At 55.3% G+C, this 57671-nt stretch carries 51 protein-coding genes and 1 pseudogene (1 of these 52 running past the window's edge); 51 read left to right on the top strand and 1 reads right to left on the bottom strand.

Going from position 1 to position 57671, the window contains the following annotated elements; genetic code table 11:
- From tssH to BW956_RS20010, 17 genes are all read left to right on the top strand, one after another.
- On the top strand, positions 1 to 211 hold the final stretch of the coding sequence (tssH, locus tag BW956_RS20090) for a type VI secretion system ATPase TssH (RefSeq protein ID WP_076465795.1). 2435 nt of this gene lie to the left of the window's left edge; 211 of the gene's 2646 nt are visible here — the last part of the coding sequence; the start codon falls outside the window, past its left edge; its stop codon occupies positions 209 to 211.
- Positions 201 to 857, top strand: a complete 657-nt coding sequence (locus tag BW956_RS20085) for a hypothetical protein (RefSeq protein WP_076465793.1) — start codon at positions 201 to 203, stop codon at positions 855 to 857. The genes tssH and BW956_RS20085 overlap by 11 nt, the downstream gene beginning before the upstream one ends.
- Before the next feature lie 425 nt (positions 858 to 1282).
- Positions 1283 to 1759, top strand: coding sequence for an Hcp family type VI secretion system effector (locus tag BW956_RS20080; RefSeq protein ID WP_010325293.1), 477 nt, complete (start codon positions 1283 to 1285; stop codon positions 1757 to 1759).
- A gap of 228 nt (positions 1760 to 1987) precedes the next feature.
- Positions 1988 to 2590 (top strand): hypothetical protein, encoded by a 603-nt coding sequence (locus tag BW956_RS20075; protein ID WP_076465791.1) that lies wholly within the window; start codon positions 1988 to 1990, stop codon positions 2588 to 2590.
- 59 nt (positions 2591 to 2649) lie between these two features.
- On the top strand, positions 2650 to 3117 hold the full coding sequence (locus tag BW956_RS22325; RefSeq protein ID WP_139327242.1) for a hypothetical protein: 468 nt from the start codon (positions 2650 to 2652) through the stop codon (positions 3115 to 3117).
- 43 nt (positions 3118 to 3160) lie between these two features.
- The gene (locus tag BW956_RS20065; RefSeq protein ID WP_139327241.1) at positions 3161 to 3529 is read left to right on the top strand and encodes a hypothetical protein; all 369 of its coding nucleotides are present in this window, start codon (positions 3161 to 3163) and stop codon (positions 3527 to 3529) included.
- Positions 3530 to 3549: 20 nt separating this feature from the next.
- A complete protein-coding gene (locus BW956_RS20060; protein ID WP_076465786.1) occupies positions 3550 to 5553 on the top strand; it encodes a type VI secretion system Vgr family protein in 2004 nt (667 codons plus the stop codon).
- A 38-nt stretch (positions 5554 to 5591) separates the two neighbouring features.
- A complete protein-coding gene (locus BW956_RS20055) occupies positions 5592 to 6029 on the top strand; it encodes a DcrB-related protein (RefSeq protein WP_010325297.1) in 438 nt (145 codons plus the stop codon).
- A 32-nt stretch (positions 6030 to 6061) separates the two neighbouring features.
- Positions 6062 to 10426, top strand: a complete 4365-nt coding sequence (locus BW956_RS20050) for an RHS repeat-associated core domain-containing protein (RefSeq protein ID WP_083703168.1) — start codon at positions 6062 to 6064, stop codon at positions 10424 to 10426.
- Between the two features lie 9 nt (positions 10427 to 10435).
- Entirely contained in the window at positions 10436 to 10897 is a 462-nt protein-coding gene (locus BW956_RS20045; protein ID WP_076465782.1) for a DUF2947 family protein, read from the top strand.
- Positions 10898 to 11263: 366 nt separating this feature from the next.
- A complete protein-coding gene (locus BW956_RS20040) occupies positions 11264 to 11935 on the top strand; it encodes a peptidoglycan recognition protein family protein (protein ID WP_083703167.1) in 672 nt (223 codons plus the stop codon).
- On the top strand, positions 11932 to 12315 hold the full coding sequence (locus tag BW956_RS20035) for a hypothetical protein (RefSeq protein ID WP_076465779.1): 384 nt from the start codon (positions 11932 to 11934) through the stop codon (positions 12313 to 12315). The genes BW956_RS20040 and BW956_RS20035 overlap by 4 nt, the downstream gene beginning before the upstream one ends.
- A 198-nt stretch (positions 12316 to 12513) precedes the next feature.
- Complete coding sequence (locus tag BW956_RS20030; RefSeq protein WP_076465777.1) at positions 12514 to 13992, top strand: sigma-54 dependent transcriptional regulator; 1479 nt, start codon at positions 12514 to 12516, stop codon at positions 13990 to 13992.
- The gene (locus BW956_RS20025; protein ID WP_076465775.1) at positions 13989 to 15107 is read left to right on the top strand and encodes an ATP-binding protein; all 1119 of its coding nucleotides are present in this window, start codon (positions 13989 to 13991) and stop codon (positions 15105 to 15107) included. Before BW956_RS20030 ends, BW956_RS20025 begins: the two co-directional genes overlap by 4 nt.
- Positions 15104 to 16486 (top strand): sigma-54-dependent transcriptional regulator, encoded by a 1383-nt coding sequence (locus tag BW956_RS20020; protein WP_076465773.1) that lies wholly within the window; start codon positions 15104 to 15106, stop codon positions 16484 to 16486. The genes BW956_RS20025 and BW956_RS20020 overlap by 4 nt, the downstream gene beginning before the upstream one ends.
- A gap of 184 nt (positions 16487 to 16670) precedes the next feature.
- Positions 16671 to 18629, top strand: coding sequence for an acetate--CoA ligase (acs, locus tag BW956_RS20015; RefSeq protein ID WP_076465770.1), 1959 nt, complete (start codon positions 16671 to 16673; stop codon positions 18627 to 18629).
- A gap of 212 nt (positions 18630 to 18841) precedes the next feature.
- Positions 18842 to 19504, top strand: a complete 663-nt coding sequence (locus BW956_RS20010) for a response regulator transcription factor (RefSeq protein WP_010325305.1) — start codon at positions 18842 to 18844, stop codon at positions 19502 to 19504.
- 476 nt (positions 19505 to 19980) lie between these two features.
- Here the strand turns inward: BW956_RS20010 and BW956_RS20005 are convergent, their stop codons facing one another.
- On the bottom strand, positions 19981 to 23934 hold the full coding sequence (locus BW956_RS20005; protein WP_076465767.1) for a hybrid sensor histidine kinase/response regulator: 3954 nt from the start codon (positions 23932 to 23934) through the stop codon (positions 19981 to 19983).
- 309 nt (positions 23935 to 24243) lie between these two features.
- Here BW956_RS20005 and BW956_RS20000 point away from each other — a divergent pair, with 309 nt between their 5' ends.
- The 34 genes and pseudogenes from BW956_RS20000 to BW956_RS19835 form a co-directional block, all read left to right on the top strand.
- The gene (locus BW956_RS20000) at positions 24244 to 24504 is read left to right on the top strand and encodes a DUF4212 domain-containing protein (protein ID WP_010325307.1); all 261 of its coding nucleotides are present in this window, start codon (positions 24244 to 24246) and stop codon (positions 24502 to 24504) included.
- Between the two features lie 3 nt (positions 24505 to 24507).
- On the top strand, positions 24508 to 26262 hold the full coding sequence (locus tag BW956_RS19995) for a sodium:solute symporter family protein (protein WP_076465765.1): 1755 nt from the start codon (positions 24508 to 24510) through the stop codon (positions 26260 to 26262).
- Positions 26263 to 26354: 92 nt separating this feature from the next.
- The gene (locus BW956_RS19990) at positions 26355 to 26861 is read left to right on the top strand and encodes a hypothetical protein (protein ID WP_076465762.1); all 507 of its coding nucleotides are present in this window, start codon (positions 26355 to 26357) and stop codon (positions 26859 to 26861) included.
- 132 nt (positions 26862 to 26993) lie between these two features.
- On the top strand, positions 26994 to 27254 hold the full coding sequence (locus BW956_RS19985; protein ID WP_010325310.1) for a DUF4212 domain-containing protein: 261 nt from the start codon (positions 26994 to 26996) through the stop codon (positions 27252 to 27254).
- 27 nt (positions 27255 to 27281) lie between these two features.
- The gene (locus BW956_RS19980; RefSeq protein ID WP_010325311.1) at positions 27282 to 29054 is read left to right on the top strand and encodes a sodium:solute symporter family protein; all 1773 of its coding nucleotides are present in this window, start codon (positions 27282 to 27284) and stop codon (positions 29052 to 29054) included.
- 74 nt (positions 29055 to 29128) lie between these two features.
- On the top strand, positions 29129 to 30961 hold the full coding sequence (locus tag BW956_RS19975) for a putative nucleotidyltransferase substrate binding domain-containing protein (RefSeq protein WP_076465759.1): 1833 nt from the start codon (positions 29129 to 29131) through the stop codon (positions 30959 to 30961).
- Positions 30962 to 30966: 5 nt separating this feature from the next.
- Complete coding sequence (locus BW956_RS19970) at positions 30967 to 31596, top strand: 3'-5' exonuclease (protein WP_010325313.1); 630 nt, start codon at positions 30967 to 30969, stop codon at positions 31594 to 31596.
- A 184-nt stretch (positions 31597 to 31780) separates the two neighbouring features.
- The gene (gene fliE, locus BW956_RS19965) at positions 31781 to 32134 is read left to right on the top strand and encodes a flagellar hook-basal body complex protein FliE (RefSeq protein WP_010325314.1); all 354 of its coding nucleotides are present in this window, start codon (positions 31781 to 31783) and stop codon (positions 32132 to 32134) included.
- Between the two features lie 23 nt (positions 32135 to 32157).
- Complete coding sequence (gene fliF, locus BW956_RS19960; protein ID WP_076465757.1) at positions 32158 to 33849, top strand: flagellar basal-body MS-ring/collar protein FliF; 1692 nt, start codon at positions 32158 to 32160, stop codon at positions 33847 to 33849.
- Positions 33839 to 34843, top strand: coding sequence for a flagellar motor switch protein FliG (gene fliG / locus BW956_RS19955; protein ID WP_010325316.1), 1005 nt, complete (start codon positions 33839 to 33841; stop codon positions 34841 to 34843). The genes fliF and fliG overlap by 11 nt, the downstream gene beginning before the upstream one ends.
- On the top strand, positions 34843 to 35592 hold the full coding sequence (locus tag BW956_RS19950; protein ID WP_076465754.1) for a flagellar assembly protein FliH: 750 nt from the start codon (positions 34843 to 34845) through the stop codon (positions 35590 to 35592). Before fliG ends, BW956_RS19950 begins: the two co-directional genes overlap by 1 nt.
- Before the next feature lie 12 nt (positions 35593 to 35604).
- Positions 35605 to 37002: a flagellar protein export ATPase FliI gene (gene fliI, locus BW956_RS19945; protein ID WP_076465751.1), complete on the top strand. Its 1398-nt coding sequence runs from the start codon at positions 35605 to 35607 to the stop codon at positions 37000 to 37002.
- Positions 37003 to 37016: 14 nt separating this feature from the next.
- Positions 37017 to 37463: a flagellar export protein FliJ gene (gene fliJ, locus BW956_RS19940; RefSeq protein WP_076465749.1), complete on the top strand. Its 447-nt coding sequence runs from the start codon at positions 37017 to 37019 to the stop codon at positions 37461 to 37463.
- 51 nt (positions 37464 to 37514) lie between these two features.
- Positions 37515 to 39446 carry a flagellar hook-length control protein FliK gene (locus tag BW956_RS19935; RefSeq protein WP_076465746.1) on the top strand — a complete coding sequence of 644 codons (1932 nt, stop codon included), beginning with the start codon at positions 37515 to 37517 and terminating at the stop codon, positions 39444 to 39446.
- Between the two features lie 74 nt (positions 39447 to 39520).
- Complete coding sequence (locus BW956_RS19930; RefSeq protein ID WP_010325321.1) at positions 39521 to 40030, top strand: flagellar basal body-associated FliL family protein; 510 nt, start codon at positions 39521 to 39523, stop codon at positions 40028 to 40030.
- A gap of 8 nt (positions 40031 to 40038) precedes the next feature.
- A complete protein-coding gene (gene fliM, locus BW956_RS19925; protein ID WP_010325322.1) occupies positions 40039 to 41025 on the top strand; it encodes a flagellar motor switch protein FliM in 987 nt (328 codons plus the stop codon).
- Positions 41026 to 41046: 21 nt separating this feature from the next.
- Entirely contained in the window at positions 41047 to 41505 is a 459-nt protein-coding gene (gene fliN, locus BW956_RS19920; RefSeq protein ID WP_076465743.1) for a flagellar motor switch protein FliN, read from the top strand.
- Positions 41502 to 41945 carry a flagellar biosynthetic protein FliO gene (fliO, locus tag BW956_RS19915; protein WP_076465741.1) on the top strand — a complete coding sequence of 148 codons (444 nt, stop codon included), beginning with the start codon at positions 41502 to 41504 and terminating at the stop codon, positions 41943 to 41945. Before fliN ends, fliO begins: the two co-directional genes overlap by 4 nt.
- Positions 41945 to 42682 (top strand): flagellar type III secretion system pore protein FliP, encoded by a 738-nt coding sequence (gene fliP / locus BW956_RS19910; RefSeq protein ID WP_010325326.1) that lies wholly within the window; start codon positions 41945 to 41947, stop codon positions 42680 to 42682. Before fliO ends, fliP begins: the two co-directional genes overlap by 1 nt.
- Before the next feature lie 10 nt (positions 42683 to 42692).
- Entirely contained in the window at positions 42693 to 42962 is a 270-nt protein-coding gene (gene fliQ / locus BW956_RS19905) for a flagellar biosynthesis protein FliQ (protein ID WP_010325327.1), read from the top strand.
- A gap of 22 nt (positions 42963 to 42984) precedes the next feature.
- Positions 42985 to 43749 (top strand): flagellar biosynthetic protein FliR, encoded by a 765-nt coding sequence (fliR, locus tag BW956_RS19900; protein ID WP_083703166.1) that lies wholly within the window; start codon positions 42985 to 42987, stop codon positions 43747 to 43749.
- A gap of 1 nt (position 43750) precedes the next feature.
- On the top strand, positions 43751 to 44899 hold the full coding sequence (flhB, locus tag BW956_RS19895) for a flagellar biosynthesis protein FlhB (protein WP_076465735.1): 1149 nt from the start codon (positions 43751 to 43753) through the stop codon (positions 44897 to 44899).
- Positions 44900 to 45044: 145 nt separating this feature from the next.
- Complete coding sequence (gene flhA, locus BW956_RS19890; protein ID WP_076465732.1) at positions 45045 to 47156, top strand: flagellar biosynthesis protein FlhA; 2112 nt, start codon at positions 45045 to 45047, stop codon at positions 47154 to 47156.
- 33 nt (positions 47157 to 47189) lie between these two features.
- A complete protein-coding gene (flhF, locus tag BW956_RS19885) occupies positions 47190 to 48677 on the top strand; it encodes a flagellar biosynthesis GTPase FlhF (RefSeq protein ID WP_076465729.1) in 1488 nt (495 codons plus the stop codon).
- Positions 48678 to 48688: 11 nt separating this feature from the next.
- Entirely contained in the window at positions 48689 to 49513 is an 825-nt protein-coding gene (locus tag BW956_RS19880) for a MinD/ParA family protein (RefSeq protein WP_010325332.1), read from the top strand.
- Positions 49514 to 49524: 11 nt separating this feature from the next.
- A complete protein-coding gene (locus BW956_RS19875; RefSeq protein WP_076465726.1) occupies positions 49525 to 50235 on the top strand; it encodes an RNA polymerase sigma factor FliA in 711 nt (236 codons plus the stop codon).
- A 65-nt stretch (positions 50236 to 50300) separates the two neighbouring features.
- Positions 50301 to 50687, top strand: a complete 387-nt coding sequence (gene cheY / locus BW956_RS19870; protein WP_076465724.1) for a chemotaxis response regulator CheY — start codon at positions 50301 to 50303, stop codon at positions 50685 to 50687.
- Between the two features lie 23 nt (positions 50688 to 50710).
- Positions 50711 to 51562, top strand: coding sequence for a protein phosphatase CheZ (locus tag BW956_RS19865; RefSeq protein WP_076465721.1), 852 nt, complete (start codon positions 50711 to 50713; stop codon positions 51560 to 51562).
- 12 nt (positions 51563 to 51574) lie between these two features.
- Positions 51575 to 53689: a chemotaxis protein CheA gene (locus tag BW956_RS19860; protein ID WP_076465719.1), complete on the top strand. Its 2115-nt coding sequence runs from the start codon at positions 51575 to 51577 to the stop codon at positions 53687 to 53689.
- A gap of 28 nt (positions 53690 to 53717) precedes the next feature.
- Positions 53718 to 54953, top strand: a complete 1236-nt coding sequence (locus BW956_RS19855) for a protein-glutamate methylesterase/protein-glutamine glutaminase (protein WP_076465716.1) — start codon at positions 53718 to 53720, stop codon at positions 54951 to 54953.
- A complete protein-coding gene (locus BW956_RS19850; RefSeq protein ID WP_076465713.1) occupies positions 54953 to 55711 on the top strand; it encodes a flagellar motor protein in 759 nt (252 codons plus the stop codon). Before BW956_RS19855 ends, BW956_RS19850 begins: the two co-directional genes overlap by 1 nt.
- Positions 55689 to 56606 carry a flagellar motor protein MotD gene (gene motD, locus BW956_RS19845; protein WP_076465710.1) on the top strand — a complete coding sequence of 306 codons (918 nt, stop codon included), beginning with the start codon at positions 55689 to 55691 and terminating at the stop codon, positions 56604 to 56606. Before BW956_RS19850 ends, motD begins: the two co-directional genes overlap by 23 nt.
- Positions 56606 to 57382 carry a ParA family protein gene (locus BW956_RS19840; protein WP_076465952.1) on the top strand — a complete coding sequence of 259 codons (777 nt, stop codon included), beginning with the start codon at positions 56606 to 56608 and terminating at the stop codon, positions 57380 to 57382. The genes motD and BW956_RS19840 overlap by 1 nt, the downstream gene beginning before the upstream one ends.
- 3 nt (positions 57383 to 57385) lie before the next feature.
- Positions 57386 to 57671, top strand: a pseudogene (locus BW956_RS19835) (hypothetical protein); the annotation flags it as partial.

Here is a 57671-nt window from a genome sequence, read left to right as displayed (position 1 = left end):
TGTCACGACGATTGCCGCGCGCTGCCAGGAAGTCGACACCGGGGCCCGAAATGCAATTCACATTATTAACCGCAGTCTGCTTCCCGAAATTTCCCTGCGTATTCTGGAGAGTATGGGAGAGCAAGTGGAGCTGACTGCAGTAGAAGTCGATGTGGATGAGAATAGCCAATTCACATATACCCTGATTAGAGGAGTTCAGGATGAGCAGTAATGTCTTTACACGCTGTGCCATGACCAGCACCTGTCTGATGGTTCTGAGCAGCGTTCAGTTGCCTGCCTGGGCTGAAGAGCCTGCTGCTCCGAGCCAGGAAAGTTTCCGTTTTGCCGTACCTCAGCACTATGTTCTGGTTGAGCATAGTGTTATCCCATCCTTGCAAGGGGGCAGTGTTACCTTTGCACCTGAGGATGTAGCAGACCCAGGTGAACGTATCCTCCATCTGCAAACCTACTTGGCGGACTACTATCCAGAGGCACTGGCAGCGCTGGCCCCGAGCAAACCGCGTGAATTCTTGAATCTGGTGCTCGATACCGAGTTACAGAAAAATTGTACTGAGTACACGCTGGACTCAGGCAAGATCCGAAAGCGCAACGGAGGCATTCGCATTAACTGGTGGACCAGTTGCCAGCTGAAGTCAGATTCAGCTCAGTATCGGTTTGAACGAGGGCGAATGTTTTTGTCGGAAAGTGGAGGCTATTTTATTAGTCACTTGAATATGTCTCAGAATAAAGACCATACATTCAAGCGTCCGGAAATTCATTGGTTTGACAAATATTTGTTTAATAGTGGGCTCTGCACCAAAGGAATTGACTGTGGAGAGGAAGGCGCTTTGGTTAACGAATTGTTCACTGAAAAATAAGAAAAATAGGGACAAATAATGGTTTTCTTTTGATAGAATTCCATCCCAATAGATCAAAATACACATGCGAGACTGGATAAGGATGTCTTGAACTGGATGTGTTCGTTCATGTTCCAAATTAGCGTCATATTTCTTTATTTGAAATAAGTGTCTATTTGGAGACATTCCTATTTTAAGCCCTCTTTTAAAGCGGTAAAAATCCGTTTAAAGGAGGGCTTTATATCAACCTCCCATGTATTTATCGATATTAAGTTCGAGTTATAGAACGTACTAGCACGCTGTTGCTATACGGAGTCGTTTTGGTTCGAATATCAAGCGACATCTAAAGGGAATCTACTATGCAGCTTCTTGCAGTGTGGCTGAATAGTGATTAAGCGTGGGAAGTTTCCCATATTAATTTGTTTTAATAAGGATGTGTAAAACGTATGGCAATCTATCTGAAAATTGACGGTATTGACGGTGACGTTACAGCTGCCGGACATGAAAACTGGGTTGAATGTGACTCCATGGAGTGGAGCGTCAACCGTAGTCTGACAACCAAGCCGGGCCAGGGCAAAGACCGTGAATCGTCGACTGCTGTTGTGGGCGAAGTGACACTGACAACCAAAATGGACAAAACCTCCCCGCTGTTTTTCGCGGAGTCCTGTGTTGGTCAGGGTAAAACAGCCCAGATTCACCTGGTTCAGACCACGCCTAATGGTATCGAAACGTACATGGAATACACCCTGACCAATACCCTGATCAGCGGTTATAACATGATGAGCAATGGTGACCGTCCGGTTGAAGCAATTTCTCTGAACTTCACGAAGATAGAGATGAAGTACACCAGCTGGAACGAAGAGCACCAGCCGGAAGGCAGTGTGCCTGCTGGTTACGATATCGCTACCGGTATCCGTCTGTAAAAGACACACCCATGCGGGAGTTACTCCTGCATGGGTATTTTATATGGATGTTTCATAACAAGGAGGTGTGCTATGGCTTCATTATATGCAATTTTATATGGCGAGAGGCTGTCGTTAGCTCAAGGGAAACCGGATTCAAAAAACACTCGATAAGATAGAGTTTAAGATCTATGGGGCTCTTTATTGTCATGACGGTGATTCAAATGATGGTTTTGAAGGGAATGTTAGATGAAAGCTTTAGAGCTAGCGGCTTTATCATTAATAATAATGTCCAGCACGGCTGTTGGTAAAGAAGCGAATGATCTTGAAAATAATGGACATTGCTTCATTGATCAATATGTAATTGAAGAACTATCTAATCTATCTTCAACTGATATCAACTTTGATAGTAGTGATGATTTGATTGATTTTACCATTACAGTTCCTGCTGAAGTTGTTAGCTTTTATATTCCTGATTATATAAATGAGACGACGTTTGGATCATCGACTATCAAGGAAAACCTTTCACTCCATTTTTATAAGCCATTTGATAGGGAAGTGGTGAAAGGTGATTTTGAAAAATATTCTGAACTGCCAGAGCTTTACAAAATTTCTGTCGATGGAAGCGAAATGAGTTGGAATCTTGCAGAGAAAATTAGTCAGGGCTTTCTCATTAACGGAAGCTGTAGCCTGGGGTATGAGTATGTTCATGAATGTCTATTTTCATTGGATGGGAGTGGGTATTCACTAGCATATGAGTTGAGACAAGACAATTTTGATCAAAAAAGTGAGATCGATAGTTTTATAAGAAACCAGATTGGTTTTTGTTCAAATTCGTTAGGTCTAAAGTAACCAGTAAATTATATATCATATGCTTTTTAATGTATTTTTAAGGGATAAAGGAGCGCGCTATGATTACAAAAGAAACACTGGAAGATTCATTGGATACGCATATTTCTGATCATTGTGAACAGGGTATGACAGCAGACAATCTTAATCATTGTGCGCACTACGTTTCTCATGAACTTGGTTATGAATTTGGCTATCAATGTGGCAATCAAACCGATTCTGCGGGTGAAGGGTCTACTATTCGCGTTCAGGAAGTATTTGCACGCTGCCCTGAGGTAGGGCTCTGGGCTGATAAGCCTGCCGCACTGAAAAAATGCCTGGCGTTTATTACTAAAAAAACCAATGTGGACCTGAAACGAAGAGTAATGAGTAATGTGCCGCGGAAACATATCGGAATATTCTGCGATGGGCACATATATCACTACTCCAATTCCCGGGACAAAGTGGTTAAACAGACGCCGGATCAATTCTCCAGACATTATTCAGGTACAGGATATGCAGTCTTTTATGGAAAATTTGTTACGACTTAACATACCGGCCTGGCTCGTGTCGGCGTGCGTGCTGTTAACACCCATGCATACATGGGCTGATGGTGTTGAGCAGTCAGCAGGAAAGCTGTTCAAGCATTTATTGACACTTCAGGCCGTGGATACACGTGCAATTGAATCCTGCCGATATGCGGGAAGCATGGATGATGCAACGGTGGCCGACGTGTTCAGCCACTACCTGGGCGTAATTGCAGAGGAAGAATCGGGCCGCATTCGCACTGAGCAAACCTGGCTGCAGGAGCATCCGGCACCGATTCAAGTGCGTGTCCAGTTTGAGGTATCCGACCCGGAATCGCCCTGGCAATACGGTTTTGAATTCAACCTGAAGCTCGATGAAGAGACACAGGCCTGGCAAGCTGTACCCGAGACATTGCGCTGTATCGGCGCCTCTTGAACCAAGGAACATGGAAGTCTATGGCTAATTTTTCGCAACAAAACCGCCTGCTGGCGATAGACACCCCGCTGGGGGCCGATACGCTGTTGATGACTCGGCTGAAAGGGGAAGAGGCCGTTTCAAGCCTGTTCGAGTTTGAAGTTGAGGCCTATTCTCTGCGTAAGAGCATCGCCCCAGCCGAAATCGTGGGCAAAAACGTCACAGTGCGTATCACGCGGGCTGATGACCTGGGTTTTATGACGCCGGGTAGTTATCGCTATATCAACGGTTACGTCAAAAGCTTCCGTCAGGAAGGGCGGCATCTGCAGGACTTGCGTGCGTACACCGCAGTCATCGTCCCCTGGTTCTGGTTTCTGACGCAGACCAGTGATTGCAAGGTGTTCCAGTTCAAGACCGTCAAGGAAATCGCCTCCAGCATTTTCAGCGAAAACGGTTTTACCGACTTTCAGTTTCGTCTGGTGGGATCACATCCTGTCCGTGAATATTGTGTCCAGTATAAAGAAACAGACTTCCAGTTTCTGTCCCGCCTGTTTGAAGAGGAAGGTATTTTCTACTACTTCGAACATCAGGCCGGTCAGCATGTGCTGGTGCTGAGCGATCATGTGGGTGGCTACGGTCAGTGTGGCGAAGCGGCGGTCGAGTACCGCGCCGGTACTATAAGTGCTCACAGTATCCATGCCTGGCACCACAACTATCTATACCGTACCGGCAAGCAGGCACGTCGGGACTATGACTTCAAAAAGCCGCGTGATCGACTGCAAACGGGTGAAACCGCCAGCATGAAAGTGCCGGGAACAACCAAGTACGAGCACTTTGAATACCCCGGCCGGTATGAAGAAAAAGGATTGGGTGACACCCTTACCCGCCTGCGAGTGGAGGCCGACGAAGCGGCGCATGATGTTGTTTATGGTCACAGCGGCTGTCGCACCTTCACCAGTGGCCACCGCTTTACCCTGAAGCGCCATGACGACGCGCCTGAAGAGATGGCCGAGTATGTCTTGCTGGGTGTCGAGCACGATGCGCAGGATTACTCGCACACCATCAATGATGAAGATGAAAAGTCCTACAGCAACAGCTTCCATTGTATTCCCGCCAGCACGGTGTACCGACCGCCATTGCTGACAGGCTGGCCGCAAATGCAGGGGCCGCAAAATGCCATGGTGGTAGGCCCACCGGGTGAAGAGATCTACACCGACGAATATGGCCGCGTCAAAATCCAGTTCCCCTGGGACCGTTATGGCAAGTACAACGAAAACAGCTCCTGCTGGGTCCGTGTAAGCCACAACTGGGCCGGTAAAAACTGGGGCGGTATTTTTCTGCCGCGTATAGGACAGGAAGTGATCGTCGATTTCATGGACGGCGATCCTGACCGACCATTGATTACCGGCCGCGTATACAACGCCGACCAGATGCCACCCTGGAGCCTGCCGGCCAATAAGACACAGAGCGGCATTCTAACCCGTTCCAGTAAGGGCGGCAGCGCTGCCAATGCCAACTGGATACGGTTTGAAGACAAGAAAGGTGAAGAACAACTCTTTATCCATGCCGAGAAAAACCAGGACATTGAAGTCGAGAACGACGAAACCCATTGGGTTGGCCGCGACCGTACCAAAACCATCGACAACGATGAAACCGTGCACGTTAAACATGATCGCACGGAGACTGTGGATAACAACGAAACAGTAACAGTCAAAAGTCACCGGGTTCATACCACTAATCTTACAGAAATCAAAACTGTTGGGACGGTCCGAGTGCACAGCGTTGGCATTAACGAAACCAATTCTGTTGGTGCTGCTCAGGAAAATTTAATCGGGGTGTCGAGACTGACAGCTGTTGGTGAAAGTGATCAACTGACGGTTGGAAAAACATTGCAGATAAATGTTGGTGAAACTATAGAGATCTGTTGCGGGAAATCTCTAATTAAAATGGAAAGCAACGGAAATATAGTGATTAAAGGCGTCAATATTGATATTTCCGGTGATGATCATGTTCAAGTAACTTCTAAGAAAATCGATTTGAATTAGTGCTAAGATCATAAATATTTTATGAGGGTATTTAAACTATGATGCAAACGGGAATATTTACCAGAAGTTTCAGCATTGACGTACCTGTTGAATGGGTCGATAAAAGTATGCAAATTTGGAGTGCGCCGCCTTCTGCAGACTCCCAGGTGGCGCCAAATATAGTCGTTATGCGAGAGGAAATGCCCGAAGGGAAAGATTTATCCTCTTTTGTAAGTATGCAAATGAAAGAGCTCCTGAATAAAGGAGAAGATCTTGAAATAGAATATCAAAAAGAAGTTACATTTAAAAATGTGCCTGCAAAAGAAATTTTGTTTACATGGAAAGCCAGTAATCAAAGGCTGAAGCAAAAGCAGCTTTTCATACTTCAAGACAATGATCAAATCGTAAGCATGGTTTTTACAGCTGCAGCGGAAGATTTTGAAAAGCATCTGCCTGTTTTTAGTAATATTGAAAACAGTTTTTCCTGGATTAATTAATAGTCTAGATAGACAGTGCATAGGGATATGTAATGAGTTCTGCTGCAATGGCTGCCGCACGGATCGGCGACCCCATAAAACATTCAAATGCCCTTTCCGGGTTTATCGTTGGTGCAGTTACTGGTTTAGCTGTTGGGGTTGCTGTTGTTGCTGCAACCGTTGCGACTGGCGGTGGAGCTTTATTGGTTATTTCTGCCGTCGGTGCAGGGGTGGCGACAACTGGCGCAGGTGCTTCTAGGGGGGGGGCTATAGGCGCAACCATTCAGGGCGATGTGACGGGCAAAACCATTACCGGCGCCAGTACGGTGTTTGTAAATGGTATCCAATCAAACCGTGCCGTCATTGACAAAGTCATATGCAGCAAGCATGTCAATAAAATAAAGAATATTGCTCAGGGTAGTGGCACAGTTTTCATTGAGAGTTATCCCGCCGCACGCAAAGGCGACAAAATACAGTGCGGAGCTGTCATATCTGAAGGCAGTCCGGATGTTTTCTTCGGTGCTGAAGCTGAAACATATCTTGAAATTGATTCTGAAATCCCGCAATGGATGTCATCTACAGCTGACTGGATGATGACGGTGGGAGGGTCGGTTGCTTTGCTTGGCTTTGGTGGCGCTGCATTCATTGCCAAAGGGGTGTGTGGGCTCACCAGATTTGCCGGTACCGTCGCACTGGGAGAGGTGGGAGCGGCCGCAGGGTCAGAAGTTGGAGGCGAAATCGGCTACCGCATTTTTGGGGAAACAGGGCGAGAAGTCGGTAAGTTAGCGGGGAGTCTGCTGGGTGGGCTTAGCGGCGGAAAATTGGGTAACCGGACCTTTTCCGGGCATCCGGTTGATGTTGTAACAGGCGCTTTGCTAACCGAGCGCACGGATTTTGTTCTGCCAGGTCCAATTCCGATTGAATGGCATCGAGTATGGTTATCCTCCTCAACACACCAGGGTGAGCTTGGCAGTGGCTGGCACCACCCGTATGACATGGCTCTTTCTGAGTTGAAAGGTGCGCCGGAAGCAGTGGTTGGTGTGCGGCTGCAAGATGGTCGCATCGTAGCCTTCCCTGAGCCTTGGGAATCCAAACCTGCATTCAACAGGGCCGAGCAGCTTGTTCTGCACCGTGTGCAAGACGGCTATCGAATGGATGATTTCGAGGGGCGAAGCTATCATTTTTTACGCCGTCTGTCGGAACATTCAGCGCCTGATTTCATGCTGGATGCCATTACCGATCTGCAAGGAAATCGTATTGCGTTGAGACGCAATGAATTCGGGCAATTACTGCACATGAAGGATGGCACAGGGCGTTGTCTGGATATCCTGCGCAGTTCGTGCGGCAGGCACATCACCTCGGTCGTTCTGCGCGGAGCGGGGGGAGAAGCGGATCATCCGCTGGTGTCTTATGGCTACCAACAAACTCCAGACGGCCTGTCTGATCTCGTCTCGATAACGGACGCAGAAAAAGCAACTGAATTCTTTGCCTACACCAACCATCTGATTACGGAAGAAAAGCGCAGAGATGCGTTTTGTTACTGGTTTCAGTGGGATCAAACATCCTCTCCTCTAACAGCGCGGTGTACCAAAACCTGGGGGGGGGATAACAAGGTTCCCCATTTTTACCGTGAGCTGGCATACACCCCGGATGAACGGCGTACTGATGTCCTGGACGGGCGCGGTACCTGGATGACCTATATCGGTAACGAGTTGGGGTATGTTCATAAAGAGATACAACCCAACGGTGACAAAAATACCTACAGCTATGATGCCGATGGCCTGCTTGTTAGCCTGCGCACGCCCTCAGGTGAAACAACCTATGGTCACGATGAGCTAGGGCGCCTTGTCCTGAGCGTTGCGCCGGATCAGGCTCAAACCGAATACCGTTACTTGGTTGCAACCATTCACCAGCATATCCCCCAGCCCTATAACCAATTCAATACCCTCACTACAGCGGATGGAGCCGACCATCTCTTCAGCCGTGATGATAAAGGTAATCTGGTTCAATACATTGATCCTGAGGGGCGGCATACACGTTACTTGAGAGATGCTGAAACCGGTTTAGTACAGGCCATTCAGGATGCACATGGAGAATGGGTTCGGTATCAGTGGAATGCAGCGCAGCAGTTAGCCTCCATTATCCACCCTCAAGGAGGGCAAGAGCGCTTTGAGTACAATCATCTGGGTTTGTTGTCGTGCCACTACCGTGACGGTGTAGAAACCCGATTCAATTACGATGGCATGGGGCGCTGCATAAGCAGTTCGCGATCAGACGGTCAGGAACAACACTGGAGTTATAATGCGGAAGGCCATTTAAGGAGCCACCAACGTGCCGACGGCACGCGTCTGGAGTGGCAATATCTTGGCGACCTGGTGTACCGACGCATCAACCCGGACGGTAGCCACTTCAATTACCAGTACGACACCGACCACAACCTTGTTGCGTTAGTTAATGAACGAGGTGAAACTTATCGGCTGGAGTACGATGAGAACGAACGCCTAGTCGGTGAAACTGGTTTCGATGGTCGGCAACAACGTTATCGTTATGATGACAAGGGACAGCTGGTTGAATGGCAGGATCAAGACCGCTTGGTCGAGTTGACCCGCGACCCGATGGACCGTGTTACTCAAGCGCTATACCGGCTTGTTGATAACGATGGCACTCCACTGGAACAAACGGCCGAACACGTCTCTTTTGTGTATGACCCCCTCGGTCGCTTGCTGGAAGCGGATAACGGCAATCGACGTTTGTCCTACCGGTATAACAAGGCAGGGGATCTGCTGGAGGAATGGCAGGACAATACCTGCATTCAGCACGCCTATAGCGCATCCGGGCTGAGGCACAGCACCCGATTGCCGGATGGACGCACACTCGCCTTCGAGCACAACGAACAGCATCAACTACGTGAGCTGAGTCTGGACGGCCAGATTCTGAGCCGTCACCAATACGATGTGTGGGGGCGTGAGCGACAACGCCAGTGCGGCCACCTCACTCTGCTGAACGACTATGACCCACTGGATCGTCTGGTACGTCAACGGGCTGGCCGTACAACACAGGCCCCGGTGGTGGCTCGGCAGTATCGATACAACCAGTCCGATCAATTGATTGAGCAGGATGACCTGGCCCGTGGTCGCCAGCGATACCACTATGATGTTCGCCAGCAACTGGTTGCCTGGGATAGTCAGCATCCTCAAACGGGTCATCAACAGGGTGAGTACCTGTTCGACCCGGCTGGCCAGCTGATCGGCGTAAAGGAAGAAGCGCAGGACAGCAGTCTACAGCAGTCTCCCGGTGTGACAACGCCCCAGGGCCTGGTTCAGCAGGGTCGGTTAACGCACTCGGGTGATGCTCGATACCTCTATGATGCCCGCGGCAACCGCATCCAGCGTCTGCGCGGGCGCGGCGGTGCTATCAGCACTCAATATCGATACAACCTCAAAAACGAACTGATAGAGGTTATTGAGCAAACGCCCCACCGCAGTACACGTATACGCTATGAATATGACCCACTGGGCCGCCGAAGCCAAAAGGAGAGCTGGCAATACACGACTGAAGGCGGTCGGCTGCAGAGCCATGTGCGCACCGACTATCTCTGGAGCGGTGATGTACTCTTACAGGAAGACCGGCAGGCTCTGGCTGACAAAAGTGAACGTACATCAGTAGCGGCATCGGCGCCTCATGAACGTGTTATTTATCTGCATGAGCCCAACAGCTACCGCCCGCTGTTACAGCTGCGTAATACGGGCGTAAACAGTAACTCAGCTGACCAGGTGTACTATTACCATCTGGACCATCTGGGAACGCCTCAGGAATTGACCGACGCTGAAGGGCGTGTCGTCTGGCAAGCTCAGTACCGAGGGTTTGGCCGTGCCAAGGTTGTGAACGCAAGTATCGATAACCCCATCCGTTTCCTCGGTCAGTACGAAGACAGTGAAGTCGGCCTGCACTACAATCGATACCGCTACTATGACCCTAGCAGCGGGCAATATACCAGTCAGGACCCGGTTGGTTTAGTAGGTGGCGAGCAGCTATCCCAGTATGTGTCTGACCCGGTTAACTGGGTTGACCCGTTGGGATTGCAGGGTAGTTGTGGGAAGGTTAAAAATGCAACAGACCTGCCCGTAGTTAAGGCTGGAACCAAGCAGTGGCAAGAGGCTGTAGATGCAATAAGAGGATTAGGTAAAGGGAAGCTAAATGTGAGAACTGAATCTGCTACAGATGCTCAAGCGCTGTTAATAGAGGCGAGAGGTAATATGAACCGCTATAGAAACTATTCCAATAATGGCTATCAGAAAGGTTATGAAAGTCACAATGTCCAAAACTCAAGAGAGCTTGATGCAGGTAATGATTTACAGCATTTGAAATGGAAAGATGGTAGATCTGGTGGCCATATTTACTATAGTAAACCTAATTAAGAGCTTACCATGTCTAAGGAATTAATTTGCGTTCAAGAAACTGGCTATGCTGATTATTTTAAAAAAACATTGAAAAACAAGGTTTTTTTACTTGATGTAAAGATAGCCGAAAGTGCTTGGGATCATGCAATTAATATTGGTACATCATCATACTTTGACTTGCCCGATGACTGCTGGCTTATATCAAGTGACTCAGTTCGAATTGGGGATTGGTTAGAGGCATACAATGATGATGATAACTATGCGGTCTCAAAAATTCTTCGAGATTCGGTTAATTGGCCAGAAGATGGTTTTGTTAATTTTTTTGCTAAGAGAAAAATTGTATTCAAGGTCAAATGGAAAGACTTTATTCTCTATTGGGATGATTTTCTTGCTATAGAAGATGATTGTTCGATAGTTATTCCTGAGAGTAAGCAAAGAAAAGAGGCTATTTTGTTTAGGCCGTTGGGGGATGTTTTGAAAATAGGCTGATTTGGTTTTTTAAAATAAATAAAATCTATTAACCCAAGGTCGGATTTTTTCTGTAATTGGATAGTATCCGTTCGTTATGAAATTTACATTTTATGTTATTAATAAGGATGATTTATGAATTTTTTCTAATTTATTTAAGGTCCTAAATCTTTATGAGGACGGTTGTCTTTCAGTCAGTTTGGGAGGTGATGTTGTTTTCTGGATACGGGAATGTGCTAAAGGGTATATCTGGTTTAATTGAGTGTAAAGCTTTTAACGTGAAACTATATCCAACTTGTTTGTTATTTTGTGCATAGTGATACAGAAAAGCTTTTTATAAAGCTAATAAATTTATAAGTATTATTTTACCTACATGGAAGTGGTAGTATGAATCTAAAAGAAGATGAAAATGTTTTTTCCGTTCTCAATGGTGAAGTAAAGAATCATCCAGATAAGGTAGAACTGAAAATTATAAGTAATATTGAGCATGGCGCTCTATCCAAAGTTAACTCTATCGTTGTTCATAGAACAGCTGCCAGCACGGCGCAATCTACCTTGAATGCATGGAAAACGAAAAAGTCAGGGGCCCATTTTTTAATTGATAAAAATGGTAAGATTTATCAAACAGCAAGGCTTGATAAAAAATGCTGGCATATGGGGTATGTTGTTTCAAGGTGCAGACTTGAGGCTTCTTGTACAGAAGAAGATGGAAAAATTATAAAGGGTATTCTGCATGGCAGCGGTCGCTGGTCCGAGAAGTTCAAGGAAGTATTGCAGCATGAAAGGAAAAAAGACTATCCAGATCGATACCCTATGAATAGTGACTCTATTGGTATTGAGATAGTCGGTTTATATCTTGGGAGTAGTACAAGTGATAAAGGCCTATTCGAAGAGTTAACGGCTGATCAAGCTTCTAGCTTTCTGTGGCTTGTTACTAAACTGCTTGAGTATTACAAGCTTTCTCTATCAGATGATGTATATGCCCATGGCGCAGTTGCAAGAAAGAAAATAAATGAAGGTTCTACGGCTCTTGATTGGCTTAAGGAGAACTATAAATGAAGAAGTTTTTCTTTTTATTATTTGCCTCACTCTATTCAGTCCATTGTTTTTCGGATGTTTTAATTACTGATATTAATATTTTGACACAAGGTAATAGCATAGAAGAAAGTGTTGAAGTAATTGAGATGTGTAAGACCTTTCATTTAACGAAAGAACAGGTCGCGGACTATGTCCTGGAATCTCGGTTGAGTAATGAGCGAGAGGTCCATGATGATTATAATATTTTCCCCTGCAACTCTACTGGGACTATGAAGATAAATGGAGAGTTTTTTTCATGGATCATACGTGCGGGTGGAGTAGGCAACTTTGAAAGTAAGGACCGACGTTTTGTCAGGGTGTGTGATGAAGCATGCTGTAAAAAAGTAAAGGGGATTTGTTGAGTGCCCGTAAGCATTTGCTGTTGTACTTGCTAACAGTCTTCACCAGACACATACCTCCTTTCCGCATAAGATTTCAGCCTGAAAGAGCTGCTGTTTGGCCTAAAGCCGTGAAGCGGGAATCCATCCGGCGTCAATCTATTGACATACCACCCGCTTCCGGTACCTTTGACGGAATCCTGACAAGTCTCGGATCCGATCATGCAAGGAAAGGGTAACCCCGCTGCGTTAGATATACTGATTCTGGATGACGACCCCCAGCGGCGCGACAGTCTTCAGGCTGTTTTCGAGTTGCTGGAGCGTGAGTGTCATGTTTTTGACTTTGTAACCTGGCTGCAGCAAGGCAAGGAGCTGTCGCTTGCCGATGTTGGCTTGGTGTTGATTGGTGAAAGCACGCTGCCAATCGCCCTTGGCAAGCTGATCTCGGACCTGGATCAATCCCGACGTATCCCCAAGTTACTTACCTGCGAATGGCCGGAGCTTGAACGGGCCGACTTTTCCCGTCATCTGATTCTGGGTGTGCTGGAGGCTCCCTATCGTTATCCACAGCTGATGGATTGGCTGCATCAGTGCACCGTTCTGAATGAACAGGCGCCAGAGCACTGGCAAGACCTGCCCGATATGCCCGGCTTTGTCGGCCAAAGCCGTTCGGTGTGGACCATTCGTCATCTCATTTCCCAGGTTGCGCCACGCGATATCAGTGTATTGGTGACAGGGGAGTCGGGCACGGGTAAGGAAGTGGTCGCGCGCTGCCTGCATGAGCACTCCGGCCGTGCCAATGGGCCCTTCGTGCCCGTAAACTGTGGTGCTATACCCTCCGAGTTGCTGGAAAGTGAACTCTTCGGCCATGAGAAAGGGGCCTTTACCGGCGCGATCTCCAGCCGGCCAGGTCGTTTCGAGCTGGCTAATGGCGGCACGCTGTTTCTCGATGAAATCGGCGATATGCCGCTGCCGATGCAGGTAAAAATCCTGCGTGTTCTGCAGGAGAAGCAGTTTGAGCGTGTAGGTGGCAGTAAAACGCTGAATGTGGATGTGCGTATCATCGCCGCCACCCATAAGAACCTGGAGTTGATGATTCAGGATGGTCAGTTCCGAGAAGACTTGTACTACCGCCTGAATGTCTTTCCCATTGAGATGCCGGCTCTGCGCGAACGGCTGGAAGACCTGCCGCTGCTTATCCATAACCTCTGCGAGCAGCTGGATGATCAGGATGCAGGTCGTTTGCAGTTTCATCCGGCCGCGCTGGAGTCACTCAAGCGCCATCCCTGGCCGGGCAATGTGCGGGAACTGGCCAACCTGGTTGAGCGGCTCAGCATCATCCACCCCGGCGGCGTAATCGGCGTCAGTGAGCTGCCGGCGAAATTCCGTCACCTGCCCGAGCCCAACCCGGAGCATTATCAACAGGCGCTGGAATTGGATGAAGCGAGCGTACCTGTGGATGAAACCGCGCCCCTCGAAACCGCTACTCACCCCGCTCAGCCTGTAGCCATATCAGAACAGGCAGGGCTACCGGCCGATGGGCTGGATTTGAAAGCCTGGCTGGAAAACCAGGAACAAACCTTGATTCAGCAGGCGCTTGCAGCAAGTAATCAGGTGGTCTCCCGTGCGGCAAGTTTACTGCAGATTCGCCGTACCACGCTGGTCGAAAAGATGCGCAAATACGGAATTGAACGTCAATGAGCTCACCGGATACACAGGCACGTATTGCCGAGTTGGAAGCCCGTGTCGCTGAGCTTGAGCACGAGAATGAGAGCCTTCAGCGAACCAATGAGAGTCTTCAGCGCAATAATGAAGGTATTGAGTTCAGCAAAGACCGCCTGCAACGCCTGATTGATCGCATGCCCGGCGGGGTGTTGGTTATTGGGCAAAATGGCCAGGTGACCGAGCATAACCCGGCAGCAGAAGCGCTGCTGGGGATAACGCTGGCGGGTAAGACCTGGCTCGAAGTGATCAACGCCTGCTTTGCGCCCCGGCCCGATGATGGCCATGAGGTGTCGCTGAAAAATGGCCGCCGTGTCAGCCTGTCGACCCAATCTCTGCAAGGCGAGCCGGGGCAATTGGTGTTCCTTACCGACCAGACTCATACGCGCACCTTGCAGGAGCAGCTGCACCATTACCAGCGCCTCTCCGAGATGGGCCGTATGATGGCCTCGTTGGCGCATCAGGTGCGTACGCCTCTATCGGCCGCGTTGCTCTATGCCAGCCATTTGATGGCGCCGCAATTGGACGATGACAAGCGCATCCGTTTTGCCGGCAAGGTGAAGTCACGCCTGACGCATCTGGAGCAGCAGGTTCGCGATATGCTGATCTTCGCCCGTGGCGAGACCAAGCTGGAGGACCGCGTCGATGGCCGTACCCTGATGGCGCGTCTTGAAGACCTGCTGGACCAGCCTTTGACTCAGTATGACGCCGACTGTGATTGCATTAACGAAGCCCCAGAGGCGCTAATCCAGTGTAACCTGGAGGCCCTGTTGGGCGCTGTGTTGAGCCTGGTCAGCAATGCGCTCCAGGCCTGTGGCGAGGGCGCCGAGCTGAAGCTACGCTTGAGTCAGTCGGCAGATCGACTGCAGATTGAGGTAGTCGACCAGGGGCCGGGGATGGATGCCGAAACACTCAAGCGCGCGCAAGAACCCTTTTACACCACCCGTTCCCATGGCACCGGCCTCGGGCTTGCCATCGCCCAGGTGATGGCCAAGGCGCACCATGGCGAATTTGAACTGAGCTCTACACCGGGGCAAGGCACCCGTGCCTGTTTCCGTTTACCCCTGCTGAAAACTGATGAAGGACACCCATGACCGCTACGGTATTGATCGTTGAAGATGATGTGGATCTGCGAGAAGCCATTGCCGACACTCTGGAGCTGGCCAATATCGGCTATCTGCAGGCGGGCAGTGGTGAAGAGGCGCTGGAGTGCCTGCAGAGCAATCGGGTCGATATGGTGGTCTCCGACGTCAATATGCCGGGCATGGACGGTCATGCACTGCTGGCTCAGGTGAAGCAACAGTATCCGGCTTTGCCCATGGCGCTGATCACGGCTTATGGTCAGGTCAGTAAGGCGGTGGAGGCGATCCGCAACGGCGCCGTCGATTATCTGATGAAGCCCTTTGAACCTGAACAGCTAGTGACGCTGATCCGCACCCATGCGGAGGGGCGGGTTGAAGCCGACAGTGAAGCGCCCATTGCGGAAGCACCGGGCAGTCGCCATCTGCTACAACTGGCCCAGCGTGTGGCGACGACCGATTCAACCGTACTGATCACCGGCGAGTCAGGTACGGGTAAGGAGGTGCTGGCGCGGTATATCCACCAGCACTCGCCGCGCAAATCCAAACCTTTTATCGCCATCAACTGCGCCGCCATTCCCGAGAGCATGCTGGAAGCGACCCTGTTCGGCCATGAAAAGGGCGCATTTACCGGTGCCATCGGCAGTCAGCCCGGCAAGTTTGAGCAGGCTAACGGCGGCACGCTGTTGCTGGACGAAATCAGCGAAATGGACTTGGGCCTGCAGGCGAAACTGCTTCGTGTGCTGCAGGAACAGGAAGTAGAGCGCATCGGCGGGCGTAAGGTGATTCCGCTGGATGTGCGTGTGCTGGCCACCAGTAACCGCAAGCTGGAAGCCTATGTATCTGAAGGCAAATTCCGTGAAGACCTCTATTACCGCCTCAATGTATTCCCGCTGCAGTGGCAGCCGCTGCGCGAGCGCCAGGAGGATATAGAGCCGCTGGCCCTGAAGTTGCTGCAACATCATTGCCGTAAGATGGGTCGCACGCTGGCGCGTCTTGAGCCTGCGGCCGTGGCGCAGTTGCGTGACTATGCCTGGCCCGGCAACGTGCGTGAACTGGATAACGTGATGCAGCGGGCGCTGATTCTGCAGGGTGGCGCGCTGATCCGTGCCGAAGACCTGCACCTGAGCGGCCAGGCGATCCCGCTGGGCGAGATGCAGACACAGACATCCGCAAGTATTGATGAGCCGGCAGAAACCGAGCCGGATGGTCTGCTGGGGAATGATCTCAAGCAGCATGAATACCAGCTGATTGTGGAAGCCTTGCGGGCAACCAATGGCAGTCGCAAGGATGCATCCGAGAAGCTGGGGATCAGCCCCAGGACACTAAGGTATAAGCTCGCCCGAATGCGTGAAGAGGGAATTGATCTGGAGTCGATGTTAGCAGGTAAGTGAATACTTGCTTACCTTGGAGTTTGAGACTTTTGTAGTGATCCGAGTAGACCAATGTCTAATTCAGGGGGACGGAGGCGCTTCGGTATAACCTCCCTAGGTAACTCGCATGCGCCGACAATAGCGACTATAACCAAGAGCGGCGTGACCAAGGTATAAAAACAAATCGCAAGTTAAGGGCATCACCATGAGTGAACAAAAAGTCTACCCGGTCGATCCGGCTTTCGCAGCCAAGGCGCACATCGACAACGATACTTACCTGGCCATGTACGAGCAGTCGGTGAATGATCCCGATGCGTTCTGGGGCGAACAGGGCAAGCGCCTGGACTGGTTCAAGCCGTACACCAAGGTTAAACACACCAGCTTCGATCCGCACAACGTCGACATCAAATGGTACGAAGATGGTGAGCTGAACGCTGCCTACAACTGTCTGGACCGTCACCTGGAAACCCGTGGTGACCAGATTGCCATCATCTGGGAAGGGGACAGCCCGGACGAAGACGAAAAAATCACCTACCGCGACCTGCATGAGCGTGTCTGCCGTTTTGCCAACGCACTCAAGGCCAAGGGCGTTGAGAAGGGTGATGTGGTTACCCTGTACATGCCGATGATCCCGGAAGCCGCTGTAGCCATGCTGGCCTGTGCTCGCGTCGGTGCCGTTCACTCTATCGTATTCGGTGGCTTCTCGCCGGACGCACTGGCCGCCCGTATCGAAGGCGCCAAGTCCAAGGTCGTGGTGACCTCCAACTACTCTCTGCGCGGTGGCAAGGCTGTGCCGCTGAAAGCCAACGTCGACAAGGCGCTGGATGATCACGCTGGCGCGGCTGAGCTGATCGATAATGTCTTCGTGGTCAAACGCGTTGATAAGGATGTGGCCTGGAACGACAGCCGTGACGTCTGGTACGAAGAAGCGGTTGCCGCTGCGTCTACCGATTGCCCGGCCGAGCCGATGAACGCTGAAGCTCCGCTGTTCATCCTCTACACATCCGGTTCTACCGGTGCCCCGAAAGGTCTGAAACACACCACCGGTGGTTACATGGTCTACGCGGCCATGACGCACCAGTACGTGTTCGACTATCAGGAAGGCGACATCTACTGGTGTACTGCCGACGTGGGTTGGGTTACTGGTCACAGCTACATCGTGTACGGTCCGCTGGCCAACGGTGCTACCACCGTCATGTTTGAAGGTGTGCCGAGCTACCCGGACAACAGCCGTTTCGGCCGTGTGATCGAGAAGCACAAGGTTAACCAGTTCTACACCGCACCGACTGCAATCCGTGCACTGATGCAGCAGGGCGAAGACGTACTGGGTGATTCCGATCTGTCCAGCCTGAAACTGCTTGGCTCCGTGGGCGAGCCGATCAACCCGGAAGCCTGGGAGTGGTACCACCGCGTTGTCGGTAAGGGTAACTGCCCGATCGTCGATACCTGGTGGCAGACCGAAACCGGCGGCATCATGATCGTGCCGCTGCCGGGCGCGACACCGGCCAAGCCGGGCTCTGCCAGCCGTCCGTTCTTCGGCGTACAGCCGGCACTGCTGGACAACGAAGGTAACGAACTGGAAGGCGCAACCGAAGGTAACCTGGTGATCAAGGACTCCTGGCCGGGCCAGAGCCGTTCCATCTGGGGCGACCATGAGCGCTTCACCCAGACCTACTTCTCCAGCTTCAAGGGTGTGTACACCACTGGTGATGGTGCCCGCCGTGACGAAGATGGCTACTACTGGATCACCGGTCGTGTGGATGACGTAATCAACGTATCCGGTCACCGTATGGGTACTGCCGAGGTTGAATCTGCACTGGTTGCACACAAGGCGGTCGCTGAGGCAGCAGTAGTGGGCTACCCGCATGATCTTAAAGGTCAGGGTATCTACGTGTACGTCACCCTGCAGAGCGGTTACGAGGAGTCTGATGAGCTGATGAAAGAGCTGCGCAACTGGGTACGTTCCGAAATCGGCCCGATCGCGTCTCCGGACCTGATCCAGTTCGCACCGGGCATGCCGAAAACTCGTTCTGGCAAAATCATGCGCCGTATCCTGCGCAAGATCGCTGAAGACGATTTCGGTGCCCTGGGAGATACCTCTACCCTGGCTGACCCGACCGTGGTTGACGACCTGATCGAAAACCGCATGAACCGCAAAGGCTAATTCCAACGCCTTACACTCTGGTTCACGAACGCCCGCGACCTCTGGCCGCGGGCGTTTTCACGTCTGTCCGCTGAAAACCCCTATAATCACTAACACCTGCTCCGGTTGCGGTTTTGTATAGCGAGAAGTGCTATTATGCTGTGCCGGAAAACGGTCTGCCTTGGCCTCAGGGTCGATGGCCCAGTTAAAAACAGCTCCTGGGAGAACGATGCATGCAACTGGCACACAAGATCATAATCGCTGATGACCACCCTCTGTTCCGTGCGGCGCTCCGTCAGGCCGTGACGCAGGCCGTGCCTGGTATCGACATCGTCGAAGCCGACAGCCTGGCAGCGGTGCAAGAAGCGGTCGAGAAGCATAACGATGCTGATCTGGTGCTGTTGGATATTCACATGCCCGGCACCCACGGCTTCTCCGGCCTGGTGTTCCTGCGTGGCCAGCACCCCGGCGTGCCGGTGGTGGTTGTCTCCGGGAGTGAAGAGCCGCATGTGATGAAGCGCGCCATCGACTATGGTGCCTCAGGCTTTATTCCCAAGTCCGCGCCGCTGGAAACCCTGTCCGAGGCCATTACTGCCGTACTGGAAGGCGAAGAGTGGCTGCCGCAGGAACTGACCGACAACATGGATGAGGTCAGCGAAGAAGACCAGCAGTTTGCCGCTGCTCTGGCATCCCTGACTCCCCAGCAGTTCCGCGTACTGACCATGCTGACCGAAGGTCTGCTCAACAAGCAGATCGCCTATGAACTCAGCGTGTCTGAAGCGACCATCAAAGCCCATGTGACTGCTATCCTGCGCAAATTGGGTGTTCACAGCCGTACCCAGGCCGTGATCGCTGCACAGCGCCTGGGTGTAGAACCGCCCAAGACAGAAGTCTGAAACAAAACAGCTCTTTATTTTCAGTGCTGTAGATCTTCTGTCAGTCAGTTAGCTGCAGACTGTGTTGTGGAATTGTGGAATTGTGGAATTGTGGAATTGTGGAATTGTGGGAACGCACCCTGTGCGCGAAGCATTCGGCCGCGGAGCGGCCTCCCACATGGCAGCCTCCCACACCAATATCCAAGCACCTGCCCGGGCTTTGATTGGGTTTGTGGGAGCGCACTCCGTGTGCGAACCTTAGGCTACAGAGCTGCCTTCCACATGTTAGCCATCAAATGTCTGCAAGCTTTGGCCAGCCTTGTGGGAGCACACTCTGTGCGCGAACTTCAGACTACAAAGTAGCCTCCCACAGCTAAACTTCCCACAGCATTATTGCACTACAGCAGTGCTCAACCTGCCTGAATCTAGGTAAATCTGTGGGAGTGCGCTCTGCGCACGAATACCTCGGCAACAGAGCGACTCTAAAGCCTTCCTGACTACTCCCGTCCCGCTTTCAGGTTCGCCATGATCTTGTTGATCATCGCTCTAAGTGCAGCGGGCTTGACCGGCTTCGTTAGCAGCTGTGCACCGGCAGCACTAATCTCGTCCCTGACTTCATCGGTACGGTCAGCCGTAATCACTATGGCCGGGCTGAAGTATTCGGCGCCCTCTGTCTGCCCCGGCAGGCTGGCCAGCTGTTGCAGCGCCATGATCCCGGTATCGGTCTCACCCAGATGGTAGTCGGCCAGGATGATATCCGGCGTCCAGCCAAGGCTTTCCAACTCCTCCAGAGCATCATCGGCAGACAGCGCAACCGCCACTTCACAGGACCAGCCCTTGAGCAGGGCACCCATGCCTTCCAGAATCTTCGGCTCGTTATCGATCACCAGCACACGTACGCCGTTGAGGCCTTTACTGCGAATCCAGCCACGCTTTTCGGGGCGCGACTTCTGTGCCAACGCCGGGTCACCCAGCGGCAGGGTGATGCTGAACACCGTGCCCTGCCCGGGCCAGGAGCGCACATGGAGCTGGTGTCCCAGCATGCGGGCGATACGGTCGGTGATGGCCAGGCCCAGGCCGAGGCCTTTCACCTGACTGTGTTTGGGGTTGTCGATGCGTTTGAATTCTTCGAATACCTCGCGCAGCTTGTTGTCGGGAATGCCGACACCGGTATCCCAGACTTCCAGACGCAGCTGGCGCCCCTCTCGGCGGGCACCCATAAGGACGCGTCCCTGGGCGGTATAGCGCATGGCGTTGGATAGGAAGTTTTGCATGATGCGGCGCAGCAGCGGCTGGTCGGAGTACACCACCTGTTTGCAGTCGACGGTATCAAATTTGAGGCCTTTCTCCCGTGCCAGTGCGCTGAACTCGGTGTTCAGAGTCTGGAACAGGCCTTCCAGCGAGAAGTGGGTCAGCGTCGGCTCAAGTGCGCCGGCATCCAGTTTGGATATATCCAGAATCGCGGTGATCAGCTCTTCGGCAGCCTTGAGTGAGCCGTCCAGGTTCTCCACCAGCTGGCTGGTTTCGTCGCTGTGGCTCTGCTGAGCCAGTGCCGAGGTAAATAGACGGGCCGCGTTCAAGGGCTGCAGCAGGTCGTGACTGGCTGCTGCGAGGAAGCGGGTCTTGCCGAAGTTGGCGGCCTCCGCATCCGACTTGGCCTGACGCAGCTCGTCCTCCATCAGGGCGCGGATGGTGTTCTCCTTGCGCAGCTCCTTGTTCACAACGGACAGGGCATGGGTGCGCTCGCGCACACGTTGCTCCAGGTTCTCGTTGGTCTCCTGCAGGGCCTGCTCGGCCTTACGGCGCTCGGTGATGTCCTGATACAGGGTAAAGTAGCCCAGCACATCGCCGTATTCGCCAATATGCGGGATATAGGTCACCTCGGCAAAACGAACGCTGCCATCATGAGTCGGCAGCCGGGTTTCAAAGCGCTGGCGCTCACCACGCAATACCTTGTCAATATATTGACGTCTGTGCAGGTATTCCTCTTCCGGCAGGGCTTCCAGCGCCGACATGCCGGCAATGTTGTGCCGGTCCAGGCCAAAGGCATCGGCATAGGCCTTGTTGATAAACAGGAAGCGTTTGTCCGGGTCCAGGTAGCCGATCAGCACCGGCACGTTATCGGTGTAGATGCGGATGTTCTGCTCACTCTCACGCAAGGCTTCTTCAATGCGCTTGTGCTCGGTGATATCCATGTAGGTGTTGACGTAGCCGCCGTTGGGCATGGGGTTGCCACGCACTTCCAGCACGGTGCCATCGGGTCGGAAGCGTTCGTAGGAGTGAGGATCGCCGGAGCTGATGGTGTCCAGGCGCATGCGCACCTGTTGCTCCACATCACCCAGGCCGTACTCGCCCTTGATGGCGTTATAGCGGAACACCTCCTCAATGGGGCGGCCGATGCAGATCAGTCCTTCAGGGTAGTTGAACATATCCACATAGCGCTGGTTCCAGGCCACCAGCCGCATCTGCTGGTCCACTACGCTGATGCCCAGGCTGATGTTCTCGATGGTGGATTGCAGCAGTGAACGGTTGAAGCGCAGTGCCTGAGACGCCTCGTCCACAATGGTGACCACGTCACCAATCTCCATCTCCTTGCCGCGCAGGGTGGAGTCCATCACGATGCGGGCGGAGGATGCACCGATGGCACCGGCCAGCAGGCGCTCGGTGTACTGAATCAGCTCGGGTGTGGCTTTTTCCGCCGCCATGGGTGGGCCTTCGCCACGTTGCTGGCCAAAGGTGCTGAACGCCTGTCGGGTGCGGCTCATGCCAAGGAAGCGCTCGCTCAGCATCTGCAGGTCACCGACGGTAACCTGCCCGAGGTGACGGGAGGGGTCGGTGATGCCCTTGGCGGTGATGTTGACGAAGGCGCTGGCCTGAATGCGGTCGACCAGGCGCGGTGTTGCCAGCCGCGAGACGATCACAAACAGCAGCAGGTTTACGCCCAGGCTCCAGACCACCCCGTGGGTAAGCGGGTCCATACCGTCAATACCCATCAGGCCGGTGGGGCTGAGCCAGCCTTCGTTGCCGGTCAGCTGTGGCAGCCATTCATAGGGGATCAGGCGGGCCGAGTTCAGTGTGGGCAGCACCAGAGTGTAGAGCCAAAGCAGGAAACCGGCCAGCAGACCCGCCAGCACCCCGTGACGGGTGCCGCCTTTCCAATAGATACCGCCCAGAATGGCGGGCAGGAACTGGATGGCTGCGACGAATGCCAGCAAGCCAAAGGAGGCCAGTGGCCCCTGTTCACCCAGAATGCGGTAGTAGAAATAGCCCATCAGCAGCAGGCAGATAATGGTGATGCGTCGTACCCGCAGCAGCAGGGCGCCCAGATCCTTCGACTGCGACAGGTGCAGCCAGGAGATACGGAACAGCAGGGGCATGATGATGTCGTTACACACCATGGTGGCCAGAGTGATACTGGCCACAATCACCATACTGGTCGCCGCCGACAAACCGCCGATAAAGGCCAGCGTCGCCAGGTGTTCGGAGCCTGTGGCCAGAGGCAGCATCAGGACATAGGTGTCGGCATCAACACCGGTGTTGCTGAAGTAGGTAATACCGCCGGTGGCGATGGGCAGTACAAACAGTGCCATCAGCAGCAGATACGTGGGAAACAGCCAGCGTGCGGTCAGCAGGTTACGCTGACGGGTATTTTCCACGATGCTGACGTGGAACTGGCGCGGCAGACAGATAGCGGCAGCGCAGGCCAGTACAATCTCGGTCAGAAAGCCGCTGCTAAGAGCGGTATCAAAGTTCTCGTTGTGGCGCAGCTGGGCGATAACCTGATTGGTGACTTCTTCGACCCCGTCAAACAGGCCAAAGACCACAAACAGACCCACGCCGACAAAAGCGGTAAGCTTGATCAGGGATTCAAAGGCCACGGCCAATACCAGCCCTTCATGATGCTCGGTGGCATCGATATGGCGGGTACCGAACAGGATGGCGAATACTGCCATTACCAGTGCCACAAACAGCGCCGTATCGCTGCCGTTACTCATGGCTTCGGTGGCGCCGGGCGCCAGGGCGTTATAGCTGATGGCGACGGCTTTCAGCTGCAGCGCGATGTAGGGAATGGTGCCCATAACGGCAATGATGGTGACCAGAACCGCCAGTCCCTGGCTCTTGCCGTAACGCGAGGAGATAAAGTCGGCAATGGTGGTGATGTTCTGCTGCTTGCTGACCAGAAAGACTTTTTCGATCACCCGGATCGCCAGCATGAATACGATGGCAGGCCCCAGATAGGTAGCCAGAAACTCCCAGCCGGTAGAGGCCGCACGGCCCACGGCGCCGTAGAAGGTCCAGCTGGAACAGTACACGGCCAGTGACAGTGAATAGACCACCGGGTTGCTGGCCCATTGCTTCCCGGCACTGCTTTTGTCGCCGAAATAGGCGATGGCAAACAGCAGGCCCAGGTAAGCCAGTGAGATCAGAATGATGGACCAGCCAGACAGCATAAGGAGGCTCTCATATCAGTGTTGGGACAGATATAGAGTGTACCGCTGAAAAGTCCGGCATCACAGTATACATCTTTAGTCGAAAGTGGCCGTTTAAAATCATGAACGGTACTTGACTATTGTATTACATGAGCTGGGTCATGTTTTTGACGCTATTATGTAACTTGTTGATTAATAGTGATTATTTGGTTTTATAAGAAAGTTGAACCTTTGAGTTCTACTAAAGTCGGGGCTTTTCTTGCTTCGGTTCTTTATGCAAGATCATCTCGTATCTTCCCGGCTCCAATAACAAGAAAACGGAGAAACACCATGGCAGATGATAAATCCAAAGCTGCTCTATACTGGTCGACGAACCTTCGTCTGATCCTGGGTAGCCTGGTCGTCTGGGCATTCGTGTCCTACGGCTGCGGCATCCTGTTCCGTCCTCTGTTGTCCGGCATCACTGTCGGCGGCACCGATCTGGGCTTCTGGTTCGCTCAGCAGGGCTCAATTCTGACCTTCATCGGTATCATCTTCTTCTACGCCTGGCGCATGAACAAGCTTGATGCAGAGATGGGACTGGAGGAGTAATCGATGGATCAGTTTTATATCAACCTTCTGTTCGTAGGCGCGTCCTTCGCTCTCTACTTCGGCATCGCAATCTGGGCCCGTGCGGGTTCCACCAAAGAGTTCTACGTAGCAGGCGGGGGTGTACACCCGGTTGCTAACGGTATGGCAACGGCTGCTGACTGGATGTCTGCAGCGTCCTTCATTTCCATGGCGGGCCTGATTGCCGCCGGTGGTTATGCCAACTCTACCTTCCTGATGGGCTGGACAGGTGGTTACGTGCTGCTGGCGATGCTGCTGGCACCTTACCTGCGTAAGTTCGGCAAGTTCACCGTACCTGACTTCATCGGCGATCGCTTCTACAGCAAGCCGGCGCGTCTGGTCGCTGTGGCCTGTCTGATCGTTGCGTCCACTACCTACGTTATCGGCCAGATGGCGGGTGCCGGTATCGCCTTCTCCCGCTTCCTGGAAGTGGACAAGGATACTGGTCTGGTTATCGCGTCCGTGGTTGTATTCTTCTACGCCGTACTCGGCGGTATGAAGGGCATCACCTACACTCAGGTGGCTCAGTACTGCGTACTGATCGTGGCCTACACTATCCCGGCTATCTTCATTTCCATGGAGCTGACCGGTAACCCGATTCCGGCGCTGGGCCTGTTCGGTGATCACACTGCATCCGGCATGCCGCTGCTGGCGAAACTGGACCAGGTAGTTCAGGAGCTGGGCTTTGCCGCTTACACCGCTGATGTGCCGAACAAGCTGAACATGGTGCTGTTCACCCTGACGCTGATGATCGGTACTGCTGGTCTGCCGCACGTTATCATCCGCTTCTTCACTGTACCGAAGGTAGCTGATGCGCGCTGGTCTGCCGGTTGGGCGCTGATCTTCATCGCGCTGCTGTACCTGACTGCTCCGGCGGTTGCGTCCATGGCTCGTATGAACCTGATCGACACTGTTTACCCGAACGGTACTGATGCTCCGTCAATCCAGATCGATGAGCGTCCGGAATGGATGAAAACTTGGGAAGAAACCAAGCTGATCACCATCGAAGACAAGAACAATGACGGTCGTATCCAGTTCTACAACGATAAAGCCGACATGTCCGACAAGGGCTGGGAAGGCAACGAGCTGACCTACAACCGCGACATCCTGGTACTGGCGAACCCCGAGATCGCACAGCTGCCGGGTTGGGTTATCGGTCTGATCGCAGCCGGTGGTCTGGCGGCGGCACTGTCCACTGCGGCAGGTCTGTTGCTGGCAATCTCCTCTGCGGTAAGTCATGACTTGATCAAGAACTCCATCAATCCGGATATCTCCGAGAAGGGCGAGCTCATGGCGGCACGTGCATCCATGACCGTAGCGATCGTAGTGGCAACCTACCTGGGTATGAACCCGCCAGGCTTTGCGGCCCAGGTGGTGGCACTGGCCTTCGGTATCGCGGCTGCTTCCATCTTCCCGGTACTGATGATGGGTATCTTCTCCAAGCGCGTGAACAACAAGGGCGCTATCGCAGGCATGCTGGCCGGTCTGATCACTACCCTGGTGTACATCTTCATGTACAAGGGCTGGTTCTTCATCCCGGGTACTGCCAACCTGCCGGACACCGTTGATAACTGGATCCTGGGTATCTCCCCGCTGTCCTTCGGTGCAATCGGTGCGATCATCAACTTCACAGTGGCCTTCGTTGTCTCCAATGCAACTGAAGAGCCGCCGGTTGAGATTCAGGAACTGGTGGAAAGCGTGCGTTACCCGAAAGGTGCTGGATCTGCCGTTGACCACTAAGTCATAATGACTCAACAGACAGCCTGACTGTCACAAGTTGAACCACCTCGGGCTTCCAACTGGAAGCCCGACTTTTTTCAGGAAGTAGAAGTATGGTCTGGAATCTGGTTGCCACTGTTTTTGCCGGCCTGGGCGCGGCGGGTATCGCTCTGATCCTGCGCTCTCTGACCCGAAAAAAACTGCCCAAATGGATCGTGCCGGCCGCCGCCGGTCTGGGAATGCTGGGGTATTCGATCTACAACGAATATACCTGGTTCGAGTTCAAGACCAGCCAACTGCCGGAAGGCTCAGTGGTTGTCTCATACGAAGCCAACAGCATGATCTGGCGTCCCTGGACTTTCCTGTTTCCGATGACCGATACCTTCACTGTGCTGGATCGCAACAGTGTGGCGCACCAGGTCACGGACGATGGCACTCTGGCGCAGCTGGTGCTGTACCGCTTTGAGCGCAGCTATACCGATCATGTTGAACACAGTGTTCATCTGCTCAACTGTGAAAAGGGCGAGATGGTCGAGCTGAATGAGCAAAAGGCTATGGTGGCCGGCAGTTTGCGTGAAGTCGTGCAGGCAGCTCCGCTGTATCAGATGGTGTGTCGCTAAGTATTTACAATCCTTGGTAAACACCTGTTTTTACACGTAATGCTCCGACTAAAGTCGGGGCATATTTACCCTGTCCTGTTTGTTAGATTCAAAGGTGAACCTCACCTTAAATAAAAACAACAGGATGGTGTTATGTCTTCCCAACCGGACAGCGCGCGCGCTTACTGGCGCGAAAACCTGCGTATCATCTTCACCTATATGGTGATCTGGTTTGCGGTCTCCTACGGCTGCGGCATTCTATTCGTGGATGCGCTTGACCAGATTCAATTCTTCGGCTTCCCGCTTGGCTTCTGGTTCGCCCAGCAGGGCGCAATTTATGTCTTTATCGGTTTGATCTGGGCCTATGTGTTCAGCATGAACCGCCTCGACGAAAAATACGACGTCCACGAATAACAATCACCAAGTCAAGGAAGCTGAGTGATGAGTCTCGATTTGCTGACCTACATGTTTATAGGTGGCTCTTTTGCCCTCTATATCGGCATTGCGATCTGGGCCCGTGCCGGGTCTACAACTGAATTCTATGTTGCCGGGGGCGGTGTGCCGCCCGTTGCCAACGGCATGGCGACTGCTGCGGACTGGATGTCTGCGGCCTCTTTTATCTCCCTGGCGGGGATTGTCTCTTTCATTGGTCGCGATGGGGCCGCCTATCTGATGGGCTGGACCGGCGGCTACGTATTACTGGCGATGTTGCTGGCACCTTACCTGCGCAAGTTCGGCAAGTTTACCGTGCCCGACTTCGTGGGCGACCGCTACTACTCCAAAACGGCGCGCTATATCGCCGTTATCTGCACCATCGTTATCTCCTTTACCTATGTCGCCGGGCAGATGCGCGGTGTCGGCATCGTGTTCTCGCGCTATCTGCACGTTGATATCAATACCGGGGTTATCGTCGGGATGGTGATCGTATTTTTCTATGCTGTTTTGGGCGGCATGAAAGGCATTACCTACACTCAGGTGGCGCAGTACTGTGTGCTGATCATGGCCTTTATGGTGCCGGCTTTCTTCTTGTCCATGCAAGTGACCGGTCACTTCCTGCCTCAGATCGGCCTGGGTGCAACACTGGAAGATGGGCGTTCGGTTCTAGTGACCCTGAATGAACTCTCGTCAGAGCTTGGGTTTGACCAGTACACCCAGGGCAACAAGACCACCATCGATATGTTCTTCATGACCGCTGCACTGATGTGCGGTACGGCGGGCCTGCCTCACGTTATCGTGCGCTTCTTCACCGTGCCGCGCGTAAAGGATGCACGTATCTCCGCTGGCTGGGCGCTGATCTTCATCGCTATTCTTTACACCACTGTGCCGGCAGTAGCGGGCTTTGGTCGCGTGAACCTGATCGAAACCATCAATGGTCCTGACAATGCCGGTGTTGAGTACACCCAGATGCCCAGCTGGTTCAAAAACTGGGAGTCCTCGGGCCTGATTGCCTGGGCCGACAAGAACGGCGATGGCAAGGTGCAATACCAGGCAGGCGCCGCGTTTGACGGTGGTAAACCGGCCTTTATCGATTCGCGTGGTGATTACGGCGAGCGTTTGACCGAAAACGCCTCCAGCAGCGCCAATGAGGTGTATGTTGATCGTGACATCATGGTGTTGGCGAACCCGGAAATTGCCAACCTGCCGGATTGGGTGATTGCGCTGGTGGCGGCGGGTGCCGTGGCCGCAGCCCTGTCGACTGCAGCGGGCCTGTTGCTGGTGATTTCGACCTCGATCTCGCATGACTTGATGAAGAAAAGTATCAACCCGAATATCACCGACAAGCAGGAGCTGACGTACGCTCGCCTGGCGGCTATTGTGGCCATCATCATTGCCGGCTACTTCGGGATCAATCCGCCCGGGTTTGTGGCGCAGGTGGTCGCACTGGCCTTTGGCTTGGCGGCTTCCTCGGTATTTCCTGCCATCGTGCTGGGTATCTTCAGCACCCGCATGAACACTCAGGGTGCCGTCAGCGGCATGCTGGTGGGGCTGGGGTCCACCATGGCCTATATTATTTACTTCAAGTTCATGGGCGGCACGCCTGATCAGTGGCTGTTTGGTATTTCGCCGGAAGGCTTCGGTACTGTCGGCATGCTTTTGAACTTTGTGGTGGCGATGCTGGTGGCGTCCATGACGCCGGAGCCGCCGGAGGAAATCCAGTCCATCATCGAGGACATTCGTATTCCCCGGGGTGCTGCCCAGGCGCACGCACACTGAGCCTGATACGGATCAGCCGGGGGCGTGATGCCCCCGGTACTCTCTGATGCAATAACCGGGTGAGGAGACGACGGATGCCAGATGCATTTAACATGGACAACATCCCCTTCAGCCTGCTGAATGAGGACGAACAGGCGCTGCTGGGTAAGAATCTGGATATCGGATACTTCCAGCAGGGCGAAGCGATCATTACGGCAGGTGAAAAGCCCGAAGGGCTGTTTATCATCCTCAAGGGCCGGGTTAGCGAAAGCGAGGCGGCTGATAAGGGTGAAGAAGGTGGTGGCCAGCACATTTTTGTTCACTACGAGAATGAAGATTACTTTGGTGGCTGGTCAGCGGTGCGCGGCACGGCCATTCACAACTTTGTGGCGGACGAAGAAACCATCTGCCATATCCTGCCCACGCGGACTCTGCTGGACCTGATCGCCAGCAACGCCCAGTTTGCCGATTACTTCCAGCAGAACCTGGCCGTAAAAAGCGAGATTGTCGCGCAACACGGCGGCAACCAGGACATGGCCGAGTTCATGCTGGCTCGCATCACGGATGCCACTGTGCGTGAGCCGCTGGTGGTGGAGCAGGGAACCAGCATCAAGCAGGCGACCGAGCTGATGCGTCAGCACAAGTCCGACTGTCTGCTGGCACGCCGAGGCGGCCGTTACGGCATGGTGACCGGCACCGACCTGCTGGATGCGGTGGTGATCAATGAGAAACCGCTGGATACCGATATCATCGATGTGGCCAGCTTCCGCTTGATCACCATCGATCACGAAGATTACCTGTTCAATGCACTGGTCATGATGACCCAGCAGCAGATTGAAAGGGTCGTGGTAATGGATGGCCAGTCCATGGTCGGGGTTGTTGAGCTGACCGATGTACTGAGTTATTTCTCCAGCCATTCCCACGTGATCGGTTTGCGTATCGAGCGCGCCGGTACCATCGAGCAGTTGCGCGAAGCGGCTCAGGGCCTGAACGAGCTGATCAAGGCGCTGATTTCCGCCGGAGTGAAGATCCGCTTCACCATGGATCTGCTGGCGGCCATGAACGGCCGTATTATTTCCAAGCTGTTCGATCTGATTATTCCGGCAGACATGCAGCCTCATGTGTGTTTGATCGTGATGGGGTCGGAGGGGCGTGGTGAGCAGATCATGAAAACCGACCAGGATAACGCCCTGATCTACCGCGAAAACCTGGTCTGGCCCGGCATGCAGGAGACCCTGAACCGGTTCAGCGAGAACCTGATTTCGTTCGGTTTTCCACCCTGCCCGGGCAATATCATGGTATCCAACCCGGAGTGGGTGAACTCCGTGGGGGACTGGACCCAGCACCTGAGTGACTGGGCCGACACCTGTGAAGGTAACGCCCAGATGAACCTGGCCATTGCCGTGGATGCAAAGCCTGTAGCGGGCAACGAAGCCCTGTTCAAGGTGGCGCGCAACTGGTTCCTGCGCCACCTGCGCAACAATGATGTGTTCTTCTCCCACTTTGCCCGTGCTGCCGTGGAGTTTGATACGCCGCTGACCTTTTTCGGCAACCTCAAGGACAAGGGACAGCTGGATATCAAGAAGGGCGGCATCTTCCCGATTGTGCATGGCGTGCGCACCCTGGCACTGGAGCACCGTATTCTCAAGACCAATACTTTTCAGCGCATTGAAACTCTGGTGGAGCAGAAGGTCATGCAGGCCGAACATGGCAGTGATCTGTCCGAGGCGCTGGCCCTGTTTATCCAGCTGCGCCTGCGTCAGCAGATCCGTCGGGCGGAGGAGCAGGAAGATGGCCTGGACCCCACGCCCAACCAGATTGACCTGCAGCAGTTAAACAAGCTCGAACGTGACCTGCTGCGCGACGCTCTTCATGTGGTGAAGGGATTCAAGAAGCACCTGGCAACACGCTACCACCTCGGAGGCTGATACAGATGATCATTCCGCGCTCGATACGGCGCTATAAGGAACGCAAGGAGCATCGGGAAGGGCCCTGGGCGGAGCTGTTCGAACCTTACAAGGGTGACGAGGTCGTATCCCTGGATTGTGAAACCACCAGTCTGGATGTGAAAAAGGCCGAGATCCTGTCGATCGGTGCAGTACGGATTAAGGGCCGCAAGGTCATTACCAGTGACCGCCTGGATATAAAACTCAAGCCGCCGGCGAGTCTAAGCGGCGATTCCATCAAGATTCACAAGCTCAGGGCGCAGGATCTGGTTGATGGTATCGAGCTTGAAGATGCGTTGAAACAGGTACTGGAGTTTGTTGGCAACCGACCCATTCTGGGCTATTACGTCAACTTTGATGTACGTGTGCTGGACAAGTTTCTGCGTCCCCAGTTGGGGTTCGGTTTGCCCAACAAGGCGGTTGAGCTGTCCCACGTCTACCACGACATCATCAAGTGGAAGCATGTCGGTGGCGACGTGGACCTGCGCTTCGATACCATTGCCGGCAAATTGGATATCCCCATCCTCGAACGACATACTGCGTTGGGTGATGCGATCACGGTTGCCTTGATGTATGTCCGTCTGAAGTACGGTGAAACACCGAAAAATATCTACTGAGCGGCAAATCCTGTATATTGAATTGAGAGAACGGGCCGTATGGCCCGTTTTTTGCTTGCATCACAGGGCAGGAGCCTTTTTCCGACATATCGTCAATCTATTGTCGGTTTGTGTACTATCCGGCTTGATGAGGTTAGGCCAGGCTCTATAATGTCAAAATATTGCCGCACAGGAGAGGTATAGCATGATTGAACGTGCTGATATCAACAGCCTGCTGTCGCAGATGCGGACGATTCGGCAGGAGATGCAGCAGGGCGTGGCGCCCGTGCAGGCACCGGAGCTGAATCAGGTGTCCGGGATCAGCAAGGCCGACAGCAGCGGCTTTGCCGATCTGCTCAAAAGCGCTGTGGACAAGGTTAACGAACATCAGTCTGAAGCATCCCGTCTGCGCACGGCCTACGAGAAGGGTGACCCCTCGGTAGACCTGCCTCAGGTGATGATTCAGGCGCAGAAAGCCTCAGTTTCGTTTCAGGCAATGACCCAGGTGCGCAACCGTCTGGTCACAGCTTATGAAGATGTTATGAAGATGCCGATCTAACACTCGGCAGCGGTCAGGATTGAATGGATAACACGGCAGCACAATTAAGCGGCAAGGGCAGTCTGATGACCGGCTTCAATAGCCTGGGCATCCTGCGGCAGCTCGGTCTTATGATCGGTTTGGCTGCCAGTATTGCCATCGGTTTTGCCGTGGTGCTCTGGTCGCAAAAGCCTGACTATCGGGTGTTGTTCTCCAATCTCAACTTTGCCGATGCCAATGAAGTCATCGAGCAACTCAAGCTGTACAGCGTTCCCTACAAGTTTGATACCGACGGCCGCGCCATTCTGGTACCGGAAGAGCATGTGCACCAGGCGCGCCTGAAACTGGCCTCCGAGGGTTTTACCGCTGACAAGACCGTTGGCTTTGAACTGCTGGAGCAGGAACAGGGTCTGGGCACCAGTCAGTTCATGGAGAATGCGCGCTTCCGGCGTGGCCTGGAAGGTGAGCTGGCACGTACTATCAGCAGTCTTTTGGCGGTTCGGTCCGCTCGCGTGCACCTGGCCTTGCCCAAGGAGTCGGTGTTTGTGCGCGACCAGCGCAAACCCCGCGCCTCTGTCTTTATCGAAATGTTTTCCGGCCGTACTCTGGCCCGTGATCAGGTTGCGGCCATTGCCAATCTGGTCGCGTCCAGCATTCCTGAATTGGCGGTGGATGATGTCACCGTTGTGGATCAGAAGGGGCGTCTGCTTAATACTCGCGATCAGGATGAAGATGTGGTGCTGGCGGCCAAGCAGCTGGAGTACACCCGTCAGGTCGAGCAGACCCTGGTTAACCGCATCAACAGCATTCTGCAGCCGGTGGTCGGGCTGGGTAACTTCCGTGCAGAAGTATCCACCGATATTGATTTCACCCAGGTAGAGCAGGCCGATGAAATCTATAACCCGGACCTGCCGGCCCTGCGCAGTGAGAAAACGCTGGAAGAAAAGCGTGCCGCGGGTGAGCTGGCCCGAGGTGTGCCTGGTGCGCTGACCAACCAGCCGCCAGGCCCGAATGAAGTTCCCGAGCAGATCGAGCCCGGCACGGTTGGCGCTGCCAATGCTGCCGGCGCCACAGGTACCGGCTCCAGCCGTGAGCAGGCGGTGCGCAACTACGAGCTGGACCGCACTCTCAGTTATACCCGTCACCAAACTGGCGTGATCAAACGTCTTAGCGTCGCTGTCGTGGTGGATGATTTGACGACGACCAACCCTGAAAGCGGCGAAGCTCAGCGCATGACCTGGTCGGAAAACGAGCTGCAGCGGCTGCAAACCCTTGTACGCAATGCCGTGGGTTACTCGGCGGTGCGGGGCGACAGCGTGACCGTGATCAACTCGCCGTTTGTACCGGACGAGCCGATTAGCATGGAAGATCCTGCCATCTGGGAGCAGGACTGGTTCTGGGATCTGCTTAAACAGGTGATGGCCGCGCTGTTTGTCCTGATTCTGGTATTCTTTGTATTGCGCCCCATCCTGCGCAGTCTGGCCGATGCCGGTAAAACCAAGGATGTAGTCTCACTGGGGCCGGCGGGTGAAATCTCGGCAGACCTGGAAGGCCTGGAAGGTGCTGATGTATCCGAGGACAAGGTTACTTTGGGTACCGGCGGCGATCGCGGCATTTTGCCAACGCCCAATGAGAGTTTTGATTATCAGCTTAATGCCATCCGCAGTATGGTTGCGGAAGATCCGGAAAAAGTGGCCCAGGCCGTTCGTCAGTGGGTAATCGATAATGAGCAGTGATGCTGAACTGAACGACATCCAGAAAGCAGCGATTCTGTTGATCAGCCTGGGTGAGTCTGATGCCGCTGAAATCCTCAAGCACCTGGGGCCGAAGGAAGTACAGAAGATCGGCGAGGCCATGACCCAGCTCGACAATGTGCCCCAGTCCCGTGTTGAAGCGGTAGTGGCTGACTTCATGAACGTGGTCAGTGACCAGACCGGCATTGGTATCAACAATGACCGCTATATCCGCGCCATGCTCAATCAGGCGCTGGGTGAAGAGAAAGCCAAAACACTGATCGACCGTATTCTCTTCAGTACCAACACCTCGGGTCTGGACACGTTGCGCTGGATGGACCCGCGCCAGGTGGCGGAGATGCTGCGATATGAGCACCCGCAGATTCAGGCGGTCGTGATTGCCTACCTTGACCCGGATCAGGCCTCGGTTGTACTGACCTACTTCGATGAAAAGTCCCGTCTTGATATCCTCATGCGTATTGCCGCGCTGGATCGTATCCAGCCGCAGGCGCTGCAGGAGCTCAATGACATGTTTGAATCCCAGTTCACCGGCAGCAAGGCCAGCCAGTCGCGTACCCTCGGCGGCGTGCGCTCTGCCGCCAATATCATGAACTTCCTCGACTCCAACCTGGAGGCGGAACTCATGGATGGTATTCGCGACAACGACGAAGGCCTGGCAACCGAAATCTCCGATCTCATGTTCGTATTCGACAACCTGATTGATGTGGACGACCGTGGCATTCAGGTGATCCTGCGCGAAATCTCCACCGACAACCTGGTGCTGGCACTTAAGGGTGCAGATAATGCGCTGCAGGAGAAGGTGTTCAAGAACATGTCCAAGCGTGCCGCGGAACTGTTGCGTGACGACCTTGAAGCCAAGGGGCCGGTACGCGTGTCTGAAGTGGAAGAGGCACAGAAAGAGATTCTTACCGTGGCACGCCGTCTGGCCGATGATGGCGAGATTATGCTGGGTGGCTCCGGTGAAGAGATGATCTGATGAAAAAGGATCAGCCCATACGTATCCGTGCCAGTGACGCGGATGCCGTAAAGCCCTGGTTGCCCCCTGATGTGGGCGGTGAAGCCCCGGTGGTACAGGCACTGGCCCGCAAGCCGCCATCCCCCCTCGAAGATGTCGATGTCTCCGTCGTTGAAGAAGAGATTTTTGCCGAAAAGCTGACGCTTACGCAGTGGGAAGAGATCTGTGAAGAAGCCCGCCGTGAAGGTCAGGCAGAAGGGCATGCCGAGGGCATGGCCCAGGGGCGTGAGCAAGGCTACCAGGAGGGGCTGCAACAGGGACTGGAAGCGGGACAGGCGCAGATAAATGAACGCCTGCAGCGCCTGGATGGACTCATCGAGTTGTTACAGAAGCCGCTGGAACACGAGCGGGAGGCGCTGGAAGAGGCGCTGGTGAATCTGGTGATCGAGCTTGCCCAGGCCACCGTGAAGGCAGAGCTTAGTCAAAATATTGACGTGCTTGCGCGCAGTGTCCATGACGCTCTGGAACAGCTGCCCGAGGGTGAAGGCAGTCTCAGCCTGCGTATTGCGCCGGACCAGGTGGCACCGCTGGAACCGCTGTTGGGTGATTTGGCACTTAAGCTCAAACCTGACCCCGAGCTGGAGCCGGGTAGCTGTGTGCTGGAAAGTGGCAACTGCCGCGTCGACTATCAGGTGGAGCAGCGTTTCGCTCAGGTAGCGGAACAGCTGCGAGCCCGGTTGATCAAAACGCCCGATTCTTCTTCCCAATAACGAGGCTGTCTCATGCCGGATCTGGCTCACCGTCTCAACCGCTACCGTCATATCGATTACGAATCGCCGCGCCCGGAAGTGGAAGGGCGGGTTACCCGTTTGATCGGCCTTACCCTGGAAGCCGTAGGGCTCAAAGTGGCGCTGGGAGATTACTGCCTGGTGTCGTTGCAGGACGAGGGTGAGGTGGAAGCGGAAGTGGTCGGCTTTGCCGGTGATCGCATCTATCTGATGCCTCTGGACAGCGTAGATGGCCTTGCCCCCGGTGCGGCCGTGCGCCCGCGAGTCGGTGCCAGCCTGGTGCCGGTCGGGTTCGGTCTGCTGGGGCGTGTCATCGATGGCATAGGGCGGCCGCTGGATGGTAAAGGGCCGCTGGCGCCCGATGATCTGGTGACGCTGTCCGGCGAAACCATCAACCCGCTGCACCGTCACCCGATAGAACAAACTCTCGACGTGGGTGTGCGCGCCATTAACGGCTTGCTGACGGTGGGCCGGGGGCAGCGTTTGGGGCTGTTTGCAGGTAGTGGTGTCGGTAAGTCGGTCTTACTGGGGATGATGACGCGCTTTACCGAAGCGGAGATCACTGTCGTGGGCTTGATTGGCGAGCGTGGCCGCGAGGTGCGTGAATTTATCGATCACAGCCTGGGGGCTGAGGGCATGGCGCGCTCGGTCGTGGTGGCCTCACCGGCCGATGATTCCCCTTTGATGCGCCTTCGCGCGGCGCAGCTGACCACGCGAATTGCCGAATACTTTCGTGCCCAGGGTAAAAATGTACTGCTGCTGATGGATTCGCTGACACGCTATGCCCAGGCGCAGCGTGAAATCGCGCTTGCCGTGGGAGAGCCGCCGGCCACCAAGGGCTATCCGCCATCGGTGTTTGCCAAGCTGCCCAAGCTGGTGGAACGTGCCGGTAACGGCGAGACGGGTGGTGGCTCCATTACCGCCTTTTATACGGTGCTCACGGAAGGGGATGACCAGCAGGACCCAGTGGCCGACTCGGCGCGTGCTATTCTGGATGGGCATGTGGTGTTGGCTCGCTCCCTGGCAGAACAGGGGCATTATCCGGCCATTGATATCGAAGCCTCGATCAGCCGTGCCATGCCGCAGATTGTGGATGATTCCCAGCTGAGTCTGGCACTGCAGTTCAAACGCCTGTACTCACGATACAGTCAGAATGCCGACTTGATCTCGGTGGGGGCCTATGCCCGTGGCAGCGACCCTGAAACCGACCGTGCCATTGATATGATGCCGACCATCAAGGCTTATTTGCAGCAGAGCATGAATGAACCCATGCCCCTGCAACGGTCCATGCAGGCGCTGGCCATGGTGATGAGTACACCGCCGCAGCAGGGCAATGCCCAGGCTGGTGCGCAGCCAAAAGCAGGGCAGCCGGGCATTCGGCGGGTACCCTGATACAGGAGTAATGGATGGCGAAACCAAGATCTCAAAGGTTGGAAGTGGTATTGGCAGTGGCGGAGCGAAAGCGCCGTGAAGCCGAGCGCTATCTTGCCGAAGCCCAGCAGCGGGTCGAGCAGGGCGAGCGCGGTATTGATCAGTTGCAGCAATACCTGGGGGAATACCAGCAGCAGTATACCCAGGTGGGTCAGCAGGGCATGAATATCGGTACCCTGCACGCACAGCAATCCTTCCTGCAAAAGATCAACTCAACGATCCAGGTACAAGAACAGGCGCTGGTGCAGGCGCGGGACCAGTTGCAGCAGGTACGTGCCTTTTGGCAGCAGGCCTATGCCAAGGAGAAGGGCATTGAAGAGCTGATTCGCAAGGCGCGTGAAACCGAAGTGCGTCAGGCTGACAAGCAGCTGCAGCAGGAAATCGACGAACGTTCCCAGCATCGCAGGCCGCAATATATCTAACGTTGGCATCTTAATTGCTTTTACTTGGCTATCGGATACCAGGAGTCCCGCATGGCCATTGTTAAAGCACCCAGTCAAACCAGTCCCTCCTTGCTTGATCTCAGTTCAATGCAGACGCCGGTCAATGGCATGGCTGCTGGCGCTCAGGGCGCGGCTCCCGGCAGTTTCCAACTGCTGTTTCAGGGCAGCTTGCAAGCACAGGGCAAAGTGGCGGCAAACGGCCAGACTTTGCCTGCCGAGGGCGAAAACTTGCCAGGCCGATTGCCGGTGGATAGCGCGGAGGCGGATACTGAAGATGGCGCAGCCGCTGCTGATGTGCAAACGGGTCAACAGGATGCCGGCAACCTGAATGGTATGCCTCCGCAAGCGGGGACTGCACAGGCTTCTGTTCAGGGTGCCGCTGGTCAGGCGCAAACAACCGACACCAAGCCCACATCTACCGTATCGGGCCAAGTGCAATCTGCACAGCTGCCGGCGGGCCAGCAGCCACCTCAAGAGTCTCGACCGGTTCAGCAAAGCACTCAAGCCACCAATGCAGCGTCCGGAGCGGCGGGTGTTAACGGGAATGCTCCTGAACAGTCTGCTTTGAATCAGCAGCAGTTGGCTGCTCAAACGCAAGCGGGACAGCAGGCGCTGACTCAGGTTGAGCAGCAGGCTCAAGCTCAGCAAACGGCTGAGCAGCAGGCGATGCAAACTCAGCAACAAGCTCAGCAGCGTACAAAACAGCAGGCTCAGCAGAGCGCTCAACAAAAGCAGGCAGGCCAGCAGGAACTGACAGAGTCACAGCTGCGCAACCAGGCTCAGCAAGATGCACGTCAAGCGACTCAGCAGCAAACTGCTGCCAAGGCTCAGTCGCTAATGGCTGAAACTCAGACTCAACAACCCGGAATATCTCCAGAAGATCAGGGGCGTGAGAATCGCACTCAGCTACCTGCAAGCGCAGCCGAGCAGGCGCGTGTAGAGGCGCAAGCAAGGGTTGCGGCCAATGGCGCGGTGGATAACGCATCTGCCCAGCCCCATCCCTTGAGTGGAACGGCCAATGCTGAAACAGCACAGGGTGGTCAGGCTGGAACACTTGAAGGAGATGCCAAGGTGCCCGTGAGTGCCGGGCAAACCTCGGCATCGGCTACCCCGGCGTCTCAAACTGCAGCCAATGGGGCAGCAACCGCCCAAGCGGGTGCTGAGGCGGCGCCTGACCCTGTTACTATCCTGGCCAGTCAGGATGCGGTTCAGGCAAAGCAGACCCAGCAAGGCAGTGGCGAGAATCGAGCCCCTACGCAGTTGGTTGCACCTTCCGTCCCTGCTGACAACGCATCGGCGCGACAGGCTCAGCTTGATCCTGCTCAGGTACGCGGCGCTGAAGCCGGCGGTCGAGTGGATGTGAGTGCTTTGAACACTGGGGGCGGTGGTGCCGGCGGTATGGGGTCAGAGAGCGGTGACAGTGGCAGTCAGCGACAGGACTCCGGTACCCAGTCAGGTACCACCCAGAATACGCAGGCGGCTCAGCCGCGTAACCCTCAGGCTGCCCAGGCCCAGGCTCAACAACTGTTCAATGCGCATCCGCAGTTGCTGACACCCCGCTGGGGGCAGGCGGTAGGCGAGCGCATGATCATGATGGCTCAGCATGGCCCGCGCAGCGCCCAAATCCAGCTGGACCCGCCAGAGCTGGGTTCCATGCAGATTAGGGTACATGTTCAGGGACAGGACCAGATCAGTGTCAGTTTTACCAGCCCTAACCCCGCAGTGAGAGATGCTCTGGAACAACAGATGCCCAGGCTTCGCGAAATGTTGGCCGAACAGGGGCTGGAGCTGAGTGAAGGCGCCATCTCGGATGATTCGTCCAGTAATGGACAGGGCTCTGACAGCCGCGGTGGCTCCGAGGGGCGAACCGGTGGATATGCCGGCGGAGGCACTGGTGAGCTGGATTCTGAGTCGCTGCCGGGCAGTGCCGTCGCGGTGGGTCTGGTCGACTACTACGCCTGAAGTCTTCAGCCCCAAAAACAGTGTGTTATATTACCCTGTTATCAGGGATAAGGCACAGTTTTACGGAGGCATGAATGGCAGACAATGAAGCGCCTGAAGAAGGCAAGGGTTCAAAGAAAAAGCTTATTATCCTGATCGTTCTGGGGGCTGTATTGCTGCTGGGCGGTGGTGCAGGGGCAGCATACTTTTTCCTGATGCCCGGTGAGGAAGAGGCGGCCGCCGAGGCCAGTGCCGAGCCGGTTCAGCGTGAAGCCATTTATACCAAGATTCGTACCCTCGAGGGTAAGCCTTCCTTTGTCGCGACGTTGCAGTCCGCTGACAACAAACGCCATTACATGCAGGCCTTTGTTGAGGCCAAGAGTCGTGATCCGCTGGTCGATGAGGCCCTGAAAAAGCATATGCCGCTCATAGTGTCGCGCCTGAATGCCCTGTTTTCCACACAAAACTTTGAAGAACTGCAGAGCATTGAAGGCAAAAAGGCCCTGCGTGCTGAAGCGACCGCCATGGTGCAGTCGATCATGCAGGACAAGATGGGCCAGCCCGGGATCGAAACGATTCTGTTTACTAACCTCGTGATGCAGTAGGGGGCCGGATGTCGGTCAAGGATCTGCTCTCCCAGGACGAGATCGATGCACTTCTGCACGGTGTCGACGACGGAGATGTTGAAACCGAGGATGATGCGGGTGGCGAAGATGCCGATGGTATTCGCACCTATGACCTAGCCAGTCACGAGCGTATCGTGCGTGGGCGTATGCCTACGCTCGAAATGATCAACGAGCGTTTTGCCCGCCATACCCGTATCAGCCTGTTCAACCTGCTGCGCCGTACCGCTGATGTCACCGTGGGTGGCATTCAGGTCATGAAGTACGGGGATTACATTCATACGCTCTATGTACCGACCAGTATGAGTCTGGTGAAGGTACATCCCCTCAGGGGAACGGCGCTGTTCATCATGGATGCCCGTCTGGTATTCAAACTGGTGGATCAGTTCTTCGGTGGTGATGGCCGCCATGCCAAGATCGAAGGGCGTGAGTTTACACCCACCGAGACCCGTGTGGTGCACCGTACCCTGCAGCAGTTGTTCCAGGATTTGCAGGAAGCCTGGAAGCCGGTTACCCACCTGCAGTTTGAGCATGTGGGGCACGAAGTGAACCCGGCCATGGCCAATGCGGTTAACCCGACCGAGGTGGTCGTAGTCTGTTCTTTCCAGGTGGATCTTGAAGGGGGCTCGGGGGATTTGCATATCACCATGCCCTATTCCATGCTCGAACCTATCCGAGACCTGCTGGTATCGGGTGTGCAAACCACCGAAGAGCAGATGGACGAGCGTTGGTTGTCAGCCCTGCGGCGTGACATCATGATGGCCACGCTGGAGCTGGATCTGCGTGTGGCCGAGCGTGAGATGACGTTGCGTGATGTCATGGAATTTGAAGCCGGCGATATTATCCCCATCGAGTTGCCGGACAGCCTGCAGCTCAAGGCCAACAATGTACCCATGTTTGAGTGTCAATTAGGGACCTCACGTGGCAATCTGGCCGTTAAAATCAAAGATACCATCAAGCAGCCGGGCAATAGCTGACCGGCGCGCGGAGAGTAAAACGTGAGTGACGAAAACAACGATCAGGATCAACAGGCGCTCGCAGACGAGTGGGCTGCGGCACTTGAGCAGCAGACCGGCGATGCCGGTGTCGATGCTGATGCGCTGCTGGATGATGTTCAGGGACAGGCGGCACCCAGTGCGCCACCTGCGCAGGGGGTTGAGCTGGATGAGCTGAAGGATGATTCCCGGCCCATTAATGACCCCAAGCTGGACGTCATTCTGGATATTCCGGTCACTCTTACAATGGAAGTGGGCGGCACCGAAATCGCCATTCGCAACCTGCTGCAACTCAGCCAGGGCTCGGTGATCGAACTGGATCGTGTGGCCGGTGAACCGCTGGATGTGAAGGTGAACGGCACGCTCATTGCCCACGGTGAAGTCGTTGTGGTGAACGACCGCTACGGCATTCGCTTGACCGATGTTATCAGCCCTCAGGAACGGATTCGTCGTCTGAAATGATTCTTGCCCGTATCAGCTGTGCCCTGTTATGTCTGCTGCCGGTGCTGAGCCAGGCGGCTGAAGAGGGTGTGGCCAAGAATGCAGCCGCTGCGCGGCCCTCCATGCCGGATCCGCTGTCCTGGGGTGCCATTGGGCAGCTGGGCATGGGCCTGGTGCTGGTCGTTGGCTTGATTCTGTTGCTGGCCTGGCTGGTCCGCCGCGTCAATGGCGTGCCGGCTGGCGGGCAAGGCATGAAAGTTCTGGCCGCCTTGCCGCTGGGGCAGCGTGAACGTGCTGTATTGGTACAGGTGGGTGAGCAGCAGATGCTGCTGGGCGTGGCGCCGGGGCGTGTCAGTCTGTTGGTCGAGTTTGATGAGCCGGTGTTGGACAGCGCAGAAATACGCGGTGCAGCTTTTGCCGAGCGCCTGCAGCAGGTTCTGTCGCGTGGAGCTGAGCGTTGATGCGATGGCTTGGCCTTATTCCACTGCTATGCCTGCTGGCACCTGCTGCCTGGGCTGAAACCGGCATACCGGCCGTGACACTGGTCACGGGCGAAGACGGTACCACCAACTACAGCGTCACGATCCAGATCCTGGCGCTGATGACGTTGCTGACGTTCCTGCCGGCAATGTTGATGATGATGACCTCGTTCGCTCGTATCATCATCGTATTTGCGATCCTCCGGCAGGCGCTGGGTTTGCAGCAAACACCGTCCAACCAGATCATCATTGGCCTTTCCCTGTTTCTGACCCTGTTCATCATGTCGCCGGTGCTGGAAGAGGTGAATGCCAACGCTGTCCAGCCCTACATGAGTGAGGAAATCGGGCCCGAGGATGCATTTCGGGCCGCCGGGGTGCCCTTTCATGAGTTCATGCTGCGGCAAACGCGGGAAAGTGACCTGAATCTGTTTATGCGCATTTCGGATACGCCGCCAGTGGAAAATGCCGAAGATCTGCCCTTTACTATCCTGATACCGGCGTTTGTCACCAGTGAGCTGAAAACAGCCTTCCAGATCGGCTTTATGCTGTTCATTCCGTTCCTGGTCATCGACCTGGTGGTGGCCAGTGTCCTGATGGCGATGGGTATGATGATGCTGTCTCCCATCATCATCTCGCTGCCATTCAAAATCATGTTGTTTGTACTGGTAGATGGCTGGGCGATGGTGATCGGTACCCTGGCCGCCAGTTTCGGAATGTAGCGGAGGGCATATGGATCCGGGCATCATACTGGACTTGTTTGGCCAGGCGCTCTGGTTGATCGTGGTGATTGTTGCCGTGATTGTCGGGCCTTCGCTGGCCGTGGGTCTGATGATTTCCGTGTTTCAGGCCGCGACCCAGATCAACGAGCAGACCCTCAGCTTTTTGCCACGTCTTATCGTGACGCTGCTGGCCGTTATGTGGGCAGGTCCATGGATCGTGACCAAGATATCGGACCTGTTCAACTATATGTTCCTCAATATCCCGCGTTTGATCTCCTAGGCCTGACATGGATATTGGCCTGATGCAGATTGAACAGTGGGTCAGTGGTTTTTTGTGGCCGCTGTTCCGCGTGATGTCCTTTTTCATGGCCATGCCCATTGTGGGCACCCAGATGTTGCCGGCCCGTATTCGTCTGGGGCTGGCGCTGATCGTCACTATCCTGATCCTGCCTTCCCTGCCGCCGATGCCGGTATTTGATCCCATTTCACTGCAAAGCTGGGTCATTATTGCTCAGCAGGTGGTGTTGGGCAGCTTGCTGGGCTTTGCTGCCACTATTTTATTGCAGAGCTTTGTTGCGGGTGGCCAGATCATGGCGATGCAGATGGGTCTGGGCTTTGCCTCCATGACCGACCCCGCCAACGGCGTCAATGTAGTGATTATTTCGCAGATCTATCTGATGCTGGTGATGTTGCTGTTTCTGGGCATGGATGGCCACCTGGTGCTGATTGAGATCATGGTGGAAAGTTTCCATGTGGTGCCGGTCGGGCTGGATGGTGTCAGTCGTATTACCCTCTGGGAAGTCGCCCTGTCGGGTGGCTGGCTGTTCATGGCTGCTTTGCTGATGGCCTTGCCTGCAGTCACCGCGCTGCTGGTGGTGAACTTTGCCTTTGGCATCATGACCAAGGCGGCGCCCCAGCTGAACATATTCGCCATCGGCTTTCCCTTCACCATGTTGATGGGCCTGTTCATTGTCTGGGCCAGTCTGTCCGGCTTCTTCAGCCACTACCAGACGTTCTCGGCTGAGGCGCTGGAAAATATCTCGCAATTGCTGAAGGCAGGGCGCTGAGATGGCAGAAGAGACAGGTCAGGAAAAGTCAGAAGAGCCAACGGAGAAGCGCCTGCGAGAGGCGCGTGAAAAAGGCGATATTCCGCGCTCTCGTGAACTGGGCTCAACCGCCTTGCTGCTGTCTGCAGCGGCTGCAGGATTGCTGTTTGGCGAAGATGTGGCGTTTACCATGATGAGCGTGATGCGAGAAAGCTTCACCCTGGACCGGCAGGATGTGTTTGATACCTCGCGCATGTTTACCCATCTCGGAGAAGCCCTTTACGAAGGCTTCTTCAGTCTTTGGGGGTTTTTCCTGCTCACCTTGCTGGCGGCGCTCCTGACCCCGATTGCCTTGGGCGGCTGGAATTTCAGTGGGCAGGCGCTTCAGCCCAAAGGCAGTCGCATCAATCCGCTCAGTGGTCTCAAGCGCATGTTTTCTCTCAAGGCACTGATGGAGCTGGGGAAGGGGCTTGCCAAGTTTCTGCTGGTCGGGTCCTTTGCCATCATGGTGCTCTGGCTGGACCGGCCTGACCTGATCGCGCTGGCCCGTGAAGCCGTGGAGCCGGCAGTTGCGCACTCGCTGCAGATCCTCGGCTGGTCCTTTCTGGTCATGAGTCTATCTCTCATCATCATCTCCCTGGTGGACGTGCCTTTTCAGCTGTATGACTACAACAAGAAGCTGAAGATGACGATGCAGGAAGTGAAGGACGAGATGAAAAACACCGAGGGTAAGCCCGAGGTGAAAGGCCGTATTCGTCAGCTGCAGCGTGAAATCGCCCAGCGCAAGATGATGTCGGAAGTGCCCGAAGCGGATGTGGTGATTACCAACCCCACCCACTACGCTGTAGCGCTGAAATATGACCAGCAGGGTGGTGGTGCCCCGCGTGTCATTGCCAAGGGCGCAGATTTTGTGGCGCTTAAAATTCGTGAAGTTGCCGAAGCTCACGATGTGCCCCTGCTTTCGGCTCCAGCACTGGCGCGGGCGCTCTATCATAACAGCGAGATCGGTGATGAGATTCCGGCGGGCCTCTACAAGTCCGTGGCCCAGGTATTGGCTTATGTGTTTCAGCTCAAACGTTCACGCCAGCACCTGGAAGAAGCGCCGAAGCCGCTGCATGAAGATGACTTCGAAATTCCTGAAGACCTGCGTGCCGACCCGGAATCCGAGTAAATCTGGCTGGAATCTTGCATAATACCCTGCTGGGTGTCGGTTAATCGTCAGAAAAACATCATTATCACCCATTATTATCCTTGGCAGTTTGTTTAAGCTGCCATCAAGGCTACATCTGTCGTTTTTTTGACGCTCGGGAGGGGAAGTGGAGCGCGAGGTTATCCTGAACAATGTCCGTGGCCTGACACAGGGGAATCTGGGTATTCCGCTGCTGCTGCTGGTTATTCTGGGCATGGTCACCCTGCCCATGCCGCCCTTTCTGCTGGACGTGTTCTTTACCTTCAATATCGCGCTGTCGATTGTGGTGCTGCTGGTCAGCATCTATGCCCTGAGGCCGCTGGACTTCGCCGTTTTCCCCACCATCCTGCTGGCGGCAACGCTGTTGCGACTGGCGCTTAACGTGGCCTCGACCCGTGTGGTGCTGCTGTTTGGTCATGAGGGCGGTGATGCAGCCGGTAAGGTGATCGAAGCCTTCGGTGATGTAGTTGTGGGCGGCAACTATGTGGTCGGTATCGTGGTGTTCCTGATTCTGGTCATCATCAACTTCGTGGTTGTGACCAAGGGTGCCGGCCGTATCTCCGAAGTAAGTGCCCGCTTTACCCTCGATGCCATGCCCGGCAAGCAGATGGCCATAGATGCAGACTTGAATGCAGGCCTGATCAATCAGGATGAAGCACGCTCCCGGCGTCAGGAAGTAACTCAGGAAGCCGACTTCTACGGTGCCATGGACGGTGCGTCCAAGTTCGTGCGCGGTGATGCCGTGGCCGGTATTTTGATCCTGGTGATCAACCTGCTGGGCGGTCTGGGTATCGGCATGGTTCAGCACGGCCTCAGCTTTGATATGGCACTGCAGTACTACTCGCTGCTGACCATCGGTGATGGCCTGGTTGCACAGATTCCGTCTCTGTTGCTGTCTACTGCGGCGGCGGTGATGGTGACCCGAGCCAACTCGTCCGAAGCGATGGGTGCCCAGGTGTTCCGCCAGATGTTTGCCTCCCCGCGTGCGCTCAGCGTGGCGGCTGCCATACTGTTTATCATGGGCATTGTGCCCGGCATGCCGCACATCGCCTTTATCGGCCTGGCAGCGCTGGCAGCCGGTGGTGCCTGGTGGATTCATCGCCGTGAAATGCAGCGCCAGGCGGCAGCTGCGGAAGCGGCAGAACAGGAACAGACGGTTGAAACCGAACAGCCTGCTGAAGAGCAGCGCGAACTGGGCTGGGATGATGTCATGCCGGTGGACATGATTGGCCTGGAGGTGGGTTACCGGCTGATTCCCATGGTGGACAAAATGCAGGGTGGTCAACTGCTTGGTCGTATCAAAGGGGTACGCAAAAAACTGTCACAGGATCTGGGCTTCCTGGTGCCTTCGGTGCATATCCGCGACAACCTGGATCTGCTGCCCGGGGCTTACCGCGTGACCCTGATGGGCGTGATTGCGGGTGAAGCCGAGATCTACCCTGACCGTGAATTGGCCATTAACCCGGGGCAGGTGTTCGGCGATCTCAAGGGTGTTGCCGTCAAGGATCCGGCGTTTGGTCTGGATGCGGTCTGGATCGAGAAGAACCAGAAAGAGCAGGCGCAGACACTGGGTTACACGGTGGTCGATGCCAGCACGGTTGTGGCCACACATATCAACCAGATCATGCAGAACCATGCGCATGAGCTGTTGGGGCATGAGGAAGTGCAGCAGTTGCTGGATCTGCTGACCAAGTCCTGTCCCAAACTGGTGGAAGAGCTTATTCCGAAGAAGCTGTCGATCAGTGCGCTGTTAAAGGTATTGCAGAACCTGTTGATGGAGCAGGTGCCGCTGAAAGATTTCCGTTCCATTGCCGAAGCGCTGGCCGAGGCGGTGCAGCGTACCCAGGATCCGCTGGCATTGACGGCGGCGGTACGTGTGGCCCTGTCGCGTCTGATCGTTCAGACCGTCAATGGCTCCGATCCTGATCTGCCGGTGATAACCCTTGAACCGGCACTTGAACAGATGCTGCTCAACTCCATGCAGCAGGGCCAGGGGGATGAAGGCATGGTGCTGGAGCCGGGTATGGCTGAGCGTCTGCAGAAATCCCTAGCTGAAACAGCGCAACGGCAGGAGATGGCAGGCAAGCCGTCGGTACTGCTGGTTGCGGCCCCGGTGCGTCCCCTGATGGCGAAATTTGTGCGTTATGGTGAGCACCAAATTCATGTACTCTCCTATCAGGAGATCCCTGAAAACAAGAAAGTCACCATCGTGGCCACAGTAGGTGGACAAAATGGCTAGGGTTTGGCGACTGGCTGCCGATAAGGGAAGCATATGAAAGTCAAACGCATCTTTGCACCGGACATGCGACAAGCGATGCGCCGGGTGCGTGAAGAGATCGGACCCGATGCGGTCATCATTTCCAACCATCGCGTTGCCGGTGGGGTGGAGGTCGTGGCTGCGCGTGAAGATGAGTACGAGGCAGCGCAGGCGGAACTCAAGCGTAACCGCGCTGCCGCAGCCAAACCGGGCGGCTCCAGTCGTGAGGAACAGGTACGTATCCTCACCGGAGGGCACTCACACCAGTCGGAGCAGGCCAGCCGCAATGCGGCCCTTGAGGCCGAGCTGAACAAGACCCGCGCCCGTATCGCTGAAGCCAGCCGTCGCATGACGGAGCCTACTCCGGCCGCAGACCGCAATGCCAACCGCCAGATTGATGACGAAGATGATGAAGATCTTCGCTCCATTCTGGAGTCGCTGCGCAGTCGAAATCGCCGTCGCGAGCTGGAAGAACAGCGCCCGCCCGCCAGGCCGCCGGCCCGTGAGCCGGCATCCTTGCCGATGGATGAGCCGCCGCATCAGGACACGGCATCTATCGGTGATGACAGCCTGTTGCAAAGCATGCAGCACGAGATTCAGGAGCTGCGCTCTCTGCTCCAGCAAAATGCACAACCCACCCCCGCGCCAGCGCAAAATCCTGTGTACTCCTCTCAACCAGACACGGCAGGTGCGGATAATCTGGTTGTACGCCGACTGCAGCAGCTGGGTTTGGGCCAGGCGCTGGTGCGCCAGCTGATGAGTGGCGTCGAGCCGGACCTGTCACCGGACAAGGCCTGGCGTAATGCCTTGTCGAGGTTGTCGGACGCCTTGCCGGTATTGGGCGAAGAGATGATTGAGCGCGGTGGCATGATCGCCTTTGTCGGTCCCACCGGGGTGGGCAAAACCACCACCATCGGCAAGCTGGCAGCGCGTCATGTGCTCCAGCATGGCAGTTCCAGCCTGGCACTGGTAACCACGGACTGCTTCCGTATCGCGGCACATGAGCAGCTCAAGACCTTTGGCCGTATCCTCGATGTACCGGTGCGTGTGGTCGATGAAAGCCACAGTCTGGAAGAAGTGCTGCAAAGCTTGCGAAACAAGCGCCTGGTATTGATCGATACGGCGGGTATGAATGCCAGTGACCCTCAGGGGCAACTGCAGATGCAGATGTTGTCAGGCGTCACGTTAAGGCTGAAAAAACTGCTGGTACTGTCCTGTTCCAGTCAGCAGCAGTTGATGCGCAGCGCCTATGACAACTACTCTACGTTAGGCTTGCACGGCTGTGTGCTCAGTAAAACGGATGAATCGGGTAGTCTGGGTGAGGCGTTGACACTGGCGGTGGAAAAACAGCTGCCGGTGACCTATATCACCGATGGGCAGAAAATTCCGGACGATATTGGTATCGCCAGCCGGAACGACCTGGTCAGTCGAGCAGTTGTCACGGCGCAGAAAGCGTCGGGTCATTCGGATGACGGGGCGGCGTCCCTGTTCAGGGCGGGTTGAGGAGTCGTTGGATGAAGCAAACCCACCCGGTAAAAGTAATAGCAGTCACAGGTGGCAAGGGCGGTGTTGGCAAGACCAACGTTTCCGTGAACCTGGCTGCAGCCCTGAGCGAAATGAATCAGCGTGTCGTATTGATGGATGCTGACCTGGGGCTGGCCAATGTGGATGTGATGCTGGGGCTGAGAGCCAAGCAGAATATCGCGGACGTATTGTCCGGTCAGGCTACTCTCAAGGATGTGATGGTCAGCGCCGGTGAGAATTTCTGGATTGTACCGGCAGCATCGGGTACCCAGGAAATGACGGCGTTGAGCGCGCACGAGCACGCCGAGCTGATTCATGCCTTTAACGATATTGCCGATGAGCTGGATGTGTTGGTAATCGATACTGCGGCGGGCATATCGGATTCGGTCGTCAGCTTTGTCAGGGCGGCGCAGGAAGTGCTGGTGGTGGTATGCGATGAGCCTACCTCGATCACCGATGCCTATGCGTTGATCAAACTGCTCAACCGCGACTACCAGATGACGCGGTTCCGTGTGCTGGCCAATATGGTGCGAACCGAGTCCGAGGGACGCAGCATGTTTAACAAACTGTTGACAGTTACCGACAGGTTCCTTGATGTGACGCTTCAATACCTGGGATCAATCCCTTATGATGAGACGGTACGCAAGGCCGTGCAGAAACAGAAGGCGGTTCTCAAGGCATACCCCCGGGACAAGGCTGCGCTGGCATATCGGCAGCTGGCCAACAAGGTTGATGGCTGGCCCGTTAACAACAGCCCCCGCGGACACCTTGAGTTTTTTGTTGAGCGTCTTGTCCAGGGTACAAGAGCTCCCTGATAGCAGCGTGTATGTACAACGAATTGGAGTTTAAATCAGGCCAGGAACTGATTCAGGAGTATACGCCGCTGGTTAAGCGTATCGCCCATCACCTGATGGCGCGGCTGCCGGCAAGCGTTGTTCTGGATGACCTGATCCAGTCCGGCATGATCGGGCTGCTGGAAGCTGCTCGGCGCTACGATGCCAGTAAAGGGGCCAGTTTTGAGACCTTTGCCGGCATTCGTATCCGTGGCGCCATTATTGACGAAGTGCGTCGGGGCGACTGGACACCGCGCTCCGTGCACCGGAATGCGCGTCGTGTCAGTGATGCGATCAACCAGATTGAACACCGTACCGGGCGCGATGCCACCGATGCGGAAGTGGCTGCAGAGCTCCAGGTGACCATGACCGACTACCATGCCTTGTTGCAGGACTCGGTCGATAGTCGTCTGTTCAGCTATGATCAATTGACCGAGTCTTCGGACGAGTCGCCTGGCGACCAGTTTGAAGCGGCAGACCCGGGACCCGGGCTGCAACATGAAGATGGCGGTTTCCGTCAGGCGCTGGCTGATGCCATTGGTCGTCTGCCGGAACGTGAACGTTTGGTTCTGTCGCTGTATTATGACGAAGAGCTGAATTTAAAAGAGATCGGTCAGGTGTTGGGTGTCAGTGAATCACGCGTCAGCCAGATTCACAGTCAGGCAGCCCTCCGGCTTAGAGGCCGGCTGAAGGATTGGCGTTGAGCGTCAGATGGCGCAAGCCATCGGCGGACAACTCTGAAAGATGTTTTTGAACTGGGAGAAGTGTCTTGAAAAAAGACATCAAAATTCTTGTCGTAGATGATTTCTCGACGATGCGACGAATCATCAAGAACCTGCTGCGCGATCTCGGCTTTACCAATGTGGAAGAAGCAGACGATGGCAAGACGGCGTTGCCGATTCTGCAGCAGGGACATATCGAATTCCTGATTACCGACTGGAACATGCCCGGCATGACCGGTATCGACCTGTTGAAAACCGTGCGCGCCGATCCATCCCTGGCACAGATTCCAGTGCTGATGGTCACGGCTGAAGCCAAGCGTGAACAGATCATCGCTGCGGCACAGGCAGGTGTGAACGGTTATGTTGTTAAACCCTTCACCGCCGCCGTGCTGAAAGAAAAGATCGACAAGATCTTTGAACGTATTGATGGCTAACAGGCGTTAGCGGGGAGTCGCAGATGGCAGCGCAAACGGCCAGCAAAGTGGATTTCAACGGTTTTGACGAGTTCCTGCGCGATAGGGCCAAAGCCTTGGTGTCCGAGTTGGAAGCCGGTAATCTGCCGGAGGCCATGGGGCTGATCAACGAGCTGCAGTTCGCTCGGCACCAGGTGTTCTACAACGAAGTAGGACATCTGACACGCGGCCTGCACGAGGCAATCAAAACCTTTTCCAGTGATGTCGGCGGGCAGATGCCCACGGCAGAAGTCGACGTACAGTCGGCCATGGGGGATGCATCCGACCGCTTGAGCTATGTCATCGAGCTGACGGAGAAAAGCGCCCATGAAACCATGGACCGGGTCGACCGCTCACTCAGCCTGGTGGACAAACTGGACCAGCAGAGCGGGCGCTTCAAGGAGCTGTTGCTTCTGGTAGGTCAGCTTGAAGGCGAGTTCAAGGCTCTGGACGGAGTTTATGACCGTACCTGTAAGCTCAAGAGCGAATCCGAGAAAACCATTGAAGAACTGCGTACAACCTTGACCGATATCCTCGTCTCCCAGGGGGTACAGGACATAACCGGGCAGTTGATTCGCCGTGTCATCACACTGGTAACCCAGGTGGAAGGCCAGCTGGTCAGTTTGATGGATATGGCCGCCAAGGTGGAGCGCCTCAGTAACCTGGAAGGCCCCGCCGCTGCGGATGTTGCTACGACCGAGCCGACCGCAGAGCCTGCGACACCCGACAGCAGCAATAAAAAACAAGACAAGCATGATCCTATCCGGGCGGAAGGCCCTCAACTTCCGACGGGCAAAGGGGACAGTGTGTGTGACCAGGATGATGTGGATGACCTGCTTTCCAGCCTGGGATTTTGATAGGAGCTCCGTATGAGTTTGGATGTCGATCAGGAAATTCTGGAAGACTTTCTCGTTGAGGCGGGCGAGATTCTTGAGCAGCTCTCGGAGCAGCTGGTGGATCTGGAGCAGCGCCCCGATGACAAGGATCTGCTAAACGCGATTTTCAGGGGCTTCCACACGGTTAAGGGTGGTGCCGGTTTCCTGCAGCTGGACGCAATGGTTGAGTGCTGCCACAAGGCCGAGAACCTGTTCGACCTGCTGCGTAATGGCGAGCTGGCCGTGAGCGCCAATTTGATGGATGTAGTGCTGCAGGCACTGGACTCTGTCAATGCCATGTTTGAGAGTGTGCGTGCCGGTGACGAGCCTGAGCATGCCTCACCCCAGCTGCTGCAGGCGCTGAAGGACTATGCCGAAGGCAAGGGTGGCGAAGTGCCGCCGGTTGCCGCGCCGGCACCCGCTCCCGCAGCTCCGCCTCCAGCGCCGGCACCTCAGGCACCTGCTGAAGCCGCGAGCAGCAATCCCAACACGCCCAGTGATGAGTTTGAAATGCTGCTGGGTGATCTGGCTGGCAGTCATGCCGAAGGCGGCGATGTCCCGTCAGGCGGCGATGATGACCTGATTACCGAAGATGAATTCGAGTCTCTGCTCGACGAGCTGCATGGCCCGGGTAAAGGGCCGGTCCACACCCCCGAAGCGTCTGGTGACGCACCGGCGGCGGGCAGTACCGGCGAAGACCTGATTACCGATGACGAGTTTGAAGCGCTGCTGGATGAGCTGCAGTCGTCTGGCCAGGGAGCCTTTGCTCACCTGCCGCATGATGAAGCAGCACCCTCGGCCGCACCTGCTCCGGCCCCGGTAGCACCTGAACCTCAGCCGGCGCCGGTTGAACCGGTCGCCGCCGCGGCACCCGTCGTTGCTGAACCGGAAAAACCGAAAGACACAGCCAGCAAAGCGGCTGCCAAGGCCAATAAACCACCTGCCGAAAGCAACGTGCGTGTTGATACACGCCTGCTCGACAAAATCATGAATATGGTGGGTGAACTGGTACTGGTGCGTAACCGTCTGGTACGTCTGGGCAATACCCGTGAAGACGAAGAGATGGCCAAGGCGCTGGGCACGCTGGATATGGTGACAGCCGACCTGCAGACCTCGGTCATGAAAACACGCATGCAGCCGGTGAAAAAGGTATTCGGCCGCTTCCCGCGTCTGATTCGTGACCTTTCTCGCAGCCTTAAGAAGGAAGTTCGTCTTGAGTTGCGGGGTGAAGAGACCGACCTGGATAAAAACCTGGTCGAGGCTCTGGCTGACCCCTTGATCCACCTGGTGCGCAACGCAGTTGACCACGGTATCGAAGATCCGGATCAGCGTGCCAGCAGTGGCAAGCCGCGTGAAGGTCATGTTCTGCTCTCTGCCGAGCAGGAAGGTGACCATATCCTGTTGATTATTCAGGATGATGGCGCCGGTATGGATCCGGAAAAACTGCGCAATTTGGCCGTTAAGCGCGGCATGATGGATGCGGAAGCCGCCCGTCGCCTTACCGATCAGGAGTGTTTCAACCTGATCTTCCAGGCCGGTTTCTCCACCAAAACCGAGATTTCGGATGTGTCCGGCCGCGGCGTGGGCATGGATGTGGTCAAAACCAAGATCACCCAGCTTAACGGTACCCTGAGCATCGACTCCATTCTGGGGCAGGGTACGCGTATCGCCATTCAGGTACCGCTGACGCTGGCAATCATGCCGACGCTGATGGTTGTGCTGGAAGGTCAGGCCTTTGCGCTGCCGCTGGTGAACGTGAACGAGATCTTCAACCTGGATCTGACCAAGACCAACATCGTCGATGGTCAGCAGGTAATCATTGTGCGCGATCAGGCGCTGCCGCTGTTCCACCTCAAGCGCTGGCTGGTGAAAGGGCAGTCAGGTGCCGAGTTGCCTGATCAGGGGCATGTGGTCATTGTCAGTGTGGGTACCACCCGTGTGGGCTTCATTGTCGACCAGCTCGTGGGTCAGGAAGAGGTGGTGATCAAGCCTCTGGGCAGCATTCTGCACGGTACACCGGGTCTGTCCGGTGCCACCATCACAGGTGATGGCCGCATTGCACTGATTATTGATATTCCCAATTTGCTGAAATACTACGCATCGACCTGAGTACGGCGGATGTGACAGAGGAAGTACTATGCCGGTAAGTGTGTTGATCGTTGATGATTCGGGGTTTTTCCGCCATCGCATCGAAGAGATGCTGAAGGATGACCCCCGTCTCAGCGTGGTAGGCACCGCCGTCAATGGCAAGGAAGCGGTGGAGTTGGCCAAGCGCCTCAAGCCTGATGTCGTTACCATGGATGTGGAAATGCCACAAATGAATGGCATTGAAGCGGTACGCATCATCATGCGTGAGGCGCCAACCAACGTGTTGATGCTGTCTTCGCTGACCCATGAAGGCGCGCGCGTCACCCTGCAGGCGCTGGAGGCCGGCGCGGCCGACTATCTGCCCAAGGATATTCGTGCCTGGATGGACAAGGGCAGCAGTGTCCGCAGCCAGTTGATTGATCGTCTGGTGGCCCTGGGGCGTAGCCGTCGACATCGTCGCAGCACCGCCTTCGAACGTTCCTACCCGGGGCATGCCGAGAAGGGCACCACCATGGTGTTCAGGCCTGAGCCCGAGAAGCCACGCAGCACCACTTCGGCAACGACTTCCAGTCCTCGTGCGCGCACCACCCCGGCTCCACGCACTGCGCCGAGCGCGCTGCGTTCACGCGAGACGGCGCCACCTGTCGCCTCACCTGCTGTTTCATCAGGTAAAAATGACCCGGCTACAACGCCGGCAAGCCGCGTGCGCTTCCCTGATTGCAAACTCGTGGTGATTGGCGCTTCCACAGGCGGGCCGGCCGCATTGCAGAAGGTATTGACGGCCTTGCCGGCCAATTATCCCTACCCGATCCTGCTGGTGCAGCACATGCCGAAAACCTTTACCCAGGTATTTGCCGAGCGCTTGAATCAGCAGTGCAACATCAGTGTCAAGGAAGCCGAGGACGGCGACCGCATGCGTCCGGGACTGGCGTTGCTGGCACCCGGTGGCCTGCAGATGATGATTGATCCCAAGCAGACTGACCGGGTGCGCATTCTGCCCGGTGATGAGCGTTTGACCTACAAACCCAGTGTGGATGTTACCTATGCCTCTGCCGCGAAAACCTACTCCGGCAAGGTGCTGGGCGTGATTTTGACCGGCATGGGCGCGGATGGCTGTGATGGTGCCCGTCTGCTGAAACAGGCCGGTTCCACCATGTGGGCGCAGAATCGGGATACCTGCACCATTTACGGCATGCCACAGGCGGTGGTCAATGCAAATCTGGCAGATGCGGTACTGGCACTGGAGGACATCGGCCCCCTGTTGGCGAATCGGGGACCGCGCTGATGTGGCTCTTGCTCGGGCTTTTGCTGGGCGTAGGAGCTATTGTTGCCGCTAATCAGCTGGAGGGCGGAAGCTTGCTGCAGCTGGTGAACCTGCCGGCCGCTCTGATTGTATTCGGCGGTACACTGGGGGCCGTCATGGTGCAAACCCCGCCTGCGATTCTGCGCCGTACCGGCCAACTGCTAAGCCTGTCACAACGCACGCCGCTGTCACATGATCAGGGCATCCAGCAGTTGATCCACTGGTGTATAACGGCTCATCGCAAGGGGCTGGTGGCGCTGGAGCAGGAAGCCTCCTCCGTGGAGGATCGTTTCGTGCGCAATGGACTTCAATTATTGGCAGACGGTAAACCGGTGGAGGCTGTCAGAGCCACTCTTGAAGTGGAACTGATCACCCGTGAGCAGCGTGATTACCAGGCTGCGCGCGTGCTGGAAAGTATGGGCGGCTATGCGCCGACCATGGGGATTATTGGCGCCGTTCTGGGCTTGATACAAGTGATGGTGCGTTTGGATCAGCCGTCCCAGTTGGGCAGCGGCATCGCGACGGCGTTTGTGGCGACCATCTACGGTATTGGCGTGGCCAACCTGCTACTGCTGCCCTTGGCGGCCAAGCTGCGTCAAATGATTGACAGCCGCAGCCTCTACCATGAAATGATGATGGAAGGGTTGCTGATGATTGCTGACGGCCAGGGGCCCAAGAGCGTTCAGCTCAAGCTGCAAGGCTATCTGGATACGAGTGATGCCGCGCCGACGCCGTCCTGAAACCGATCTGAAAACCGACCGCTGGATGATCTCCTGGGCGGACTTCGTGACGCTGCTGCTGGCCTTCTTTGTGGTGATGTATGCACTGTCCTCGGTGAACGAAGACAAGTACCGCCAGCTATCGGAATCACTGTCGCAGATTTTCCGCGCTGAAGGCGGCAGCCAGGTACTGACACCGCCAACCCAGGGGCCGGGTATTCTGGAAGGGCAAACCCGGCCGATCAGTGAGCCCGAAGCCCAAGTTGAGCCGGCAGATCCTGTGGTCAGCCAACAACTGGACGCAATCAGGACGCAAGCCGAACAGATATTCGCTGAGCAGATCGACAGGGGGCAGGTGCAGGTCAGTGGCAACCGCCTCTGGGTAGCGATAGAGCTGAATGCCAGTCTGCTGTTTGCCAGCGGGGATGCCATTCCGGTTATTGAAGCGGATGCGCTCTTGCAGCCGGTGATTGAACTGGTGCAGGATGCGGAAAATCCCGTGCACGTTGAAGGGTTTACCGATAGTCAGCCCATCAGCACAGCGCGTTTTCCGTCCAACTGGGAGCTCTCTGCGGCACGTGCCGCTGCGGTGGTTCGCTTGTTGCAGCAACGGGGTATTGCCCCTGAGCGTCTGGCGGCGGTGGGGTATGGCCAGTATCAGCCGGCCTACAGCAATCGCACGGCGGAGGGGCGGCAGCGCAACCGTCGCATCGTGATCGTGATAGCACGTGATCACAAGGTACGGCGTGCGGTGGAAGCTTATGGCAGTGACCGCATCAGCGAGGATGCACTAAATACGTTGTTGATCGATGGTGTGGATGAACCGCCGTCGGTACCGACACTGGAACAGGTGGAAACGGACTCCGGGATTCTGTTTCGACAGGCAAGCCCGGAGCAAGAACAGGAACAACAATGATGCAGGTATGGGCAGTTGCAAATCAGAAGGGCGGTGTGGGCAAGACGACCACGGCCGTTACCCTGGCCGGTCTTCTGGCGGAGGTAGGCTACCGGGTGCTCCTGGTCGACCTGGATCCCCACGGGTCGATGACCAGCTATTTCCGTTATGACCCTGATGAGCTGGAACACAGCGTCTATGACCTGTTTGAGCAGGTAAAAGTGGAGCAGGATCAGGTACGCCAGCTGATTCTCGATACCAGCCATGACAGCATCCAGCTGATTCCGGCCTCTACCGCACTGGCCACGCTTGAACGTAAGGCCGTGGCACAGGAAGGCATGGGGCTGCAGGTGGCCAAGGCACTGCGCCACCTGCAGGCCGATTATGATTACGTCATTATGGACAGCCCGCCGGTACTGGGGGTACTGATGGTGAATGCGCTTGCAGCCTGCAACCATCTGCTGGTGCCGGTACAGACCGAATTCCTGGCGCTTAAAGGCCTGGAGCGTATGGTGCGCACCATCGAAATGATCAATCGGGCACGCCGCAACAAACTGGCCTACACCATCGTCCCCACCTTCTATGACCGCCGCACCCAGGCCTCCGTTAACAGCTTGCGTGAGCTGCATCATCATTATGCGGATCATGTTTCCAATGCGGTCGTGCCGGTCGATACCAAATTCAGAAATGCCAGTCTCAAGGGGCTGGTACCGTCGTCGCTTGATGCGGGCAGTCGCGGTGTGCATGCCTATGCGCGCCTGTTGCGTACACTGCTGGAACGGCGTCGACAGGAGTAAGCCATGGCTGATCAGAAAAAAGTTGTATTCGAATACCTCGAAGCCCTGTTGCAGGATCCGGAGCTGGAAGCCCCTGAGGCAGAGCCCAAAACCGAAAACGAACCGGTTGAGCAGGCTCCAGAAGGCCCGGTTGAAGCTGATCCGGCAGAAGAGGCTTCCCCTGTCGATAGCCCTGAGCCCACACTGACTGTAGAGCCAGAGCCAGAGCCAGAGCCAGAGCCAGAGCCAGAGCCAGAGCCAGAGCCAGAGCCAGAGCCAGAGCCAGAGCCAGAGCCAGAGCCAGAGCCAG

The sequence above is a fragment of the Marinobacterium stanieri genome (assembly GCF_900155945.1).
Lineage (GTDB): Bacteria > Pseudomonadota > Gammaproteobacteria > Pseudomonadales > Balneatricaceae > Marinobacterium > Marinobacterium stanieri.
This window is presented reverse-complemented; position numbering and strand designations above follow the sequence as displayed.

Bases quoted from the DNA above. Each gene is read 5' to 3' on its own strand.
- BW956_RS20085 (WP_076465793.1), top strand. From the start codon at position 201: ATGAGCAGTAATGTCTTTACACGCTGTGCCATGACCAGCACCTGTCTG.
- BW956_RS20080 (WP_010325293.1), top strand. From the start codon at position 1,283: ATGGCAATCTATCTGAAAATTGACGGTATTGACGGTGACGTTACAGCT.
- BW956_RS20075 (WP_076465791.1), top strand. From the start codon at position 1,988: ATGAAAGCTTTAGAGCTAGCGGCTTTATCATTAATAATAATGTCCAGC.
- BW956_RS22325 (WP_139327242.1), top strand. From the start codon at position 2,650: ATGATTACAAAAGAAACACTGGAAGATTCATTGGATACGCATATTTCT.
- BW956_RS20065 (WP_139327241.1), top strand. From the start codon at position 3,161: ATGCATACATGGGCTGATGGTGTTGAGCAGTCAGCAGGAAAGCTGTTC.
- BW956_RS20060 (WP_076465786.1), top strand. From the start codon at position 3,550: ATGGCTAATTTTTCGCAACAAAACCGCCTGCTGGCGATAGACACCCCG.
- BW956_RS20055 (WP_010325297.1), top strand. From the start codon at position 5,592: ATGATGCAAACGGGAATATTTACCAGAAGTTTCAGCATTGACGTACCT.
- BW956_RS20050 (WP_083703168.1), top strand. From the start codon at position 6,062: ATGAGTTCTGCTGCAATGGCTGCCGCACGGATCGGCGACCCCATAAAA.
- BW956_RS20045 (WP_076465782.1), top strand. From the start codon at position 10,436: ATGTCTAAGGAATTAATTTGCGTTCAAGAAACTGGCTATGCTGATTAT.
- BW956_RS20040 (WP_083703167.1), top strand. From the start codon at position 11,264: ATGAATCTAAAAGAAGATGAAAATGTTTTTTCCGTTCTCAATGGTGAA.
- BW956_RS20035 (WP_076465779.1), top strand. From the start codon at position 11,932: ATGAAGAAGTTTTTCTTTTTATTATTTGCCTCACTCTATTCAGTCCAT.
- BW956_RS20030 (WP_076465777.1), top strand. From the start codon at position 12,514: ATGCAAGGAAAGGGTAACCCCGCTGCGTTAGATATACTGATTCTGGAT.
- BW956_RS20025 (WP_076465775.1), top strand. From the start codon at position 13,989: ATGAGCTCACCGGATACACAGGCACGTATTGCCGAGTTGGAAGCCCGT.
- BW956_RS20020 (WP_076465773.1), top strand. From the start codon at position 15,104: ATGACCGCTACGGTATTGATCGTTGAAGATGATGTGGATCTGCGAGAA.
- acs (WP_076465770.1), top strand. From the start codon at position 16,671: ATGAGTGAACAAAAAGTCTACCCGGTCGATCCGGCTTTCGCAGCCAAG.
- BW956_RS20010 (WP_010325305.1), top strand. From the start codon at position 18,842: ATGCAACTGGCACACAAGATCATAATCGCTGATGACCACCCTCTGTTC.
- BW956_RS20005 (WP_076465767.1), bottom strand. From the start codon at position 23,934: ATGCTGTCTGGCTGGTCCATCATTCTGATCTCACTGGCTTACCTGGGC.
- BW956_RS20000 (WP_010325307.1), top strand. From the start codon at position 24,244: ATGGCAGATGATAAATCCAAAGCTGCTCTATACTGGTCGACGAACCTT.
- BW956_RS19995 (WP_076465765.1), top strand. From the start codon at position 24,508: ATGGATCAGTTTTATATCAACCTTCTGTTCGTAGGCGCGTCCTTCGCT.
- BW956_RS19990 (WP_076465762.1), top strand. From the start codon at position 26,355: ATGGTCTGGAATCTGGTTGCCACTGTTTTTGCCGGCCTGGGCGCGGCG.
- BW956_RS19985 (WP_010325310.1), top strand. From the start codon at position 26,994: ATGTCTTCCCAACCGGACAGCGCGCGCGCTTACTGGCGCGAAAACCTG.
- BW956_RS19980 (WP_010325311.1), top strand. From the start codon at position 27,282: ATGAGTCTCGATTTGCTGACCTACATGTTTATAGGTGGCTCTTTTGCC.
- BW956_RS19975 (WP_076465759.1), top strand. From the start codon at position 29,129: ATGCCAGATGCATTTAACATGGACAACATCCCCTTCAGCCTGCTGAAT.
- BW956_RS19970 (WP_010325313.1), top strand. From the start codon at position 30,967: ATGATCATTCCGCGCTCGATACGGCGCTATAAGGAACGCAAGGAGCAT.
- fliE (WP_010325314.1), top strand. From the start codon at position 31,781: ATGATTGAACGTGCTGATATCAACAGCCTGCTGTCGCAGATGCGGACG.
- fliF (WP_076465757.1), top strand. From the start codon at position 32,158: ATGGATAACACGGCAGCACAATTAAGCGGCAAGGGCAGTCTGATGACC.
- fliG (WP_010325316.1), top strand. From the start codon at position 33,839: ATGAGCAGTGATGCTGAACTGAACGACATCCAGAAAGCAGCGATTCTG.
- BW956_RS19950 (WP_076465754.1), top strand. From the start codon at position 34,843: ATGAAAAAGGATCAGCCCATACGTATCCGTGCCAGTGACGCGGATGCC.
- fliI (WP_076465751.1), top strand. From the start codon at position 35,605: ATGCCGGATCTGGCTCACCGTCTCAACCGCTACCGTCATATCGATTAC.
- fliJ (WP_076465749.1), top strand. From the start codon at position 37,017: ATGGCGAAACCAAGATCTCAAAGGTTGGAAGTGGTATTGGCAGTGGCG.
- BW956_RS19935 (WP_076465746.1), top strand. From the start codon at position 37,515: ATGGCCATTGTTAAAGCACCCAGTCAAACCAGTCCCTCCTTGCTTGAT.
- BW956_RS19930 (WP_010325321.1), top strand. From the start codon at position 39,521: ATGGCAGACAATGAAGCGCCTGAAGAAGGCAAGGGTTCAAAGAAAAAG.
- fliM (WP_010325322.1), top strand. From the start codon at position 40,039: ATGTCGGTCAAGGATCTGCTCTCCCAGGACGAGATCGATGCACTTCTG.
- fliO (WP_076465741.1), top strand. From the start codon at position 41,502: ATGATTCTTGCCCGTATCAGCTGTGCCCTGTTATGTCTGCTGCCGGTG.
- fliP (WP_010325326.1), top strand. From the start codon at position 41,945: ATGCGATGGCTTGGCCTTATTCCACTGCTATGCCTGCTGGCACCTGCT.
- fliQ (WP_010325327.1), top strand. From the start codon at position 42,693: ATGGATCCGGGCATCATACTGGACTTGTTTGGCCAGGCGCTCTGGTTG.
- fliR (WP_083703166.1), top strand. From the start codon at position 42,985: ATGCAGATTGAACAGTGGGTCAGTGGTTTTTTGTGGCCGCTGTTCCGC.
- flhB (WP_076465735.1), top strand. From the start codon at position 43,751: ATGGCAGAAGAGACAGGTCAGGAAAAGTCAGAAGAGCCAACGGAGAAG.
- flhF (WP_076465729.1), top strand. From the start codon at position 47,190: ATGAAAGTCAAACGCATCTTTGCACCGGACATGCGACAAGCGATGCGC.
- BW956_RS19880 (WP_010325332.1), top strand. From the start codon at position 48,689: ATGAAGCAAACCCACCCGGTAAAAGTAATAGCAGTCACAGGTGGCAAG.
- BW956_RS19875 (WP_076465726.1), top strand. From the start codon at position 49,525: ATGTACAACGAATTGGAGTTTAAATCAGGCCAGGAACTGATTCAGGAG.
- BW956_RS19865 (WP_076465721.1), top strand. From the start codon at position 50,711: ATGGCAGCGCAAACGGCCAGCAAAGTGGATTTCAACGGTTTTGACGAG.
- BW956_RS19860 (WP_076465719.1), top strand. From the start codon at position 51,575: ATGAGTTTGGATGTCGATCAGGAAATTCTGGAAGACTTTCTCGTTGAG.
- BW956_RS19855 (WP_076465716.1), top strand. From the start codon at position 53,718: ATGCCGGTAAGTGTGTTGATCGTTGATGATTCGGGGTTTTTCCGCCAT.
- BW956_RS19850 (WP_076465713.1), top strand. From the start codon at position 54,953: ATGTGGCTCTTGCTCGGGCTTTTGCTGGGCGTAGGAGCTATTGTTGCC.
- motD (WP_076465710.1), top strand. From the start codon at position 55,689: ATGCCGCGCCGACGCCGTCCTGAAACCGATCTGAAAACCGACCGCTGG.
- BW956_RS19840 (WP_076465952.1), top strand. From the start codon at position 56,606: ATGCAGGTATGGGCAGTTGCAAATCAGAAGGGCGGTGTGGGCAAGACG.